Source organism: Luteibacter yeojuensis, from assembly GCF_000964085.1.
GTDB classification, from domain to species: domain Bacteria; phylum Pseudomonadota; class Gammaproteobacteria; order Xanthomonadales; family Rhodanobacteraceae; genus Luteibacter; species Luteibacter yeojuensis_A.
The window spans coordinates 1-54,344 of record NZ_JZRB01000058.1; the positions used below are offsets into that span (position 1 = coordinate 1).

The 54,344-nt window shown below is 66.6% G+C and carries 63 protein-coding genes (1 of these 63 running past the window's edge); 54 read left to right on the forward strand and 9 right to left on the reverse strand.

Translation table 11 applies throughout. From position 1 onward, the window contains the following. Positions 1-551: 551 nt before the first annotated feature. The 29 genes from rpsJ (at position 552) to VI08_RS18670 (ending at position 16,469) form a co-directional block, all read left to right on the forward strand. Entirely contained in the window at positions 552-863 is a 312-nt protein-coding gene (rpsJ, locus tag VI08_RS18530; RefSeq protein ID WP_014402136.1) for a 30S ribosomal protein S10, read from the forward strand. Between the two features lie 20 nt (positions 864-883). Next, positions 884-1,525 (forward strand): 50S ribosomal protein L3, encoded by a 642-nt coding sequence (gene rplC, locus VI08_RS18535; protein WP_045831124.1) that lies wholly within the window; start codon positions 884-886, stop codon positions 1,523-1,525. Between the two features lie 11 nt (positions 1,526-1,536). Continuing rightward, the gene (rplD, locus tag VI08_RS18540; RefSeq protein WP_045831125.1) at positions 1,537-2,139 is read left to right on the forward strand and encodes a 50S ribosomal protein L4; all 603 of its coding nucleotides are present in this window, start codon (positions 1,537-1,539) and stop codon (positions 2,137-2,139) included. Then, on the forward strand, positions 2,136-2,429 hold the full coding sequence (rplW, locus tag VI08_RS18545; protein ID WP_045831126.1) for a 50S ribosomal protein L23: 294 nt from the start codon (positions 2,136-2,138) through the stop codon (positions 2,427-2,429). The genes rplD and rplW overlap by 4 nt, the downstream gene beginning before the upstream one ends. Positions 2,430-2,447: 18 nt before the next feature. Further along, the gene (gene rplB / locus VI08_RS18550; RefSeq protein ID WP_045831127.1) at positions 2,448-3,269 is read left to right on the forward strand and encodes a 50S ribosomal protein L2; all 822 of its coding nucleotides are present in this window, start codon (positions 2,448-2,450) and stop codon (positions 3,267-3,269) included. 13 nt (positions 3,270-3,282) lie between these two features. Next, positions 3,283-3,555 carry a 30S ribosomal protein S19 gene (gene rpsS, locus VI08_RS18555; protein WP_029213892.1) on the forward strand — a complete coding sequence of 91 codons (273 nt, stop codon included), beginning with the start codon at positions 3,283-3,285 and terminating at the stop codon, positions 3,553-3,555. Next, complete coding sequence (rplV, locus tag VI08_RS18560) at positions 3,555-3,890, forward strand: 50S ribosomal protein L22 (protein ID WP_045831128.1); 336 nt, start codon at positions 3,555-3,557, stop codon at positions 3,888-3,890. The genes rpsS and rplV overlap by 1 nt, the downstream gene beginning before the upstream one ends. Before the next feature lie 15 nt (positions 3,891-3,905). Beyond that, a complete protein-coding gene (rpsC, locus tag VI08_RS18565; protein ID WP_045831129.1) occupies positions 3,906-4,643 on the forward strand; it encodes a 30S ribosomal protein S3 in 738 nt (245 codons plus the stop codon). A gap of 11 nt (positions 4,644-4,654) precedes the next feature. Continuing rightward, positions 4,655-5,068: a 50S ribosomal protein L16 gene (gene rplP, locus VI08_RS18570; RefSeq protein ID WP_045831130.1), complete on the forward strand. Its 414-nt coding sequence runs from the start codon at positions 4,655-4,657 to the stop codon at positions 5,066-5,068. Beyond that, positions 5,068-5,253: a 50S ribosomal protein L29 gene (rpmC, locus tag VI08_RS18575; protein WP_045831131.1), complete on the forward strand. Its 186-nt coding sequence runs from the start codon at positions 5,068-5,070 to the stop codon at positions 5,251-5,253. The genes rplP and rpmC overlap by 1 nt, the downstream gene beginning before the upstream one ends. A gap of 12 nt (positions 5,254-5,265) precedes the next feature. Next, positions 5,266-5,526, forward strand: coding sequence for a 30S ribosomal protein S17 (gene rpsQ / locus VI08_RS18580; RefSeq protein WP_045831132.1), 261 nt, complete (start codon positions 5,266-5,268; stop codon positions 5,524-5,526). 11 nt (positions 5,527-5,537) lie between these two features. Then, on the forward strand, positions 5,538-5,906 hold the full coding sequence (gene rplN / locus VI08_RS18585) for a 50S ribosomal protein L14 (RefSeq protein WP_029213886.1): 369 nt from the start codon (positions 5,538-5,540) through the stop codon (positions 5,904-5,906). A gap of 14 nt (positions 5,907-5,920) precedes the next feature. Continuing rightward, complete coding sequence (rplX, locus tag VI08_RS18590) at positions 5,921-6,232, forward strand: 50S ribosomal protein L24 (protein ID WP_045831133.1); 312 nt, start codon at positions 5,921-5,923, stop codon at positions 6,230-6,232. Between the two features lie 12 nt (positions 6,233-6,244). Continuing rightward, positions 6,245-6,784, forward strand: a complete 540-nt coding sequence (gene rplE / locus VI08_RS18595; protein ID WP_045831134.1) for a 50S ribosomal protein L5 — start codon at positions 6,245-6,247, stop codon at positions 6,782-6,784. Between the two features lie 14 nt (positions 6,785-6,798). Next, a complete protein-coding gene (gene rpsN / locus VI08_RS18600) occupies positions 6,799-7,104 on the forward strand; it encodes a 30S ribosomal protein S14 (protein WP_045831135.1) in 306 nt (101 codons plus the stop codon). Between the two features lie 175 nt (positions 7,105-7,279). Beyond that, the gene (gene rpsH, locus VI08_RS18605) at positions 7,280-7,675 is read left to right on the forward strand and encodes a 30S ribosomal protein S8 (protein ID WP_045831136.1); all 396 of its coding nucleotides are present in this window, start codon (positions 7,280-7,282) and stop codon (positions 7,673-7,675) included. An 11-nt stretch (positions 7,676-7,686) separates the two neighbouring features. Beyond that, the gene (rplF, locus tag VI08_RS18610) at positions 7,687-8,214 is read left to right on the forward strand and encodes a 50S ribosomal protein L6 (RefSeq protein WP_045831137.1); all 528 of its coding nucleotides are present in this window, start codon (positions 7,687-7,689) and stop codon (positions 8,212-8,214) included. A 30-nt stretch (positions 8,215-8,244) separates the two neighbouring features. Continuing rightward, on the forward strand, positions 8,245-8,595 hold the full coding sequence (gene rplR, locus VI08_RS18615; protein ID WP_045831138.1) for a 50S ribosomal protein L18: 351 nt from the start codon (positions 8,245-8,247) through the stop codon (positions 8,593-8,595). 112 nt (positions 8,596-8,707) lie between these two features. Next, entirely contained in the window at positions 8,708-9,217 is a 510-nt protein-coding gene (gene rpsE / locus VI08_RS18620) for a 30S ribosomal protein S5 (protein WP_029213879.1), read from the forward strand. Further along, entirely contained in the window at positions 9,210-9,407 is a 198-nt protein-coding gene (rpmD, locus tag VI08_RS18625; protein ID WP_045831139.1) for a 50S ribosomal protein L30, read from the forward strand. The genes rpsE and rpmD overlap by 8 nt, the downstream gene beginning before the upstream one ends. Next, the gene (gene rplO, locus VI08_RS18630) at positions 9,407-9,844 is read left to right on the forward strand and encodes a 50S ribosomal protein L15 (RefSeq protein WP_198149006.1); all 438 of its coding nucleotides are present in this window, start codon (positions 9,407-9,409) and stop codon (positions 9,842-9,844) included. The genes rpmD and rplO overlap by 1 nt, the downstream gene beginning before the upstream one ends. A gap of 4 nt (positions 9,845-9,848) precedes the next feature. Next, on the forward strand, positions 9,849-11,171 hold the full coding sequence (gene secY / locus VI08_RS18635) for a preprotein translocase subunit SecY (RefSeq protein WP_045831141.1): 1,323 nt from the start codon (positions 9,849-9,851) through the stop codon (positions 11,169-11,171). 126 nt (positions 11,172-11,297) lie between these two features. Further along, positions 11,298-11,654: a 30S ribosomal protein S13 gene (gene rpsM / locus VI08_RS18640; protein ID WP_045831142.1), complete on the forward strand. Its 357-nt coding sequence runs from the start codon at positions 11,298-11,300 to the stop codon at positions 11,652-11,654. A 12-nt stretch (positions 11,655-11,666) separates the two neighbouring features. Continuing rightward, complete coding sequence (gene rpsK / locus VI08_RS18645) at positions 11,667-12,053, forward strand: 30S ribosomal protein S11 (RefSeq protein WP_007513384.1); 387 nt, start codon at positions 11,667-11,669, stop codon at positions 12,051-12,053. A gap of 11 nt (positions 12,054-12,064) precedes the next feature. Continuing rightward, on the forward strand, positions 12,065-12,691 hold the full coding sequence (rpsD, locus tag VI08_RS18650) for a 30S ribosomal protein S4 (RefSeq protein WP_045831143.1): 627 nt from the start codon (positions 12,065-12,067) through the stop codon (positions 12,689-12,691). Positions 12,692-12,707: 16 nt separating this feature from the next. After that, positions 12,708-13,706 (forward strand): DNA-directed RNA polymerase subunit alpha, encoded by a 999-nt coding sequence (locus VI08_RS18655; RefSeq protein WP_045831144.1) that lies wholly within the window; start codon positions 12,708-12,710, stop codon positions 13,704-13,706. A gap of 207 nt (positions 13,707-13,913) precedes the next feature. Beyond that, positions 13,914-14,297: a 50S ribosomal protein L17 gene (rplQ, locus tag VI08_RS18660; protein ID WP_045831145.1), complete on the forward strand. Its 384-nt coding sequence runs from the start codon at positions 13,914-13,916 to the stop codon at positions 14,295-14,297. Between the two features lie 251 nt (positions 14,298-14,548). Further along, complete coding sequence (locus VI08_RS18665) at positions 14,549-15,085, forward strand: disulfide bond formation protein B (protein ID WP_045831146.1); 537 nt, start codon at positions 14,549-14,551, stop codon at positions 15,083-15,085. A 10-nt stretch (positions 15,086-15,095) separates the two neighbouring features. Continuing rightward, positions 15,096-16,469, forward strand: coding sequence for a class II 3-deoxy-7-phosphoheptulonate synthase (locus tag VI08_RS18670; protein ID WP_045831147.1), 1,374 nt, complete (start codon positions 15,096-15,098; stop codon positions 16,467-16,469). Between the two features lie 94 nt (positions 16,470-16,563). Here the strand turns inward: VI08_RS18670 and queG are convergent, their stop codons facing one another. Continuing rightward, positions 16,564-17,631, reverse strand: a complete 1,068-nt coding sequence (queG, locus tag VI08_RS18675) for a tRNA epoxyqueuosine(34) reductase QueG (RefSeq protein WP_045831148.1) — start codon at positions 17,629-17,631, stop codon at positions 16,564-16,566. Positions 17,632-17,667: 36 nt separating this feature from the next. Here queG and VI08_RS18680 point away from each other — a divergent pair, with 36 nt between their 5' ends. From VI08_RS18680 to VI08_RS18700, 5 genes are all read left to right on the forward strand, one after another. Then, positions 17,668-19,143 carry an NAD(P)H-hydrate dehydratase gene (locus VI08_RS18680; protein ID WP_045831149.1) on the forward strand — a complete coding sequence of 492 codons (1,476 nt, stop codon included), beginning with the start codon at positions 17,668-17,670 and terminating at the stop codon, positions 19,141-19,143. Further along, complete coding sequence (gene tsaE, locus VI08_RS18685; protein ID WP_045831150.1) at positions 19,143-19,589, forward strand: tRNA (adenosine(37)-N6)-threonylcarbamoyltransferase complex ATPase subunit type 1 TsaE; 447 nt, start codon at positions 19,143-19,145, stop codon at positions 19,587-19,589. The genes VI08_RS18680 and tsaE overlap by 1 nt, the downstream gene beginning before the upstream one ends. 125 nt (positions 19,590-19,714) lie before the next feature. Then, complete coding sequence (locus VI08_RS18690; protein WP_045831186.1) at positions 19,715-21,352, forward strand: N-acetylmuramoyl-L-alanine amidase; 1,638 nt, start codon at positions 19,715-19,717, stop codon at positions 21,350-21,352. A gap of 126 nt (positions 21,353-21,478) precedes the next feature. Next, positions 21,479-23,335: a DNA mismatch repair endonuclease MutL gene (gene mutL / locus VI08_RS18695; protein WP_045831151.1), complete on the forward strand. Its 1,857-nt coding sequence runs from the start codon at positions 21,479-21,481 to the stop codon at positions 23,333-23,335. A 129-nt stretch (positions 23,336-23,464) separates the two neighbouring features. Then, positions 23,465-24,352 carry a DUF1684 domain-containing protein gene (locus VI08_RS18700; protein ID WP_045831152.1) on the forward strand — a complete coding sequence of 296 codons (888 nt, stop codon included), beginning with the start codon at positions 23,465-23,467 and terminating at the stop codon, positions 24,350-24,352. A gap of 92 nt (positions 24,353-24,444) precedes the next feature. On the opposite strand, the gene VI08_RS18705 is transcribed toward VI08_RS18700, so the two are convergent. Beyond that, positions 24,445-25,227 (reverse strand): enoyl-CoA hydratase/isomerase family protein, encoded by a 783-nt coding sequence (locus VI08_RS18705; protein WP_045831153.1) that lies wholly within the window; start codon positions 25,225-25,227, stop codon positions 24,445-24,447. 146 nt (positions 25,228-25,373) lie between these two features. Between VI08_RS18705 and VI08_RS18710 the strand changes: the two genes are divergently transcribed. The 4 genes from VI08_RS18710 to VI08_RS18725 are packed head-to-tail and all read left to right on the forward strand — an operon-like array spanning position 25,374 to position 27,783. After that, positions 25,374-26,102 (forward strand): FKBP-type peptidyl-prolyl cis-trans isomerase, encoded by a 729-nt coding sequence (locus VI08_RS18710; RefSeq protein WP_045831154.1) that lies wholly within the window; start codon positions 25,374-25,376, stop codon positions 26,100-26,102. Positions 26,103-26,129: 27 nt separating this feature from the next. Then, positions 26,130-26,321 (forward strand): DUF1289 domain-containing protein, encoded by a 192-nt coding sequence (locus tag VI08_RS22625; protein ID WP_084621616.1) that lies wholly within the window; start codon positions 26,130-26,132, stop codon positions 26,319-26,321. Then, positions 26,321-26,929, forward strand: a complete 609-nt coding sequence (locus VI08_RS18720; RefSeq protein ID WP_045831156.1) for an NUDIX hydrolase — start codon at positions 26,321-26,323, stop codon at positions 26,927-26,929. The genes VI08_RS22625 and VI08_RS18720 overlap by 1 nt, the downstream gene beginning before the upstream one ends. Next, complete coding sequence (locus VI08_RS18725; protein WP_045831157.1) at positions 26,923-27,783, forward strand: sulfurtransferase; 861 nt, start codon at positions 26,923-26,925, stop codon at positions 27,781-27,783. The genes VI08_RS18720 and VI08_RS18725 overlap by 7 nt, the downstream gene beginning before the upstream one ends. 78 nt (positions 27,784-27,861) lie before the next feature. Here VI08_RS18725 and VI08_RS18730 read toward each other — a convergent pair whose 3' ends face one another. After that, positions 27,862-28,893, reverse strand: coding sequence for an oxidoreductase (locus tag VI08_RS18730; RefSeq protein ID WP_045831158.1), 1,032 nt, complete (start codon positions 28,891-28,893; stop codon positions 27,862-27,864). 97 nt (positions 28,894-28,990) lie between these two features. On the opposite strand from VI08_RS18730, the gene VI08_RS18735 reads away from it, so the two are divergent. Beyond that, entirely contained in the window at positions 28,991-30,550 is a 1,560-nt protein-coding gene (locus VI08_RS18735) for an oligopeptide:H+ symporter (RefSeq protein WP_045831159.1), read from the forward strand. A 55-nt stretch (positions 30,551-30,605) separates the two neighbouring features. Further along, positions 30,606-31,412, forward strand: a complete 807-nt coding sequence (locus VI08_RS18740) for an SDR family oxidoreductase (protein WP_045831160.1) — start codon at positions 30,606-30,608, stop codon at positions 31,410-31,412. Positions 31,413-31,474: 62 nt separating this feature from the next. On the opposite strand, the gene VI08_RS18745 is transcribed toward VI08_RS18740, so the two are convergent. The 3 genes from VI08_RS18745 to VI08_RS18755 are packed head-to-tail and all read right to left on the reverse strand — an operon-like array spanning position 31,475 to position 34,058. Further along, positions 31,475-32,287, reverse strand: a complete 813-nt coding sequence (locus VI08_RS18745; protein ID WP_232309597.1) for a metallophosphoesterase family protein — start codon at positions 32,285-32,287, stop codon at positions 31,475-31,477. Between the two features lie 2 nt (positions 32,288-32,289). After that, positions 32,290-33,225, reverse strand: a complete 936-nt coding sequence (locus tag VI08_RS18750) for a diacylglycerol/lipid kinase family protein (RefSeq protein WP_198149004.1) — start codon at positions 33,223-33,225, stop codon at positions 32,290-32,292. Positions 33,226-33,278: 53 nt separating this feature from the next. Beyond that, on the reverse strand, positions 33,279-34,058 hold the full coding sequence (locus tag VI08_RS18755; RefSeq protein ID WP_045831163.1) for a phosphatase PAP2 family protein: 780 nt from the start codon (positions 34,056-34,058) through the stop codon (positions 33,279-33,281). A gap of 81 nt (positions 34,059-34,139) precedes the next feature. On the opposite strand from VI08_RS18755, the gene VI08_RS18760 reads away from it, so the two are divergent. The 4 genes from VI08_RS18760 to prpC all read left to right on the forward strand — a co-directional run bounded on the left by VI08_RS18760 (position 34,140) and on the right by prpC (position 40,083). After that, the gene (locus VI08_RS18760; RefSeq protein ID WP_045831164.1) at positions 34,140-35,747 is read left to right on the forward strand and encodes an alpha/beta hydrolase; all 1,608 of its coding nucleotides are present in this window, start codon (positions 34,140-34,142) and stop codon (positions 35,745-35,747) included. 213 nt (positions 35,748-35,960) lie between these two features. Continuing rightward, entirely contained in the window at positions 35,961-37,868 is a 1,908-nt protein-coding gene (gene prpE, locus VI08_RS18765) for a propionate--CoA ligase (RefSeq protein WP_045831165.1), read from the forward strand. A gap of 157 nt (positions 37,869-38,025) precedes the next feature. Then, entirely contained in the window at positions 38,026-38,913 is an 888-nt protein-coding gene (gene prpB, locus VI08_RS18770) for a methylisocitrate lyase (RefSeq protein WP_045831166.1), read from the forward strand. A 12-nt stretch (positions 38,914-38,925) separates the two neighbouring features. Next, complete coding sequence (gene prpC, locus VI08_RS18775; RefSeq protein ID WP_045831167.1) at positions 38,926-40,083, forward strand: bifunctional 2-methylcitrate synthase/citrate synthase; 1,158 nt, start codon at positions 38,926-38,928, stop codon at positions 40,081-40,083. A gap of 481 nt (positions 40,084-40,564) precedes the next feature. Here the strand turns inward: prpC and VI08_RS22420 are convergent, their stop codons facing one another. Both VI08_RS22420 and VI08_RS18780 read right to left on the reverse strand, forming a co-directional pair. Next, a complete protein-coding gene (locus VI08_RS22420) occupies positions 40,565-40,693 on the reverse strand; it encodes a hypothetical protein (protein ID WP_269745858.1) in 129 nt (42 codons plus the stop codon). A gap of 499 nt (positions 40,694-41,192) precedes the next feature. Next, positions 41,193-43,211, reverse strand: a complete 2,019-nt coding sequence (locus VI08_RS18780; protein ID WP_045831168.1) for an NADPH-dependent 2,4-dienoyl-CoA reductase — start codon at positions 43,209-43,211, stop codon at positions 41,193-41,195. A gap of 325 nt (positions 43,212-43,536) precedes the next feature. On the opposite strand from VI08_RS18780, the gene VI08_RS21880 reads away from it, so the two are divergent. The 6 genes from VI08_RS21880 (at position 43,537) to VI08_RS18810 (ending at position 48,584) form a co-directional block, all read left to right on the forward strand. Continuing rightward, the gene (locus tag VI08_RS21880) at positions 43,537-44,469 is read left to right on the forward strand and encodes a hypothetical protein (protein WP_052698056.1); all 933 of its coding nucleotides are present in this window, start codon (positions 43,537-43,539) and stop codon (positions 44,467-44,469) included. A gap of 86 nt (positions 44,470-44,555) precedes the next feature. After that, a complete protein-coding gene (locus VI08_RS21075) occupies positions 44,556-44,918 on the forward strand; it encodes a hypothetical protein (RefSeq protein WP_052698057.1) in 363 nt (120 codons plus the stop codon). Then, positions 44,918-45,601 carry a C39 family peptidase gene (locus tag VI08_RS18795; RefSeq protein WP_045831169.1) on the forward strand — a complete coding sequence of 228 codons (684 nt, stop codon included), beginning with the start codon at positions 44,918-44,920 and terminating at the stop codon, positions 45,599-45,601. Before VI08_RS21075 ends, VI08_RS18795 begins: the two co-directional genes overlap by 1 nt. Next, the gene (locus VI08_RS18800; RefSeq protein ID WP_045831170.1) at positions 45,598-46,110 is read left to right on the forward strand and encodes a hypothetical protein; all 513 of its coding nucleotides are present in this window, start codon (positions 45,598-45,600) and stop codon (positions 46,108-46,110) included. The genes VI08_RS18795 and VI08_RS18800 overlap by 4 nt, the downstream gene beginning before the upstream one ends. A 24-nt stretch (positions 46,111-46,134) precedes the next feature. Beyond that, positions 46,135-47,517 carry a hypothetical protein gene (locus tag VI08_RS18805; RefSeq protein ID WP_052698058.1) on the forward strand — a complete coding sequence of 461 codons (1,383 nt, stop codon included), beginning with the start codon at positions 46,135-46,137 and terminating at the stop codon, positions 47,515-47,517. 212 nt (positions 47,518-47,729) lie between these two features. Then, complete coding sequence (locus tag VI08_RS18810) at positions 47,730-48,584, forward strand: outer membrane protein (RefSeq protein WP_052698059.1); 855 nt, start codon at positions 47,730-47,732, stop codon at positions 48,582-48,584. A gap of 167 nt (positions 48,585-48,751) precedes the next feature. Here the strand turns inward: VI08_RS18810 and VI08_RS18815 are convergent, their stop codons facing one another. Beyond that, positions 48,752-49,420 carry a TerC family protein gene (locus VI08_RS18815; protein WP_045831171.1) on the reverse strand — a complete coding sequence of 223 codons (669 nt, stop codon included), beginning with the start codon at positions 49,418-49,420 and terminating at the stop codon, positions 48,752-48,754. Positions 49,421-49,708: 288 nt separating this feature from the next. Between VI08_RS18815 and VI08_RS18820 the strand changes: the two genes are divergently transcribed. The 4 genes from VI08_RS18820 to VI08_RS18835 form a co-directional block, all read left to right on the forward strand. Then, positions 49,709-51,160, forward strand: a complete 1,452-nt coding sequence (locus tag VI08_RS18820; protein ID WP_045831172.1) for a bifunctional 2-methylcitrate dehydratase/aconitate hydratase — start codon at positions 49,709-49,711, stop codon at positions 51,158-51,160. 200 nt (positions 51,161-51,360) lie between these two features. Further along, positions 51,361-52,458 (forward strand): OmpA family protein, encoded by a 1,098-nt coding sequence (locus tag VI08_RS18825; protein WP_045831173.1) that lies wholly within the window; start codon positions 51,361-51,363, stop codon positions 52,456-52,458. Between the two features lie 231 nt (positions 52,459-52,689). Further along, positions 52,690-53,160: a DUF3574 domain-containing protein gene (locus tag VI08_RS18830; RefSeq protein WP_045831174.1), complete on the forward strand. Its 471-nt coding sequence runs from the start codon at positions 52,690-52,692 to the stop codon at positions 53,158-53,160. Continuing rightward, a protein-coding gene (locus VI08_RS18835; protein WP_045831175.1) for a membrane protein crosses the window boundary here: on the forward strand, positions 53,160-54,344 show its 5' portion. It continues 417 nt past the right edge of the window; 1,185 of the gene's 1,602 nt are visible here — the first part of the coding sequence; its start codon is at positions 53,160-53,162; its stop codon lies beyond the right edge, outside the window. Before VI08_RS18830 ends, VI08_RS18835 begins: the two co-directional genes overlap by 1 nt.

Here is a 54,344-nt window from a genome sequence, read left to right on the forward strand (position 1 = left end):
AATCCGCGAAGAACCTTTTTTTTGGGGTGGGGGATGGGAAGTGGGGGCGCAGTACCGGCGACCGGAAGAGGGTGCTTGAGGCGCCCGGGAAGCGATAACGCCAGCGCGACGCTGCCAGTCCCCTTGCGCGCCCGCCGGCAGTGCCACCCCCACTTCCCATCTCCCATCTCCAAAAAAGCCTTCCATTCGTCTAGAAAGCCATATATACTCCGTGAGCTAACACTCCCGCACGCCTCCAAAGGCGCGCGGTCTACGCGAAATGAGGTGCACGGAAAGCGCTTCGAGTTCGCAGGCTGGGAAGCCGGATGGGATGCCACACCTGGGCCACGGGGCGCAAGCTCTGTTGACCCAATGCGTTGTGCGTTCTATACTTTTCTGTCTGCGTGGGCTGTTTTGCGGCCCGCCTGACTATCCGGGTCGTCCAGGGCGCTTTCCAGTGCTCCCGGGCGGCCCGTTGCGGCACCTGTAACACGTAGCAACTGGGTTGTGCGGAGCGGCGAGAAGCCCCTCCGAATCACAAGAACGTTCTTTCGAAAATAGGACACGGTTTTATGGCGAACCAAAAGATTCGCATTCGGCTCAAGGCGTTCGATCATCGTCTGATCGACCGTTCGGCCAGCGAAATCGTCGAGACGGCCAAGCGCACTGGCGCCACGGTCCTCGGCCCGATCCCGCTGCCGACCAAGATTGAGCGCTACACCATCCTGGTGTCGCCGCACGTCGACAAAGATGCCCGCGACCAGTACGAGACTCGTACTCACAAGCGCGTTCTGGACATCGTCGATCCGAATGACAAGACCGTGGACGCGCTCATGAAGCTCGATCTTGCTGCCGGCGTCGACGTGCAGATCAAGCTGGGCTGAGCGGATAAAAGGATACGAAGATGAGTATCGGACTGGTTGGCCGCAAGTGCGGCATGAGCCGACTCTTCACTGAAGATGGCCGCTCGATCCCGGTGACGCTTATTGAAGCGACGCCGAATCGCGTGACCCAGGTGAAGACGGTCGAAGTCGACGGCTACAACGCCGTCCAGGTCACGGCTGGCGCCAAGCGCGCTTCGCTGCTGACGAACCCCTCCAAGGGTCACTACGCCAAGGCCAAGGTTGAGCCGGGTCGTGGCCTGTGGGAATTCCGCCTCAACGCGGACGAATCGGGCAAGTACGAAGTCGGTGCCGAGCTGACCGCGGAAGCGGTGTTCAGCGTGGGCCAGACCGTCGACGTCGCCGGCGTCTCGAAGGGCAAGGGCTTCCAGGGCACCATCAAGCGTCACCACTTCAAGATGGGCGACGCCACGCACGGTAACTCGCTGTCGCATCGCGCCCCGGGCTCGATCGGCCAGCGCCAGACGCCGGGCCGCGTGTTTCCTGGCAAGAAGATGGCGGGCCACATGGGCGCGGTCAACCGCACCGTGCAGGGCCTCGAAGTGGTCAAGGTCGATGCCGAACGTCACCTCATCGCGGTCAAGGGCGCTGTTCCCGGCGCGACTGGCGGCGACGTCGTGATCCGTCCGACGACCAAGGGTTGAGGAGAGACGCCATGGAACTTAACGTTATTGGCGCCAAGTCGCTCACCGTTTCGGACGAAGTGTTCGGCGGCGAGTACAAGAAGGCCCTCGTGCACCAGGTCGTCACTGCCTACCAGGCTGGCGGTCGTGCAGGCACCAAGGCGCAGCTGTCGCGCGGTGAACTGTCGGGTACCACGAAGAAGTTCAAGAAGCAGAAGGGCGGCGGCGCCCGCCACGGCGATTACCGTGCCCCGATCTTCGTGGGCGGTGGTGTCACGTTCGCGGCCAAGCCGCGCAGCTTCGAGCAGAAGGTCAACCGCAAGGCTTACCGCGTTGCGATCCGTTCGATCATCGCCGAGCTGAACCGTCAGGATCGCCTGAAGGTCGTGTCCGAGCTGTCGATCGAAAAGGCCAGCACCAAGGCCATGATCGCCAAGCTCGCCGAGCTCGAAGTCAAGGGTCGTGTCCTGCTGGTGTCGGAAGACGCCACCGAGGCGCTGTACCTGTCCGCCCGCAACATTCCGTACATCCACGTCGTCGACGTGCTGGCCCTGAACCCGGTCAGCCTCGTCGGTAGCGACTTCGTCGTCATGACGGTGGACGCGGTCAAGAAGGTCGAGGAGTGGCTCGCATGACCACCGAACGCACGCTCAACACGCTTCGCGCGCCGCATATCTCCGAGAAAGCGGCTCGCCTCGCCGAGCACAACCAGTACGTGTTCATCGTAGCGCCGGAGGCCACCAAGGCTGATGTCGCGCTCGCCGTGGAACAGCTCTTCGACGTCAAGGTCGTGGACGTGAACCTCGTGAACACCAAGGGCAAGGTCAAGTCGTTCCGTTTCCGCACTGGCAACCGCCAGGGCAAGCGCAAGGCTTACGTGCGCCTCGCCGATGGCCACACGATCGACGTGTCGGCCAAGGCCTGAGCCAGGAGTTGAATTGAGATGGCACTGATCACTCACAAGCCGACCTCCCCGGGCCGCCGCGACGCTGTCAGCGTGCGGACCGAAGGTCTGTACAAGGGCGCACCGTACGCGCCCCTGACCGAATCGCAGTCGAAGACGGGTGGCCGCAACCACTACGGTCGCATCACCACGCGTCATCGCGGCGGCGGTCACAAGCAGGCTTACCGCATCATCGACTTCAAGCGCGACAAGGAAGGCATCGCCGCCGTCGTTGAGCGCCTGGAATACGATCCGAACCGCACCGCGCACATCGCGCTGCTGTGCTACGCCGACGGCGAGCGCCGCTACATCATCGCGCCGAAGGGCGTGGCGGTGGGCGATCGCCTCGTGTCGGGTTCCGACTCCCCGATCAAGCCGGGCAACTGCCTGCCGCTTCGTTCGATCCCGGTCGGTTCCACGATCCACTGCATCGAGATGAAGCCTGGCAAGGGTGCGCAGATCGCGCGTTCGGCCGGCGCCTCGGTCCAGCTGGTGGCCCGCGAGCAGGGTTACGCCACGCTGCGCCTTCGCTCCGGCGAAATGCGCCGCGTCCCGGTCGAGTGCCGCGCCACCATTGGTGAAGTCGGCAACTCGGAGCACTCCCTCCGCAAGCTCGGCAAGGCCGGTGCGAAGCGTTGGAAGGGTATCCGTCCGACCGTCCGCGGTGTCGTCATGAACCCGGTCGACCACCCGCATGGTGGTGGTGAGGGCAAGACCTCCGGTGGCCGCCACCCGGTCAGCCCGTGGGGTACCCCGACCAAGGGTTACAAGACGCGCAATAACAAGCGCACCGAGCAGTTCATCGTGCGTCGTCGCAAGTAATTAGGAAACGATCATGCCGCGCTCTCTAAAGAAAGGTCCGTTCGTTGACCTGCACCTCGTAAAGAAGGTGGAAGCCGCCGTTTCCGCCAATAACAAGCGCCCGATCAAGACCTGGTCGCGTCGCTCGATGATCCTGCCGGAGATGGTCGGCCTGACCATCGCCATCCATAACGGCCGCCAGCACGTGCCGGTGCTTATCAACGAGAACATGGTCGGGCACAAGCTCGGCGAGTTCGCGGTGACCCGCACCTACAAGGGCCACGCCGGCGATAAGAAGGGCAAGTGATGAGCACTGAAGCCAAAGCGATCCTGCGTGGCGCCCGCATCTCGGCGCAGAAGGCACGCCTGGTGGCAGACCTGGTCCGCGGCATGCCCGTCGGCCGGGCCAGCGACACGCTTGCCTACACCAACAAGAAGGCCGCCCACCTTGTCCGCAAGGTGCTGCTTTCCGCCGTTGCCAACGCCGAGAACAACCTCGGCGCCGACGTCGACGAACTGAAGGTCACCCGCATCTTCGTCGACGAAGGCCAGGCGATGAAGCGTATGTATGCCCGCGCCAAAGGCCGCGGTTCGCGCATCCTGAAGCGCACCAGCCACATCACTGTGGTTGTCGGCAACTGACTGGGGTAAGAAACGATGGGTCATAAAGTTCATCCCACCGGTATCCGCCTCGGCATTGCCAAGGACTGGAACTCGAAGTGGTACGCCAACAAGGGTGAGTACGCCCTGTACCTCGCTGCCGACCTCAAGGTCCGCGAGATGCTGCGCAAGAAGCTCGCCGCCGCCGGTATCTCGAAGATCCAGATCGAGCGCCCGGCCAAGACCGCCCGCGTGACGATCCACACCGCCCGTCCGGGCGTGGTGATCGGCAAGAAGGGCGAGGACATCGAGAAGCTTCGCAAGGAAGTCACCGACATGATGGGCGTCCCGACGCACATCAACGTCAGCGAAGTCCGCAAGCCGGAACTCGACGCCCAGCTCGTTGCCGAGTCGATCGCGCAGCAGCTCGAGCGCCGCATCATGTTCCGTCGCGCGATGAAGCGCTCGGTTGGCAACGCCATGCGCCTCGGCGCCCTGGGCATCAAGATCAACGTCTCCGGCCGTCTTAACGGCGCCGAGATCGCGCGCTCCGAGTGGGCTCGCGAAGGTCGCGTGCCCCTCCACACCCTCCGCGCTGACATCGACTACGGCACCGCCGAAGCGAAGACCCAGTACGGCATCATCGGTGTGAAGGTGTGGGTGTACAAGGGCGAGATCTTCGACCTCGCGGCCGCCACGGCCGAGGCGTCGAAGGAAGATCAGCAGCCGCAGCAGTCGTCGCGTCGCGATGGTGGTGAAAACCGCCGCGAGCGTGGCGAGCGCTCTGCCAAGTAAGGAGCGTTGCCATGTTGCAACCGAAGCGTACCAAGTACCGCAAGATGCATAAGGGCCGTAACGACGGCCTGGCATTCAACTCCAACCTCGTGAGCTTTGGCGAGTATGGCCTCAAGGCGACGACGCACGGTCAGCTGACCGCGCGCCAGATCGAAGCGGCCCGTCGTTGCATCACGCGCTACGTCAAGCGTGGCGGCAAGTTGTGGATCCGCGTGTTCCCGGACAAGCCGATCACCCGCAAGCCCATCGAAGTCCGCATGGGTGCCGGTAAGGGTGGCGTCGAGTTCTGGGTCGCTCTGATCCAGCCGGGCCGCATGCTTTATGAAATCGAAGGTGTCGACGAAGCGACCGCGCGCGAGGCCATGCGCCTTGCGGCCGCCAAGCTCTCGGTCCAGACGCAGTTCGTGTCCAGGGCGGTGATGTAATGGCTATCAAAGAAATCAAAGACAAGTCGGCGGAAGAGCTGAACCAGCATCTGCTGGACCTTCGCAAGGAGCAGTTCAACCTGCGCATGCAGAAGGGTTCCGGTCAGCTTACCCAGCCGCACGAGCTGCGCCGCGTTCGGCGCGACATCGCCCGCACGAAGTTCGTGCTCGGCGCGAAGAAGTAAGGGACGGCTGATATGAGCGATAACCAGAAAACGGCGCGTACCCTCGAAGGCCGCGTCATCAGCAACAAGATGACCAACACGGTCACGGTGCTGATCGAACGCCAGGTGCAGCACCCGCTGCTCGGCAAGATCATCCGCCGCTCCACCAAGCTCCACGCACACGATGAAACGGGTGCGAACGAGGGCGACGTGGTGCGTATCGCGGAATGCCGCCCGCTGTCGAAGACCAAGCATCACCGCGTGGTCGCCATCGTCACGCGCGCTGAAGTCTAAGGAGAGCTGCGATGATCCAGGTACAGAGCATGCTTTCCGCGGCTGACAACAGCGGCGCGAAAGAAATGATGTGCATCAAGGTGCTGGGCGGCTCGAAGCGCCGTTACGCCAGCGTCGGCGATGTGATCAAGGTGACGATCAAGGACGCCATCCCGCGCGGCAAGGTCAAGAAGGGTGAGGTCTACAACGCCGTGGTGGTTCGTACCGCCAAGGGCGTGCGCCGCCCCGATGGCTCCGTCATCCGTTTCGACGGTAACGCGGCCGTCATCCTCAACAACAAGCTCGAGCCGATCGGCACCCGTATCTTCGGGCCGGTCACCCGCGAGCTGCGCAGCGAGAAGTTCATGAAGATCGTCTCGCTCGCGCCCGAAGTGCTCTGAGCGGAGGCCAGAACATGAACCGTATCCGCAAGGGTGACCACGTCGTCGTGATCACCGGCAAGAACAAGGGCCAGCGCGGCGATGTACTGCGCGTCGATGGCGACCGCGTGGTCGTCTCGAACGTCAACGTCATCAAGCGCCACACCAAGCCGAACCCCCAGGCCAACCAGCCTGGCGGTATCGTCGAGCGTGAGGCCTCGATCCATATCTCCAATGTCCAGCTCTTCAACTCCGCCACGAACAAGGGCGAGCGCGTGGGCACCAAGACGCTCGAGGACGGGCGCAAGGTGCGCGTGTTCGCCTCTGGCGAAGTGGTCGACGCGTAAGGAATCGAAGTCATGACCCGCCTTGAAACGTTTTACAAAGAGTCGGTAATGAAGAAGCTCACCGAGCGCTTCGGTTACCAGAACGTCATGGAAGTCCCGCGCATCACGAAGATCACGCTCAACATGGGCGTCGGCGAAGCCGCCGGTAACAAGAAGATCCTCGAGAACGCCGTGGCCGACATGGCCAAGATCGCCGGCCAGAAGCCGATCACGACGAAGGCCCGCGTCTCGGTCGCGTCGTTCAAGATCCGCGACGGCTGGCCGATCGGTTGCAAGGTCACCTTGCGCCGCGCCCAGATGTGGGAGTTCCTCGACCGCCTGATCAACATCTCGCTGCCGCGTACGCGCGACTTCCGTGGTGTCTCGGGCCGTGCCTTCGATGGCCGTGGTAACTACAACTTCGGCATCAAGGAACAGATCATCTTCCCGGAAATCGACTTCGACCAGGTCGACGCGCTGCGCGGTATGGATATCTCCATCACCACCACCGCAAAGTCCGACGAAGAAGCCAAGGCACTGCTGGAAGCTTTCAGCTTCCCGTTCCGTAACTGATTACCAGGTAGATCATGGCCAAGACCTCGATGATCGAGCGCGATGCAAAGCGCTCCAAGCTCGTCAAGAAGTACGCCGCCAAGCGCGCCGAACTGAAGGCGATCGTTCTGAGCGCCACCGCCTCGTATGACGAGAAGATGGAAGCCCAGACCAAGCTGCAGAAGCTGCCGCGTGACGCTTCGCCGTCCCGCCAGCGCAACCGTTGCGCCCTGACGGGCCGCCCGCGTGGCGTCTACAGCAAGTTCGGCCTCGGCCGCAACAAGCTGCGTGAAGCCACCATGCGTGGCGACGTCCCGGGCCTGCGCAAGGCCAGCTGGTAAACCCGGCGCCCGCCGCTTGCCGGCGGGGCAGGGCACGGGGTGGGCAGAAGTTGCCCAACCCGCGACAGCCTGATATAGTCGTCGGTCTGCGCAATGCAGACCGACGCCTTGTCGGCTTTACAATTTAAAGATCTCCGGTAATTCGGATATCGGTGCACTCTCAAGGGTTTTTTCTATGAGCATGACTGATCCCATCGCCGATCTGTTTACGCGCATCCGCAATAGCCAGGCCACTGGCAAGTCGGTTGTCCGTATGCCGTCGTCGAAGATGAAGCTGGCCCTCGCCCAGCTCCTGCAGAACGAAGGCTATGTCCTCGACGCCCGCGTTGCCGATGAAAACGGCAAGCCGGTCCTCGAGATCAAGCTGAAGTATTTCGAAGGCCGTCCGGCCATCGAATCCATTTCCCGTGTCAGCCGTTCGGGTCTCCGCGTCTACCGCGGCAAGGACGAGCTGCCGAAGGTCCTCGGTGGCCTGGGTATCTCGATCATCTCCACCTCCGCCGGTCTGCTGACCGACGCGCAGGCCCGTGCCAAGGGTCTCGGTGGCGAAGTCATCGGCCAGGTGGCGTAAGGAGTCCTCACATGTCACGTGTAGCCAAGAAGCCCATCACCCTCCCGAAGGGCGTTGAAATCGCGGTCGCCAACGGCACCGTCTCCGTCAAGGGCCCGAAGGGCACCCTGACCACCCACGAACTGCCGGGCGTCTCGTTCGCGCAGGAAAACGGCGTGGCCACCATCGTCCTGGCCGAAGGCGCTGACGACAAGTTCGGCGGCACCGCCCGCGCGATCGTCGCCAACATGGTCACCGGCGTCGCCACCGGCTTCGAAAAGAAGCTCGAGCTGGTCGGCGTGGGTTACCGCGCGCAGATGCAGGGCAAGGCGATCAACCTCTCGCTCGGTTTCTCGCACCCGGTCGTCTTCGAGGCGCCGGAAGGCATCACCATCGAAACCCCGACGCAGACGGAAGTCCTGGTCAAGGGCGCCGACAAGCAGCTCGTGGGCCAGGTGGCCGCCAAGATCCGCGCGTTCCGTTCGCCCGAGCCGTACAAGGGCAAGGGTGTCCGCTACGCCGGCGAGAAGATCATCCTGAAGGAAGCCAAGAAGGCCTAATCGGCCTATCCGCTTCCTGGAGACGAGACGATGAACAAGAACGAATCCCGCCTGCGCCGCGCCAAGTCGACCCGCGCCCACATCCGTGAGCTCGCCGTCCACCGCCTGAGCGTGCACCGCACCGGCCAGCACCTCTACGCCCAGGTCTTCGCACCGAACGGCACCGTCGTGGCCGCCGCCTCGACCGTGCAGAAGTCGGTGGCCGATGGCCTCAAGAGCAAGAAGAACGTCGAAGCCGCCACCACGGTGGGCCGCATTGTCGCCGAGCGCGCCAAGGCCGCCGGTGTCGAGTCCGTTGCGTTCGACCGCTCGGGCTTCCGTTACCACGGCCGCATCAAGGCGCTTGCCGATGCGGCTCGTGAGGCCGGCCTGAAGTTCTAAGGCCTGGCATGGTTCCGGCCCCCAGGGGCCGGAACCCCGATGCACCTACAACTCCAAGCGGCGACCAAGCCGTAAACACAGTCCCGGAAAATCCGGGCGACCAGGAAAAGAGATGTCCTCGACTGATCGCGAAAATTCGGACGGCATGCTTGAAAAGCTTATCGCCGTCAACCGCGTGGCCAAGACCGTCAAGGGTGGCCGCCAGATGAGCTTCACCGCGCTGACGGTTGTCGGCGATGGCGAAGGCCGCGTCGGTTTTGGTTATGGCAAGGCGCGCGAAGTGCCGGTTGCCATCTCCAAGGCCATGGAACGCGCCCGCCGCAACATGGTGTCCATCGAACTCAACAACGGCACGCTCTGGTACGCCATCAAGGCTAACCACGGCGCGGCCCGCGTCTACATGCAGCCTGCCTCGCAGGGTACCGGCGTCATCGCCGGCGGCGCCATGCGCGCTGTCCTCGAAGTGGTCGGCGTGAAGGACGTGCTGGCCAAGGCCGTCGGCTCGCGCAACCCGATCAACCTCGTCCGCGCGACGATCAAGGGTCTGCAGGCCGTCGCCTCGCCGAAGCGCATCGCCGCCAAGCGTGGCAAGACGATCGAAGAGGTCCTCGGCAATGGCTAAGAACAACGAAACCGCCGGCACCGTCCGCGTGCGCCTGGTCAAGGGCCTGCGCGGCGTGCAGGGTCGTCATCGCCTGAGCGTCAAGGCCCTCGGCCTCAACAAGCTCAACGATGTCCGTGAACTGAAGGATTCCCCGCAGGTCCGTGGCCTCATCAACACGGTCTACTACCTGGTCCGGGTCGAGGAGTAATCATCATGCGTCTTAACGACATCAAGCCCGGCAAGGGCGCCCGCAAGACCCGCACCCGCGTCGCCCGCGGTATCGGTTCCGGCCTCGGCAAGACCGCCGGCCGCGGCCACAAGGGTCAGCATGCCCGTGCTGGTAACACCCATCGCGTCGGTTTCGAAGGCGGCCAGATGCCGCTGCAGCGTCGCCTCCCCAAGGTGGGCTTCCGCTCGCTGAAGAAGGCCGACACCGAGCAGGTCATGCTGTACCAGCTGGCTTCGATCCAGGCCGACACCATCGATCCGATCGCCCTCCACGCCGCTGGTCTCGTTTCCAGCCGCGCGAAGAAGATCAAGATCGTGCTGAAGGGTGAGATCAGCCGCGCCGTGAAGCTGCAGGGTGTGCTCGTGACGGCCGGTGCCAAGGCCGCCATCGAAGCCGCCGGCGGCACGGTGGAGTAATCCAGTGGCTGGAGCGCAGGGCAATTCGCTCGGCTCGCTGGGCAAACTGACGGAACTGCGTCAGCGCATCTTTTTCCTCATCGGTGCGCTGATCGTCTTCCGCCTTGGTTCGTTCATCCCGGTCCCGGGCGTGAACCCCGAGGCGATGACGAGCCTGGTCGAAGGCGGCGGCGGCCTGCTGAACATGGTCAACATGTTCTCGGGTGGTTCGCTGTCCCGCTTCTCGGTGTTCGCCCTCGGCGTGGTGCCTTACATCTCGGCGTCGATCGTGGTCCAGATGATGGGCTCGGTCATCCCGTCGCTGATGGCGCTGCGCAAGGAAGGTGAGTCGGGTCGTCGCAAGATGACCATGTACACCCGCTTCGGCACGGTCGGCCTCGCGGCCTTCCAGGCCTTCGGCATCGCGGTCGCCCTGCAGAAGCAGGTCGCGGCAGGCGGCGCGCCGGTGGTCTACATGCCGGGTGCCGGCTTCATCATGGCATCGGTCGTCGGCCTCACCGCCGGCACCATGTTCCTGATGTGGCTGGGTGAGCAGATCACCGAGCGCGGTATCGGCAACGGCATCTCGATGCTGATCTTCGCCGGTATCGTGGCTGGCCTGCCCGCCGCGGTGGCGCATACGCTCACCATGGCCAACAACGGCGAGCTGTCGGTGCTGAAGCTGCTGATGGTGGTGGCGGTCATCCTGGGTGTCACGGCGTTCGTCGTGTTCATGGAGCGCGCCCAGCGGCGCATCACCGTGAACTACGCGAAGCAGGGCAACCAGCGCCAGTTCCAGCGCCAGACGTCGCACCTGCCGCTGAAGATCAACATGGCGGGCGTCATTCCGCCGATCTTCGCCAGCAGCCTGCTGCTGTTCCCGGCCACGGCGGCCACCTGGTTCGGCTCGGCCCATCAGTCGCGCTGGCTCCAGGGCCTCACGACGGCACTGACGCCGGGTGAGCCGGTCTACGACATCGTGTTCGCGGTGCTGGTGATCGGTTTCGCCTTCTTCTATACGGCGATCGTGTTCAATTCGCAGGAAACGGCCGATAACCTCAAGCGTTCGGGCGCGCTCATCCCGGGCATCCGCCCGGGCCGGGCCACGGCGGACTATATCGATGGCGTCATGACCCGTCTCACCGGTGTCGGCGCGGTTTACATCGTCCTGGTCTGCCTGGTGCCTTCGTTCCTCCAGAACGCCTGGCACGTCCCGTTCTATTTCGGCGGCACTTCGCTGCTGATCGTGGTGGTGGTGGTGATGGACTTCACGGCACAGGTCCAGGCCCATCTCGTCAGCCACCAGTACGAGAGTCTGCTTAAGAAGTCCAATCTCCGCCGCGGCTGAGATTGGGCTGGAAGTCCCCGAGTAGGGGTGTCCGTGGCGCGAGGCGCCGCAGGGCTTCCCGTTTAGGTTCAACAAGGTTAGAATTGCGCGTTTACCGCGCTCGAAGCACATTGGAGACAGTACATCATGGCGCGCATCGCGGGTGTCAATTTGCCGGTCCAGAAGCATGTCTGGGTTGGCCTGCAGAGCATTTACGGAATCGGCCGTTCGCGGGCGAAGAAGGTCTGTACCGACGCTGGCGTGGTCCCGACCACGCAGATCAAGTCGTTGAGCGAGGGCGAGGTCGAGAAGATCCGCGCTGAAATCGCCAAGTACACCGTCGAGGGCGACCTCCGCCGCGAAATCGGCATGGCGGTCAAGCGTCTGATGGACCTGGGTTGCTACCGTGGCCTCCGCCACCGTCGCGGCCTGCCGGTGCGCGGCCAGCGCACGCGTACCAACGCCCGTACCCGCAAGGGTCCGCGTCGTCCGATCAAGAAGTAACGGATACCGATTATGGCTAAGCCGGTTAAGACCAAGAAGAAGATCAAGCGCGTTGTCACGGATGCCGTGGCCCACGTGCAGGCTTCCTTCAACAACACCATCGTCACGATCACCGATCGCCAGGGCAATGCCCTGTCGTGGGCGACGGCGGGCGGCGCGGGTTTCCGCGGCTCGCGCAAGTCGACCCCGTTCGCAGCGCAGGTTGCCGCCGAAAAGGCTGGCCGCGCCGCTGGCGACTACGGTGTGAAGACCGTGGAAGTTCGCATCAAGGGCCCCGGCCCGGGCCGCGAGTCGGCCGTGCGTTCTCTCAATGCGTTGGGCTACAAGGTGCTCAACATTATCGACGTCACGCCGATTCCGCATAACGGCTGCCGTCCCCCCAAGAAGCGTCGCGTCTAAGGAGCATACCCATGGCCCGTTATCGTGGAGCTACCTGCAAACTTGCGCGTCGTGAAGGTGCCGACCTCGGTCTGAAGAGCCCGGCCCGCGCGCTTGATTCCAAGTGCAAGCTCGAAAACAAGCCCGGCCAGCATGGCGCCAACAAGCGCGCCCGCCTGTCCGACTACGCTGTTCAGCTTCGTGAGAAGCAGAAGGTCAAGCGCATCTACGGTGTGCTCGAGCGTCAGTTCAGCAACTACTACACCAAGGCTTCGACCCAGAAGGGCAACACGGGTGAAAACCTGCTTCGCCTCCTGGAAAGCCGTCTCGACAACGTCGTCTACCGCATGGGCTTCGCGGTCACCCGCGCCCAGGCCCGCCAGCTCGTCGCCCACAAGTCGGTGACGGTCAACGGCAAGAAGGTCAACGTTCCCTCGTTCCACGTCCGCCCGGGCGATGAGGTTTCGCTGACCGAGAAGGCCCGCACGCAGCTGCGTGTGCAGGAAGCGGCGACGATCTACGACACGATGGATCTCCGTCCGACGTGGGTCGAGGTCGACAGCAAGAAGTTCGCAGGCACCTTCAAGGCTGTGCCGGATCGTGGTGATCTGCCGGCCGATATCAACGAAGCCCTGATCGTCGAGCTTTACTCGAAGTAATCCACCGGAGCCTTGCATGGCAGTATCGTCAACTAGTGTGCTGCGGCCTCGTGGCCTCAGCGTCGAGCAGCTTGGCGCGAACCGCGCTAAGGTGGTGGTCGAGCCGCTCGAGCGTGGTTTTGGCCACACCCTGGGCAACGCGCTGCGCCGCGTGCTGCTCTCTTCGATTCCGGGCAGCGCCATCGTCGAGGTCGAAATCGACGGCGTGCTGCACGAGTACACCACCCTGGAAGGCCTCCAGGAAGATGTCATTGAAGTTCTCCTGAACCTCAAGGACGTCGCCATTCGCCAGCACAGCGGTGATGAAGTCACCCTCACGCTGTCGAAGAAGGGCAAGGGCGTGGTCACGGCGGGCGATATCGCCGTCGACCACACCGTCGAGATCGTCAACCCGGATCATGTGATTTGCCACCTCACCAAGGACGTGGCCCTGAACATGCGTCTCAAGGTGCGCAAGGGCGTCGGCTACCAGCCCGCCAGCGCGCGCCAGCATCCGGATGACGAGACGCGGCCGATCGGCCGTCTGCAGCTCGATGCGTCGTTCGCGCCGGTGCTGCGCGTGGCTTACGAAGTGGACGCCGCTCGTGTCGAGCAGCGCACCAACCTCGACAAGCTCGTGCTCGACATCGAAACGAACGGCACCATCGGTGCGGAAGACGCCGTCCGCAAGGCGGCTGAAATCATCAACGACCAGCTGTCGGTCTTTGGCGATTTCTCGCGTCGCGAGTCGGATTCGACCAAGGCGGAGAAGGGCGGTTTCGATCCGCTGCTGCTCCGTCCCATCGACGACCTCGAGCTCACCGTCCGTTCGGCGAACTGCCTGAAGGCCGAGAGCATCTACTACATCGGCGACCTCGTGCAGAAGACGGAAGTCGAACTGCTCAAGACGCCGAACCTGGGCAAGAAGTCGCTGACCGAAATCAAGGACGTCCTTGGCGGTCGCGGTCTCGCCCTCGGCATGAAGCTCGAAAACTGGCCGCCGCCGGGTCTTTCCCACGGCATGCAGCTGGGTTGATATCCCCCGGGGCGATCACTTGATCGCCCCGGTTTTTTGCACCAGCCAGTGGATGCCATGCGCACTTCCGCCGGGTTTCGAAAGCGGCCCACAGAGGCCGTGCTCTTATAACGGGGCGTTTTGACAGCCTCGAATAGCGGGTAACCGCGGGAAGCCGGCTCATCCTGGCCGCCTTTCCATAACAACAGACCATAGAGAGTAAACGCCATGCGCCACCAGAAATCCGGTCGCAAGCTCAACCGCACGAGCAGCCACCGCGAAGCCATGTTCAAGAACATGGCCGCGTCGCTGATCAAGCACGAGCTGATCCGCACCACCCTTCCCAAGGCCAAGGAACTCCGTCGCGTCGCCGAGCCGCTCATCACGCTCGCCAAGACCGATGGCGTCGCCAACCGTCGTCTAGCCTTTGCGCGCCTGCGCGACAAGCAGGCCGTCGGCAAGCTGTTCGTCGAGCTCGGCCCGCGCTACCGCGAGCGTCCCGGCGGCTACCTGCGCATCCTCAAGTGCGGCTTCCGCCCGGGCGACAACGCCCCGATGGCGTACGTCGAGCTGGTCGATCGCCCGGAAGTCGAAGCGGTCGACGCCGAGTAAGCGTCCTTCGCCTCAAAGCGATACCAAAAGCCCCGGCCGGGAAACCAGCCGGGGTTTTTTTTATGCCTGTGGGAGCGCGCTTGCGCGCGATGTACTTACCGCAGGTGCCATCGCGCGCAAGCGCCCTCCCACAGGGAAATGCCTTGGCGCACGCAAGTCCTTGACGTCGTTACAAACGAAACTTCTTCCGCCTACTGACAAACCCCTGCACAACCAGTTAACGTGGGTGTCCCGCAACGCACCATCCCCCCATGAACCCGTTCTCCTGGTCGTACCGTTCGCGCTACCTCGCTGGTTTCCTCGTCTGTGCCGGCCTCATGGGCTTTGCCCTGTATGCGCAGTACCAGATGCACCTCGACCCGTGCCCGCTGTGCATCTTCCAGCGCATCGCCGTTTGCATCATGGGCCTGTTCTTCCTCGTGGGCGCGTTGCATGGCCCTGCCAGGCCGGGCGCGCGCGCCGTGTACGCCGCGCTCATCACCCTGGGCGGTGCCTGGGGCATCGCCACGGCCGGCCGGCACCTGTGGCTGCAGAGCCTGCCCGCCGACCAGGTGCCTGCCTGCGGCCCCGGCCTTGGTTACCTGTTTGATTCGTTCCCGTTCCTGAAGATGCTCAAGCTCGCGTTCACCGGCTCCGGTGAGTGCGCCAAGATCGAGCCCATCCTCGGCCTGCCCATGCCGGCCTGGACGCTCATCTGGTTCGTCATCCTCACCGCATGGGCCTGGCTGGCCCTGCGCAGCACCACCCGCCGTCCGTCTTCCCGCGCCGTCCAGGGCGCCACCTCGTAGGCCTGCCGTCATGCCGCACACCCTCAAAGCCGTTCCTGCCCCCGCCGCCGACTGGGCGCCGGGCGCCTGGCGTTCGCGGACCGCCCTGCAGCAGCCCACGTATGAAAACCAGGACGAACTCAACGCGTCGCTCGCCCAGCTTGGCGCGCTGCCGCCGCTGGTCACGTCGTGGGAAATCCTCACGCTGAAGCAGCGTATCGCCGAAGCCCAGGCCGGCGAACGCTTCCTGCTCCAGGGCGGCGATTGCGCCGAGAGCTTCGCCGATTGCACCAGCCCCATCATCTCCAACCGACTCAAGGTGCTGCTGCAGATGAGCCTGGTGCTCGTCCACGGCCTCAAAAAGCCCGTGCTGCGCGTGGGCCGCTTCGCGGGCCAGTACGCCAAGCCGCGCTCGGCCGATACGGAAACGCGCGATGGCGTCACGCTGCCGGCGTTCCGTGGCGACCTGGTCAACAGCCCCGAGTTCACGGCCGAGGCACGCCGTGCCGACCCGCAGCGCCTTATCAAGGCGCACGCGCGCTCGGCCATGACGATGAACTTCGTCCGTGCGCTCATCGACGGCGGTTTCGCCGACCTGCACCACCCGGAGTACTGGGACCTGGCGTGGGTGGAGCATTCGCCGCTCGCCGCCGAGTACAAGCGCATGGTGGCCAGCATCGGTGATTCGCTCCGCTTCATGGAGACACTCGCCGGCCAGTCCATCTCCAGCTACTCGCGCGTCGATTTCTACACGTCGCACGAAGCCCTGCTGCTGCACTACGAAGAAGCGCTGACACGCCAGGTGCCGCGCCAGGATGGCTGGTTCAACCTCTCCACCCACTTCCCGTGGATCGGCATGCGTACGGCGGCGCTCGATGGCGCGCACACCGAGTACTTCCGTGGCATCCGCAACCCCATTGCCGTGAAGGTCGGCCCCACCGTGCAGCCGGACGACCTGCTGCGCCTCATCGACGTGCTCAACCCGAACGATGAGCCGGGCCGCCTCACGCTCATCCACCGCATGGGCAACGACAAGATCGGCACGCAGCTGCAGCCGCTGCTCGAGGCCGTGAAGCGCGAAGGCCGCCGCGTGCTGTGGGTGGCCGACCCGATGCATGGCAACACCGAAAGCACCAGCAACGGTTTCAAGACGCGCCGCTTCGCCAACATCGCGGGCGAGCTCGACCAGGCCTTCGATATCCACGCCGCGGCCGGTACCCGCCTCGGTGGCGTGCACCTCGAGCTCACCGGCGAGAACGTCACCGAATGCCTCGGTGGCGCCCGTGGGCTGGTCGAGCAGGACCTGAACCGCGCGTACAAGTCGATGGTGGATCCACGCCTGAACTACGAGCAGTCGCTCGAGCTGGCCATGCTCATCGTCCGCAAATCGGGTGGCATGGCGTAACAGCCAGCGCGTGTAGGAGCCCACACCCGTGGGCGACAGCTTTTCGCGAAGAGCTGTCGCCCACGGGTGTGGGCTCCTACAACAGCCCTTATCGCTATGCCCCGGCGTGGCGCCGCAACGCCCACGCCACGTGCTCACGCACGACGCCAGACGCATCGTCGGCCCGCGCCCGCAAGGCGTCGACCACCTCGGCGCTGGTTGGCGCGTTGCCCAGCCCAACGGCAAGGTTCCGCAACCAGCCTTCATACCCCGTGCGGCGAATGGCCATGCCCTCGGTGCGCGCCAGGAACTCCGCCTCGCTCCACGCGAACAGCTCTACCAGCTTCGGCCTATCGAGGCTATGCCGTGGTGCGAAGTCGGGTTCCGTCGCCTCCTGCGCGAACTTGTTCCACGGGCAGATCAGCTGGCAGTCGTCGCAGCCGAACACGCGGTTGCCCATCGGCGCGCGCAACGCCTCGGGGATGCTGCCCTTGAGTTCGATCGTGAGATAGGAAATGCACTTGCGCGCGTCGAGCTGGTACGGGGCGACGATGGCCTGCGTGGGGCAGATATCGATGCAGCGACGGCAGCTGCCGCAATGCGCGGTGGCGGGTTCATCCACCGGGAGGGGCAGGTTGGTGTACAGCTCGCCGAGGAAGAAGTAGGAACCCGCGCGCTTGTTGATCACCACCGTGTGCTTGCCGATCCAGCCCAGGCCGGCGTTGCGGGCCAAGGCCTTCTCGAGCACCGGGGCGGAGTCGACATAGGCGCGGTACGCGAAGTCGCCGATGCGCCCGGTGATCATCGACGCCAGTTTCTGCAGCCGGTTGCGCATCACCTTGTGGTAGTCGCGGCCCAGCGCATAGCGGGCGATGTAGGCCTTGTCGCCGTCGTTGATCACGTCCCACGCGTTGGCCGTGCCCGGCGGGATGTAATCCATGCGCACCGACACCACGCGCAGCGTGCCCGACTCCAGCTCGGCCGGGCGGCTGCGCCGGGTGCCGTGGCGCGCCATGTAATCCATCTCGCCATGGTGGCCGTCGGCCAGCCAGCGCTGCAGGTAGGCCTCGTCGTGGCCCAGGTCGGTGCCCGCGATGCCGGCATCCGCGAAACCGAGTTCCAGCGCCCAGCGTTTGATATCGCGGGCGAGGGCGGCGTAATCGATGTCGGTGGCGGCGGGCATGCGTCCATTTTACCCGGCCCTTCTATAATCCCCACGATGAGCGCCCCACACCTCGATACCGCCCTCTTCACGCCCGCCCAGGCGCGCGCCATCGACCGGCGGGCCATCGACGAGCTCGGCATCCCGGGCTTTGAGCTGATGGCTCGTGCCGCGGCCGCCGCTTACGCCCAGCTGCGCCGCCTGTGGCCCGAGGCGCGCCATCTGCGCATCGTGTGCGGCGCCGGCAACAACGGGGGCGATGGCTACCTCGTCGGCCGCGATGCGCTGGCCGCCGGGCTGCATGTCGACCTGGTGGCGCTGGGCATGCCGAAGGAGGGCGGGGACGCCGCCCTCGCGCGGCAGGCCTTCCTCGACGCGGGCGGCACGGCCACGGCTGCAGTCGACGACGACGCCCTCGCTACGCCCGATGTCATCGTCGATGCCCTCTACGGCACGGGGCTGAACCGTGCGCCCGAGGGCGAAGCGAAGGCCGCTGTCGAGGCCATCAACGCGGCCGGCGTCCCGGTGCTGGCCCTCGACGTGCCCTCGGGCCTGTCGGCGGATACGGGCGCCGCGCCGGGTGTCGCCGTCCGCGCCAACGCCACGGCCACCTTCATCGTCCACAAGCGGGGCCTGCATACGCACCTGGCGGAACTCGCCGGAACGGTCGTGCTGCATCCGCTGGATCTCCCGGCCTCTATCCTCGAGGCGCCCGACGCCACGCTGCTCACGCCTCGCGGCCTTCCGCCGCGCCCTCGCGATGCGCACAAGGGCAGCAACGGCCACGTCCTCGCCGTCGGCGGCGACCACGGTACCGGCGGCGCCGTGCGCATGGCGGCCGAAGCCGCCGCGCGCACCGGGGCAGGGCTGGTCAGCGTCGCCACGCGCGAGCAGCACGTCCTCGCCATGAACGCCGCGCGGCCCGAGCTCATGGCCCACGCCGTGGATGGCCCGCAAACCTTGCAACCCATGCTCGACAAGGCCTCGGTCGTCGCGCTGGGCCCCGGCATTGGCCAGGCCGCCTGGGGCCACGCCCTGTGGCAGACCGCGCTCGACGCCGGCAAGCCCACGGTGCTCGACGCCGATGGCCTCAACCTGCTGCACGCCGAGCCGCGCGTGCTGCCGGCGGCGATCGTCCTCACCCCGCACCCGGGCGAGGCGAGCCGCCTGCTGGGCATCACCACCGCCGACGTGCAGGCCGACCGTTTCCACGCCGTGCGCACGCTGGCCCGCAAGTACGCGGCCGTGGTGGTGCTTAAGGGCAACGGCAGCCTCATCGCCGCGCCCGACGGCAGGGTGGCCGTGTGCCCCTGGGGCAACCCGGGCATGGCCAGTGGCGGCATGGGCGATACGCTGACCGGCATCATCGCGGGCCTGCTGGCCCAGGGGTGCGAACCCTTCGACGCCGCGTGCCTCGGTGTGGGCCTGCACGCCCGCGCGGCTGATGCCGCCGCCCGCCACGGCGAGCGCGGTCTGCTTGCCGGCGACCTGCTCGACCCGCTGCGCCGCCTCGTCAATGGCCTGGAGGCCTGATGGAACTCACCCTGCCCGATGAAGCCGCCACCATCGCCCTGGGCCAGCGCCTGGCGAAGGCGCTGCCCGATGGCCTCGTGGCCTTCCTCCACGGCGACCTCGGCGCCGGCAAGACCACGTTCGCCCGCGCGTTCCTGCAAGCGCTGGGCGTGGGCGAGCGGGTCAAGAGCCCCACCTACAGCCTGGTCGAGGGTTACGAATTCGGCGACCGCCGGGCGTTCCACCTCGACCTGTACCGTATCGCCGACCCCGGCGAACTCGAATGGCTGGGCCTCGACAGCCTCGCCGAACCGGGTGCCATCGTCCTCGTCGAGTGGCCCGAGCGCGGCGCCGGCGCGTTGCCACCGGTGGACCTGGAGCTCAGCTTCCGCCACGACGGCACCGGCCGTGCGGTGGTGTTCCAGCCGCGTACCGCGATGGGCCGGCGCATCGTCGACAGCCTTTGAGTGGGAAATTTCTGGGTGCTTGCGCGATATTCCTGTACGGCCGTTGACGAAGTATTCGCAGGTTATGGATTAGCAAGGGAAAACATCTTGCAATCCGCGGGCGCATGCAGTTCAATCCGGGCCGTATGAGGGGAATCACTATCAAACTTGGGCTGCTTGCGTGCGTGACCGCCGTCGCGACGCTGGCGCCTGCCGCCTCGAACGCGGCAGACGTGAAGTCCGCGCGCGTCTGGGCTGGCCCCGAATACACGCGCGTGGTCTTCGATCTTTCCGGGCCGGCCACCTACAAGATGTCCCAGGGCGATACCCCGGGCAGCGTGGTGCTGGATATCGCCGGCAGCGCGGTGGCATCCGATTTCTCGGCGCCGGGCGGGCAGGGCCTGTTCAAGTCCATGAGCACGGGCAAGCAGGGCGGTGGCGCCCGGCTTACCGCCACGGTGGATGCGAAGGCCAAGCCGAAGAGCTTCCTCCTGAAGCCCGCCGGCGATTACGGCTACCGCCTGGTGCTCGACCTCTACCCGGGTGGCCAGTCCGATCCGGGCGACAACAGCCCGGGCGACGATGTCACCCCGGCCGTGGCCAAGGCCGTCGCCGACGCACCTGCCGATGCGCCGGTCGCGCTCGTGTCGACGAAGAAGGGCGCGAAGGGCAGCCGCACGCCGCCGCCGGGCGTGCCGCCCATGGCCGGTGGTGGCCGCAAGGTGGTCGTGGCCATCGATGCCGGCCACGGCGGCGAGGATCCGGGTGCCAAGGGCGCCACGGGCCTGCGCGAGAAGGATGTCACCCTCATGGTGGCCCGCGAGCTCGCCGACCAGATCAACCGCCAGCCGGGCATGCAGGCGGTGCTGACCCGCAATGGCGATTACTTCATCCCGCTGAAGCGCCGCTACCAGATCGCCCGCGAGCACAATGCCGACATGTTCGTGTCCATCCATGCGGATGCGTTCAAGAACAGCGACGCCAAGGGCTCGTCGGTGTGGGTGCTGTCACCCCGCGGCAAGACCTCCGAGGCGGCCCGCTGGCTGGCCGACCGTGAAAACCGCGCCGACCTGGTCGGCGGCGTCTCGCTCGACGACAAGGACGATTCCCTGGCGGCCGTGCTGCTCGACCTGCAGCAGGGCTACGCCATGCAGGCCTCGGAGCAGATCGCCGGCAACGTGCTGAAGGCGCTGGGCCGCCTTGGCCCCACGCACCGTGGCTATGTCGAGCGCGCCAACTTCGTCGTGCTGCGCTCGCCCGACGTGCCCTCCATCCTCGTCGAGACGGCGTTCATCACCAACCCGTCCGAAGAAACCCGCCTGCGTAACGAAGGCCACCGCGAAGAGCTGGCCAGCGCCGTGCTCGGCGGCGTGCGCAACTACTTCGAATCCATGCCCCCGCCAGGCACGTGGTTCGCGGCCCAGGCCGCGCGCCGCAACGGCACCTACGTGGCGGCCACGCCGGCACCGGTCGAGCCTGAAGGCGGCGCGGACGACAGCGCCGACGACACGCCCGCGCCCAAGGCCGTGGCAAAAAGCGACAAGGCCGACAAGGCCCCGGCCACGTCGAAGAAGACGATCGCCAAGGCAGACGTGCCGTCGAAGAAGGGCGGCAAGGGCCGCGCCGACGACAACATCCGCGACGTGCACCGCGTGGGCCGCGGCGAGACGCTGACGGGTATCGCCCAGCAGTACGGCGTCTCGGTCGGCGCGCTGAAGTTGGCCAACAAGATGAATGACAATACCGTGCGGGTCGGTAGCGTCATGGTCATCCCATCTAGCTGATCGCCGGGGCATCGCGCGCAAGCGCGCTCCCACAGGGAAGGCCGCCCACCTACGTGCTCTGGTGGGAGCGCGCTCGCGCGCGATGCTCTATCCTTCCAGCCTGAACGCGCAAGTCAGGCCCAAGCCATGCCCATCCGTGCCCTACCGCCCGAGCTGATCAACCAGATCGCGGCCGGTGAAGTCATCGAGCGCCCCGCCTCGGTGGTGAAGGAACTCGTGGAGAACAGCATCGATGCCGGTGCCCGCCGCATCGAGGTGGACATCGAGCAGGGCGGCGTGCGCCTCATCCGCGTGCGCGACGATGGCGGCGGCATCCCCCGCGAGGAACTGCCCCTGGCCGTGGCCTCGCATGCCACCAGCAAGATCGCCAGCTTCGACGACCTCGAGCGCGTGGCCAGCATGGGGTTCCGTGGCGAAGCCCTTGCCTCCGTCTCGTCCGTCGCGCGCTTTTCGCTCACCTCGCGCCAGGCCGGCCAGGACGCCGCGTGGCGCATCGAAGTGGACGGCGGCAAGTACACCGATGCACGCCCCGCGCAGCATCCGCCGGGCACCACCATCGAGGTGCGCGATCTCTTCTACAACGTGCCCGCGCGGCGCAAGTTCCTCCGCGCCGAGCGCACGGAGTTCGCGCACATCGACGACCTGCTGAAGTCGCTGGCGCTGGCGCGCGAGGGCGTCGATATCCGCCTCACGCACAACGGCAAGCCCGTGCGCCTGCTCAAGCCCGCGCGCGATGAGCACGCGGCGCTGGCGCGGGTGGCGGAAGTGCTGGGCCCGGATTTCCCGGGCCAGGCGCTGCGCGTGGAGCACGAGGCGGCCGGCCTGCGCCTGTCGGGCTGGGTGGGCTTGCCCACCGCGTCGCGCTCGCAGGCCGACCAGCAGTATTTCTACGTCAACGGCCGCCTCGTCCGCGACCGCATCGTGGCGCATGCGGTACGCCAGGCCTACGCCGACGTGCTGTTCCACGGCCGCCACCCGGTGTTCGTGCTGTTCCTTGAACTCGACCCCGCGGGCGTCGACGTCAACGTGCACCCGGCGAAAAACGAAGTGCGCTTCCGCGAGCAGCGCCTCATCCACGATTTCCTGTTCCGTACGCTGCACGAGGCCCTGTCGCAGACGCGCGCCGGTGCCGTGCCGAATGAAGCCGCCATGCCGGTCGCCGCCGCGGCCACGGGCGGCTTCGAATCGCGTGTATCGCAACCCATGCCACACGCCATGCCCGCGTGGCCGCAGCAGGCCAGCCAGTCGCGGCTGAACCTGGGCGTGCGCGAGCAGCCGCTGGCGGGCTATGCCACGCTGTTCGGCGAGGCGCAGAACAGCGCGTCCACCAGCTTCGCGCCGCGCCCCTCCGCGTCGTGGTCGCCCACGCTGGCGCAGGACCCGGAGCAGGGCGATGACATTCCGCCCCTGGGCTATGCCATCGCGCAGCTGAAGAACATCTACGTGCTGGCGGAAAACGCGCACGGCATGGTGCTGGTGGACATGCACGCGGCGCACGAGCGCATTACGTACGAGAAACTGAAAAATGGCCGCGTCACCGCCAGCCTGCGTTCGCAGATGATGCTGGTGCCGCTGTCCATCGCCGTCAGCGCGAAAGAAGCCGCGGCGGCGGAAGAACACGCCGAGGCGCTCGCCGACTGGGGCCTCGAACTGTCGCGCAGCGGCCCGTCCGGCGTCGTCGTGCGCCGTATCCCTTCGCTGCTCGAGGGCGCCGACGTGGCGCAGCTCACGCGCGACGTGCTGGCCGAGCTCGCGCAGCACGGCAGCTCGCGCCGCCTCGAAGAACTGGAAAACGAACTGCTCTCGACGATGGCCTGCCACGGTTCCGTGCGTGCCGGCCGCCGCCTGGGGCTTCCCGAAATGAACGCCTTGCTGCGCGAAATGGAAGCCACCGAACGCAGCGGCCAATGCAACCACGGCCGCCCCACCTGGGTGCAGCTCTCGCTCGCCGAGCTGGACAAACTCTTCCTGCGCGGCCGCTAACCCCAATGTAGGAGCCCACCCCGTGGGCGACAGCTCTTCGCGACACGCGCCAAGGCCCCCGCAGGTTGTCGCAAAAGATGTCGCCCACGGGGTGGGCTCCTACGAGACGCCTGTTTCCATGAGGTTCGTATGTTCAAGTCACTTGCCCTCGCTTCCGCCGTCGCCATGACGACCAGCAACGCCCTTGCCGCCGACGATCTCCAGGCCACCGTGGAAAAGGCGCGCGCCGAACGGCTTGCCGCGCTCACGGCACCGGATGGCTGGCTGAGCCTCATCGGCCTGGAATGGCTGGAGCCGGGCGCGAATCGCGTGGGCAGCGCGGCCGACAACGACATCGTGCTAAAAGCGGGCCCCCCGCACCTGGGCACCATCACGCTGGACGCTAACGGTGCCGCCACCATCGAGCTGGCGAAAGGCAGTGGCGCGCTCGTCGATGGCCGCGAGGTGGAGCGTGCCACGCTGGTCGACGACGCCGACGGCCGCAAGCCCACCGACGTGCGTTTCGGTTCCGCGCAGTTCTTCGTCATCGCCCGCGACGGCCGCAAGGCGCTGCGCGTGAAAGACGAAAACGCGCAGACCCGCACGCACTTCCTCGGCCTCGACTATTTCCCCATCGACCCATCGTGGCGCGTCGTGGCCGACTGGGTGCCGTTCGATCCGCCGCATGAACTCGAGATCGGTTCGGTGCTGGGCACCATCGACAAGGAGAAGGTGCCGGGCAAGGCCGTGTTCACCCGCGACGGCCACACGTTCGAGCTTTTCCCCATCCAGGAAGAACCGAACTCGCTGTTCTTCGTCTTCGCCGACCGCACCAGCGGCAAGGAGACCTACGGCGCCGCGCGTTTCCTCGATACGCCGCTGGCGAAAGACGGCAAGCTGGTGCTCGATTTCAACCAGGCGCGCAACCCGCCATGCGCGTTCACGCCCTATGCGACGTGCCCGCTGGCGCCGCCGGAGAACCGGCTGGATGTGCGGGTGACGGCGGGTGAGAAGAATTACCGGGGTGGGCACCACTAAGGGTTCCCGCTTCTTCGCCTTGTTGGTTTTTCGCGCGCAAGCGCGCCCCTACAGGGTTGAATCTGTGGGAGCGCGCTTGCGCGCGATGCTCTTCAAACGCCCTTGAAAGCGGGCTTGCGGCGCTCGAGGAACGCCGTGGTGCCTTCGCGCATATCCTCCGTCGAGAACGCGATGGCGAAGCCCTGCGTTTCAAACGCAAGGCCCTGGTCGATCGCGCATTCGCCGCCTTCGATCACGGCATCGAGGATGCCCTTCAGCGCAAGCGGCGCCGCGGCGGCCAGCTGGTCGGCCATGGCATCCACCGTGGCGTCGAGTTCGTCCGCAGGCACCACGCGCGTGACGATGCCCAGCCGCTCGGCGCGCGCCGCGTCGATCTGCTGGCCCAGCAGACACAGTTCCAGGGCGGCGCCACGGCCGGTGAGGCGCGTGAGGCGCTGCGTGCCGCCAAAGCCCGGGATCAGCCCGAGGCCGATCTCCGGCTGGCCGAACTTCGCTTTCTCACTCGCGACGCGCAGGTGGCAGGCCATGGCCAGTTCCATGCCGCCGCCCAGGGCGTAGCCCTGGATCTTCGCCAGCACCGGCTTGCCAAGGCGCTCGATGGTGAGCATCAGCTGCTGGCCCGCCAGCGACGCGGCCTGGGCCTTCACCGGCGACCACGCGGTCATCTCGGAGATATCCGCGCCGGCCACGAAGGCCTTCTCGCCCGCGCCCGCCAGCACCACCACGCGCACGGCGTCGTCCTGCTGGGCCTGGCGGAACGCGAGGGTCAGCTCGCCGATCGTCTCGCGGTTCAGCGCGTTGAGCTTGTCGGGGCGGTTGACGGTGATGGTGCGGACGGCGCCGCGGTCGGCGGTGGTCAGGGTGCGGAAGGCCATGGTCAGGTCCGGCGGGTGGTGGGAGCGCGGATGGTAACAGGGGAACCTTTGCCCCCCGAATGGCGTCTCAGGGCGTACGGGCACCGGGCCGGCCTGATGGACTATCCTCCACGCGTGCCCGGGTAACCGGGTCCACGGAGAACGGGATGTCACCCCAGCGTCTGTTTGTCATTGCCATGGGCCTGTGCTGCGGCACGGCCTTCGCCCAGGCGGCGCCGCCGGCGCCTGCCAGCAGCGTGCCCGCCAGCGGCGCGCCGGCCATCGACAAGACCAAGCTGTCGTACGCCATCGGCTACCAGATCGGCACGCAGTTCGCGAACAGCGCGCAGCCGGATGTCGACATCGCCACCCTGGTCAAGGCCCTGCAGGATGGCTACGCCAAGCGCGCCCCCGGCGTGCCCATCGATGTGATGCAGCAACAGCTGGTGAACTTCGACGCCAAGGTGCAGCGCGATTCGGTCGTGGCCTTCCGCCGCGTAGCCACCGGCAACGCGCAGCGCAGCGCCGATTTCCTCGCGAAGAACAAGACCAAGGCCGGCGTGGTCACGTTGCCCTCGGGCATCCAGTACAACGTGCTGGCGCGCGGCAACGGCCCGCAGGCCCAGGTCACCAGCACCGTCGTGGTCAATTACCGCGGCGCGCTCATCGACGGCACCGAGTTCGACAGCTCCTACGCGCACGGCAAGCCCGTCACCTTCACCGTGAACCGGGTCATCCCGGGCTGGCAGGATGTGATTCCGCGCATGCACGTGGGCGATAAATGGAAGGTGGTGATCCCGCCGCAGCTTGCCTACGGCGAGCGCGGCGAGCTGCCGCGCATCGGCCCCAACGAGGCCCTGGTGTTCGAGATCGAGCTGGTGGGCATCCGCCCGTAAGCCGCCCGCGCTATGATGGCCGGCGACATGGCCATCGCCCCCCTCCCGCCTGCCAGCCTGCCCCTCACGCCTTGCACCGGTGTCTGCCGGCTTGATGCGCGTGGCCTTTGCGAAGGCTGCCTGCGCACCGGCGGCGAGATCGCGGCCTGGCGCACGCTCAGCGACGAGGAGAAGCTGTGGATCATGGACGAAGTGCTGCCCCACCGGCAGGCGGGCTGATGGACGACCTGCTGGCGCGGCTGCATGGTGCGTTGCTTCCCCTCGAAGCACCCCCGGGGCCGCACGGCTGGAACCACGACGACATGGTCCGCCTCATCGGCGACGTGCCGCGCCGCCGCGCCGCGGTGCTCATCGGCATCCGCGACGACCGCGAACAGAACGTGCTGTTCACCCTGCGCACCGACACCCTGCAGCAGCACGCGGGGCAGGTGGCGTTCCCGGGTGGCCGCGTCGAAGCGAGCGATGCCGATGTCGTCGCCACCGCCTTGCGCGAAAGCCGCGAAGAGATCGGCCTCGAGGAGCGCTTCGTCACGCCTTTGGGCTACCTCGAGGCCATGGAAACCATCAGCGGGTTCAGCGTCACGCCCGTCGTCGCGCGCATCGCGGCCGATGCGCCGCTGAAGCCCGACCCGGGCGAGGTGGCCGAAGTGTTCGAAGTGCCGTTCGGTTTCTTCACCGACCCGGCCAACCTGCGCCGTTACCGCATGGATTTCCGCGGCCACAACCGCGAAATGGTGGAGTTCCTGCACGCGGGCTACCGCATCTGGGGCGCCACCGCAGCCATGCTGTTCAACCTGCTTAAGCGGATGGGGCACCAGCCATGCTGATCTCACGCACCCTCGTCGACGCGGCCACCGCCGCGAACCTGCCGGCCACCGACGTGCTGTTCGTCGATTGCCGATTCGACCTCGCCGATGCCGGCAAGGGCGACCGCGATTACGCCGAGGCGCACATCGCTGGCGCGGTGCGCGCCGACCTCGACCGCGAGCTGGCCGACATGGGCACGCCCGCGAATGGCCGCGGCCGCCACCCGTTGCCCGGGCGGGCCGCGTTCGAAGCGTTCCTGTCGCGCATCGGCTGGCGCCCGGATACCCAGGTCATCGCCTACGACGGCGCAGGCGGCGCGCTCGCCGCCGCGCGTTTCTGGTGGCTGGCGCGGCTGGCCGGGCTCGACAACGTCGCCGTGCTCGACGGCGGCTGGCCCGCGTGGCTGGCGGCGAAGCTGCCGGTCGACAGCGTGGTGCCGGCGCGCGCACCCACCAGCGTGGATGCCTGCTTCGACGCGGCGGGCACCGTCACGGCGGAAGAACTCAGCGCCGAACTTGCCAGCGGCCGCTTCGTGCTCATCGACGCACGCGCCACGCCGCGCTACCGCGGCGAGGTGGAGCCGCTCGACCCCGTCGCCGGCCATGTGCCCGGCGCGCGCAACCGGCCCTTCGCCGACAACCTCGACGCCAACGGCTTCTTCCGCCGGCCCGAGGAACTGCGCAAGGCATTCGAAGCCATCATCGGGCCGCACCCGGCGGAAGACGTGGTGCATATGTGCGGCTCCGGCGTCACCGCGTGCCATAACCTGCTGGCGATGGAATACGCGGGCCTGTGCGGCTCGCGGCTGTATGCGCCGTCGTGGTCGGGGTGGGTTTCGGATCGCGCGAGGCCGGTCGCCACCGGCGACCGGTAGGCATCGCGCGCAAGCGCGCTCCCACAAGCGATCGGATGCCCGCCTACCCTGTGGGAGCGCGCTTGCGCGCGACGGCTCCTAGAACGCCACCGTGCGCCTTTCCCGCGCCGAAACCTGCGCAGCTTCAATAACGCGGATCACATCCCGCGCCTCGCGCGCCGACACCGGCAGCTCGCCCTCGCCACGGATCGCCGCGGCCACGCCGTCGTAGTAGGCGGTATACCGCCCCGGCAGCGTATCGATCGTGGTGCTGGTGCCGTCGGCATCGGTGAAACGCCCGAACAGCCCCGGATCGTCCTCGCCCCAGCCGGCACCACCTGGCCGCTTGCCTTCGCGCAGCGCAGCTTCCTGCCCATCGAGGCCGTACTTCACGAAGCTGCCGCCGTCGCCGTGCACGAGGTAGCGCGGCCCCGGGTCGCGCACGAGCACCGAGGCGTGCAGCACGGCGCGGCGCGGGCCGTAATCGAGCACGAGGTGGAAATAATCGTCGACCTTCGCCGCCGCGCGCTGGCGTGTCACATCCGCCGTGACCGCGCGGGGCAGGCCGAACAGCACCAGGGCCTGGTCGATGAGATGCGCGCCGAGGTCGTAAAGCAGGCCCGAGCCCGGCACGTCGGTTTCCCGCCAACCCTGCTTGATCTCGGGACGGAAGCGGTCGAAATGGGCCTCGAAGTAAGCGACCTCGCCCAGGCGCCCATCTTCGACGAGGCGGCGCACGGTGAGGAAGTCGTTATCCCAGCGGCGGTTCTGGAAGACGGAGAGGTGCCGGCGCTTCTCCGCCGCCAGCGCGATCAACGCGTCGGCGTCGGCCGCGGTGAGGGTGAAGGGCTTGTCGACCACGACGTGCTTGCCGGCCTCGAGCGCGGCACGCGCCAGCGGGGCATGGGCATCGTTCGGGGCCGCGATGACGACCAGCTCGATGGCCGGGTCGTTGATCAAATCTTGAGGATTTTCGTACGCCCGGGCTTCGGGAAAGTCACGGGATGTCTCGTCGATGCGGCGGCTGCCGATGGCCGCCAGGCGCAGGCCTTCCGCGGCCGCGATGAGCGGCGCATGGAAGAAAGCGCCTGCGGTGCCGTAGCCAATGAGGCCGGTGGGGATGGCGTGCATGGTCGCTCCGGGCGTGGACAGGCCGCTAGCGTAGCGCGGCGCCCCTGACCAATTCGTTTAGGATCCTGCCCTTCGTGGTCCATCACCCGGTAAGTGCATGAGTGCTTTGGAAATCGAGGCGGCGCCCCGCGCGCGGCTACCCCGGCAGGTTCCCTTCATCATCGGCAACGAGGGGTGCGAGCGTTTCAGCTTCTACGGCATGCGGAACATCCTCACGCCGTTCCTGGTGAGTTCGCTGCTGCTCTACCTGCCCGAGGCCGCCCGCCCGGGTGCGGCGAAGGATGTGTTCCACACCTTCGTCATCGGCGTGTATTTCTTCCCATTGCTGGGGGGCTGGCTGGCCGACCGGTTCCTGGGCAAGTACCGCACCGTGCTGTGGCTGAGCCTCGTGTACTGCATCGGGCACTTGTGCCTGGCGCTGTTCGAACACAGCGTGGCGGGGTTCTATACCGGCCTGGCGCTTATCGCGCTGGGGGCGGGCGGCATCAAGCCGTGCGTGGCCGCCTTCGTCGGCGACCAGTTCGACGAGGGCAACCGGCACCTTGCCAAGGTGGTCTTCGACGCCTTCTACTGGATCATCAACGTCGGCTCGTTCCTCGCTTCGTTGCTCATGCCGTTCTTCCTGCGCCAGTACGGCGCCGCGGTGGCGTTTGGCCTGCCGGGCGCGCTGATGGCCATCGCCACGCTCGTGTTCTGGATGGGCCGCAAGCACTACGTCATGCAGCCACCCACGCGGCGCGACCCGCACGGCTTCGCGCAGGTGGTGAAAAGCGCGCTGCTGGCGCGGGCGCCGGGGCAGGGCAGGCCGGGCCTCGCGGTGTTCGTCGTGGCCGTGGCGCTCGCGCTTGGCTCGCTGGCGCTGGTGCCCGTGCTCGGCATCGTCGCGGCACTGTGTGTCGCGTTGGTGCTGCTGCTCGCGGGCATGGTGGTGGGTACGCAGCTGCAGCTCGACCGCGTGCGCGGCCTGCACCCTGCCGAGGCCATCGAGGGCGTTGGCGTGGTGCTGCGCGTGCTGGTGGTGTTCGCGCTGGTCACGCCGTTCTGGTCGCTGTTCGACCAGAAGGCCTCGACGTGGGTGCTGCAGGCCAACGCGATGCAAGCGCCTGGCTGGTTGCACCCCGCGCAGATGCAGGCCGTGAACCCGGCGCTCGTGTTGTTGCTGATCCCGTTCAACAACCTGGTGCTGTACCCGATGCTGCGCCGCTGGGGCATCGAGCCGACCGCGTTGCGGCGCATGACGGCAGGCATCGCGTTCTCGGCCATCGCATGGGTGGTGGTCGGCATGCTGCAGCTGGCGCTCGACGGCGGCAGCCCGGTGCACATCGCCTGGCAGGTGCTGCCCTATGTGTTCCTGACGATGGGCGAGGTGCTTGTCTCGGCCACTGGCCTGGAGTTCGCCTACAGCCAGGCGCCCCCGGCGATGAAGGGCACGCTGATGAGCTTCTGGACCCTCAGTGTCACCGTGGGCAACCTGTGGGTGCTGCTGGCCAACGCGGGTGTGCGCAACGACGCCGTGCTGGCCGGCATCGCCAGCACGGGCATGGGCGCCACGGCGTTCCAGATGTTCTTCTTCGCCGCGTTCGCGGGCGTGGCCGCGCTGGCGTTCGGCCTCTATGCGCGGCGCTACCGCATGGTGGACTACTACCGCTCCACGTAACCTGCATGGGGCCGGCGGTATAGAGTGCGTTCCCCGAAGCCGCCGGAGCCACGCCATGGTCGAACCGAAACATGCCTCGCCGACACCCGGCGCCGCGGCCAGCGAGTGGCCGGGCAAGGTGGTGCTGGTCACCGGCGGCGCCCAGGGCGTGGGCAAGGGCATCGCCCAGGCGGTGCTGGAAGCGGGTGGCAACGTCGTCATCGGCGACCTGGACGCGGAAGCGGGCAAGGCTTGCCTCGACGAATGGCAGGCCGGCGAGCGGGCCGCGTTCCATGTGCTCGATGTATCGAAAGAAGCCAGCGTGATACGGTTCGTCGCCGCGGCACTGAAACGCTTTGGCCGCATCGATGGCCTCGTGAACAACGCCGGCATCGCCAACCCGCACAACGACCCGATCGAGGCGATGGATTGGGCCGAGTGGAAGCACCGCATCGAGACCAACCTCGGCGGCGTGTTCCTCTGCTGCAAGCACGCGCTGCCGTCGTTGAAGCATGTGAACGGCGCCATCGTGAACATCGCATCCACGCGTGCCCACCAGTCCGAGCCGCACAGCGAAGCCTACGCGGCGAGCAAGGGCGGCATGCTGGCGTTCACGCACGCGCTCGCCGTCAGCGCGGGGCCGGTGCGCGTCAACGCCATCAACCCCGGCTGGATCGTCGTGGACGACTGGAAGAAGCCCTCGGTGCGCAAGAAGGCGAAGCTCTCCGCCGCCGACCATGCGCAACACCCCGTGGGCCGCGCTGGCGTGCCGCCCGATATCGGGGCGCTAGCGGTGTTCCTGTTGTCGTCGCAGGCAGGTTTCATCACGGGCGAGAACATCACGGTCGACGGCGGCGTCGCCCGCAAGATGCACTACGTCTGACTGCATGTGGGAACAGAAACCTGTGGGAGCACGCCAAAAGATGTCGCCCACAGGGTGGGCTCCTACGGCAGCGAGTAGCGCTCCAGTGGAATCGTCGTCATCGCCCCGGCCTTGAACGCCAGCCTTCCCTCGTCATAGTCCCATTGCTCCACGAGGCAAACCGCACGATCCGACGCCGCATCGTGGCGTATGACATGGACTGAATTGCTGATGCCTTCGCGGATGCGCGTCGACGTGGCCGTGCCCGCCTGCACCGACCACAGCTCGCTGGCCAGCTGGCGTGCCTCGGTGTTCAACGGCCGCACGTAGGGCAGGTGGATGTGCCCGCCCAGCACGAGGTCGGCGCCTGCGGCCGCCCAGGCCTTGATGGCCGCTTCATGGTTGATGAGCAGGTTGGCGATGTCCTTCTCGCGGATGACGTGCACCGGCTGGTGGGTGACGACGATACGCAGCTGCTCGTCGCGCGCCGCGCGCAGGCGTTCGCACACGCGGGCGATCTGGCGGTCGGATACTTCGCCGTTCTTGTGCCGCGCGGGGCGCACGGTGTTGATGCCGATGACCAGCGCATCGGCACTCTCGTGCACGGGCTCCAGGTCATCGCCGAAAACATCGCGATACCGGCCGAACGGGTTCAGCGCGCGCGCCACCAGGTTCACCAACGGCACGTCATGGTTCCCGGGCACGACGAGCGTCGGGCGCGCATAGGCATCGACGAATCGCCGCGCCGCCGCGAACTGCTCGCGCGTCGCCCGCTGGGTCACGTCACCGGAGAGAATCACGAGGTCTGGCGCCATCGTGGTGATGAGCCGTTGCAACGCAGCGACCACCTCCGGGCGCTCGGTACCGAAATGCGGGTCGGAGACCTGGACGAACACGCTCAACCCGGGTCCTCCCCCGGCTTGCGCTCGCCGTCGGTGACCAGGACGAGCGGGCGTGGCGCCGCGCGGAAGACGATGGGCGGGTCGAGCCACTCGATCTCGCCGTCGACGGCCACCTTCATCTTCCGGCGGTGGTGCCTTGGCGTGACGGTGATATCGCGGAAGGGAAAGCTCACGGCGTTCTCGGCATCGCCCAGCCGGCCCAGTGCGCCGCGCAGGATGAGGCCCAGCATGGTCAGGCGGCCCATGGGTTTCAGCACCAGCCCGGCCAGCGTGCCGTCGTTGCGGAACACGTGCTCCGCCTCGGGCAGGCCGATGATCTCCAACTGCAGCGCGTTGTTGCCGACGAACAGCGTGGGCGTGCGCAGCTGGCGTGCCTGCGTGCCATCGCTCACCTCGATCCGCAGCGGCCGGTAGCCGCGCATCATCGTGGCCAGGCCCGACCACAACGCGACGAGGCGGTGGCGGCCGAAGCGTTGTTTCCACGCTTCGCGGTCCTCCAGCACCTGGGGGTAAAGGCCCAGGCTGCCGTTCACGAGGAAGAGCCGGTCGTTCACCATGCCCACCTGCACGTTGCGCGGCGTGCCGCGCAGCAGGCCCTCGGTGGCGGCGACGGGGTCGGCGGGGATGTTGTGCGAGCGGCCGAAGAAATTGAACGTGCCCTGCGGCAACACGCCCATGGGGATCTGTTCGCGCCAGGCGGTGCCGGCGACGCAGTTGATGGTGCCGTCGCCGCCGGACGCCACCAGCACGCCGCCTTCCTTCTTCGCATGCGCGGCGGCTTCGGCCACCACGTCGCGGATGGGGTGCGCCTCGTCGATGAGGAAGAACTTATGCGCGCGGCCGGCGGCGTCCAGCGTGGCACGGATCGCCTCGCGGGCTTGCTCCGTATCCCCGCGGCCGGAGCCGGCATTCATCACGATGGCGAAGGGCATGTCATTGGGCATGCCGCCAAGATCAGCATTGGCCGTGTGTTGGCCGCATGAAATTACGCGCGTGCCGCCCGGCCCTCGCGCAGGCGGGCGTGCTCGGCGCTGCCCACGCAGAGCGTGAGCCAGGCCAGGCCGGTGGCGTAGCCAGCCATCACGTCGCTGAAGTAATGCACCTGCAGCAGGATGCGGCTGATGCCCACGATGGTGATGAAGGCCACGGCGGCCACCACCACGGTGCGGTGCCATCGCGGCGGGGTCAGCACCAGCAGCACGTAGGCGAGCATCCCATAGAACACCATCGAGCCCGAGGCATGCCCGCTGGGGAAGCTGAAGGTGTGCTCGACGATGAACCCGTGGTCGTGCAGCGGCCTTTCGCGCTGGAACACGTGCTTCAGCGCCGTGTTGATGAGGGCCGTGCCGGCCAGGGCCACGAGCCACGTGGCGGCCAGCCGGCGGTGCCCGCGCGCGGCCAGGGCGATCGTGACCACGCCGGTCACGACGGCGAGCGCCACGGGGTTGCCCAGCTGGGTAAGCCACGCGATGGCGTGCAGCACGGGCAGAGGCATGTTCGCGCGCAGGTCGCTGGCCAGCGACGCGTCGAACAGCGTCAGGCCCGCCTGCTCGCGTACCTCCACCGCGATGACCGAGGCGATGACCAGCATGGCGACGACGACGGCCGCGGCGGTCGTCGGCCGGAGGAAGCTTCGCGCGGCGGGGTCGAGCCCTTCGCGGCGGCGCACCGTGCGCCGCCAGGCCACGTCCGCGCCGAGCAGGGCGACGGCGAGCAGCAGTCCCCACAGCGAGAGGGCGTGGCGGCTGATCCAGTCAACAGTCATGTTCCGTCGGCTCCGCGACTCGTGGCAGGATCGGCCATGTTGCCACGCCGCCTGCGCGCGGCCCGTCGAAGGGACCACCTGATGAAGCACACCCCCATCCGCGCCGCGCTGGCGCTGACGCTCCTGGCCTGCGGCGCCGCCGCGCACGCCGATGGCGCACCAGCCACCCATCGCATCGTCCGCGTCACCCTCGAGGGCGGCACCGACAAGGGCACCTCGGGCCGGCTGCTGGTCTTCGCCGCCCCGGCCGACAAGGCAAAGGCGGCCGCGAAGGAGGGCAAGGTGGAGGAAGTGGACACCAACCCGTTCCACCCCGAGGCCGTCTCCGTGGCCGGCCGCGAGGTCAGCTGGATCGCCCCGGGCCAGTCGGTCGACCTCGACACCGATGGCGAGGCCTTCCCGGCGGGCTTCTCCAGCCTGCCGCCCGGCGACTACCTGTTCCAGGCCGTGCTCGACGTGGGCAACGACTACAACTACGGCGGCCGCCGCGCCGGCGACCTCATCAGCGAGGTCACGCCGGTGAAGATCACGGGCAAGGGCGCCATCCCAGCCCTGAAGCTCACCAGGGTGGTGCCGGAGCGCGACGTGTGGGCCCTGCCGCCGACCGCGCCCAAGGCGGTCCGTGACGTGCTGCCGGAAGCACGCAAGCACGCCCACGAGGAGACCCTGCAGAGCAAGGCGCTCACCGCGTTCGGTGGGTACCCGCAGTCGATCCGGGCGTGGGTGCTGACGCCCCCCGGTTACGAGCAGGGCAAGGCCAGCTACCCCGTCGTGTACCTCACGCACGGTTTCGGCGGCGGCTTCGACCGCTACGCCGGCACCATCGCCACGGTGTGGGATGCCATGGCGAAGAAAGAGATGCCCCCGATGATCTGGGTGCTCCTCGACGAATCCGGCCCCACCGGCACCCATGAGTTCGCCGACTCGGTGAACAACGGCCCGTGGGGCCAGGCGCTCACCACCGAATACATTCCGTGGCTGGAAACCCGCTACCGCATGGATGGCAAGACCAGCGGCCGCTTCCTCAACGGCCATTCGTCGGGCGGCTGGGCCACGCTGTGGTTGCAGACGCGCTACCCGCAGATCTTCGGCGGCACGTGGTCGACCTCGCCCGACCCAAGCGATTTCCACGACTTCACCGGCATCGACCTCTACCGGCCGGATGCCAACGCCTACAAGAAGCCCGATGGCTCGGCCAACCCGCTAGTGCGCGACAAGGGCCAGGTCATCGCCACGTTCGAGACCTTCGCCCGCCTCGAGCGCGTGCTGGGTGCGTACGGCGGCCAGCTGGCGTCGTTCGAGTGGGTGTTCTCGCCGCGCGGCAAGGATGGCCGCCCCATGCCCATGTTCAACCGCGACACGGGGGCGGTCGACCCTACGGTCGCCGCATACTGGCGTGACCACTACGACATTTCGCAGCGGCTGCGAACCCAATGGCCGGCACTGAAGCCCGACCTCGACGGCAAGATCCACCTCATCGTCGGCACCGCGGATACCTTCTACCTCGACGGCTCTGCGAAATTGCTCAAAGAAACACTCGATGGCCTCGGTGCGAAAAGCGACATCCGCTTCCTCCCGGACAAGACCCACTTCGACCTGTACACCGAAGGCGACGACCGCCAGGCGCTGCTGAAGAAGATCGCGTGGGAGATGTATGACGTAGCGCGGCCCGGGCAGGGCAAGAAGTAGCACCCGCGTAGGAGCCCACCCCGTGGGCGACATCTTTTCGCGAGGCGTATTGAGCAGGAGATGGGAGATGGGAGTGGCAAGGTATTCCGTGAGGGTTTCACGGATGCCACTCCCACCACCCATCACCCGCCACCCACCACCGCTACTACCAAGGTCGGAATGCACCGCCCAACCCACGCGGGCTAACCTCGCCTGACCACCGGAGGCAACCGTATGGGCTACGAGGACACCTGGCGCCGTTCCGTCGATGAACCCGAGGCGTTCTGGGGCGAGCAGGCGAAGCTGATCGACTGGCAGGTGCCGCCGCGGCACATCCTCGACCAAAGCAACCCGCCGTTCCGCCGCTGGTTCGTCGGTGGCACCACCAACCTCTGCCACAACGCGGTCGACCGCCACCTCGAGGCGCGAGGCGACCAGCTGGCCATCGTGGCCGTCTCCACCGAGACCGGCACCACCCGCGAGATCAGCTACCGCGAGCTGCACCACGAGGTGAACGCCTTCGCCGCGGTGATGCAGGCGCTGGGCGTGGGGAAGGGCGACCGCGTCGTCATCTACCTGCCCAACATCGCCGAAGCCGTGTTCGCGATGCTGGCCTGCGCACGCATCGGCGCCATCCATTCCGTCGTGTTCGGCGGCTTCGCCGCGCACAACCTGGCGCTGCGCATCGACGATGCCGAACCCACCCTGCTGATCTGCGCCGACGCGGGCATGCGCGGTGGCAAGGTGATCCCGTACAAGCCCCTGGTCGACGCCGCGTTGAAGGAAGCGAAGGCGCCGCCGCCGCATGTCCTCGTCGTGAACCGTGGGCTCGACCCGACGATGGCCGTGGTCGAAGGCCGTGACGTGGACTACGCCGTGCAACGCGAGGCGCACCTCGGTGCGACCGTACCCGTGGCATGGCTCGAATCGAACGAACCCAGCTACCTGCTTTACACCTCGGGCACCACCGGCAAACCCAAGGGCGTGCAACGCGACGTGGGCGGCTACGCCGTGGCGCTGGCCCTGTCGATGACCACCATCTTCGACCTCCAGCCCGGCCAGGTGATCCTGTGCACGTCGGACGTGGGCTGGGCGGTGGGCCATTCGTACAACGTGTACGGGCCGCTGCTGGGTGGCTGCACCGCCATCCTCTACGAAGGCATGCCCACGAACCCCGACCCGGGCATCTGGTGGAAGTTGTGCGAGCAGTACGGCGTACGCACGATGTTCTCCTCGCCGACAGGCATCCGCATCCTGAAGAAGCAGGACGAGGCGTGGCTGAAAAAATATGATCTCTCTGCACTGCGCTGGATCTTCCTCGCCGGCGAGCCGCTCGACCAGCCGACGTATGAGTGGCTTTCGGGCGGCACCGGCAAGACGGTGATCGACAATTACTGGCAAACGGAGACCGGCTGGCCGGCGCTGTCGCTGATGCCCGGGCTCGACATGCGGCCGGTGAAACCCGGCTCACCGGGGTTCCCCACGTTTGGCTACCGCATGCGCGTCATCGACGACGCCACGGGCGAAGACAAGGCACCGGGCGAGAAGGGCGTGCTGGTGATCGAGCCGCCCCTGCCGCCTGGCTGCCTCACCACCATCTGGCGTGATGACGCGCGTTACGCGCGCAGCTACTTCGGCCATTTCAAGGAGCTGCTGTACAGCTCGCTCGACTGGGCCGTGCGCGACGCCGACGGCTACACCTTCATCCTCGGCCGCACCGACGACGTCATCAACGTGGCCGGCCACCGCCTGGGCACGCGTGAGATCGAAGAATCTGTCGCCACACTCGGCGCGGTGGCGGAAGTGGCCGTGGTGGGTATCGCCGATGAACTGAAAGGCCAGCTGCCGGCGGTGTTCGCCACGCTGAAACAGGGCGTCACCGACCACCCGGCCGACGTGGCACGGGCCATGGAGCGGCGGGTGGTGGAATTGCTGGGTGCACTGGCGCGGCCGGGGTGCGTGTTTGTGGTGGGGGCGTTGCCCAAGACCCGCTCGGGCAAGCTGCTGCGCCGCTCGCTGCAGGCCCTGCTGCAGGGAACCGACCCGGGCGACCTGTCGACGCTGGACGATCCCAGTTCCCTGGAAGAAGTCCGCAAGGCCATCGCCAGGGGCCCAGACTGCGGCAAGCACACGCCGCTGTAGGAGCCCACGCCGTGGGCGACAGCTTTTTGCGCGGGCGCTCGGCGAAAAGCTGTCGCCCACGGCGTGGGCTCCTACACGGGGCGCCCCTCCACCGCACCGCAACAATCCTTTACACGGCCCCCGCGCTAAAATGCCGGTCTTTACGCGGAGACTTTCCATGCCCTTGCCCCCGTCGGCCGGTAGCCGTTTCCGGGCCGCCCTTGCGGCCGAGAAGCCCCTGCAGGTCATCGGCGCCATCAACGCCAACCACGCCCTGCTGGCGCAGCGCGCCGGGTTCCGCGCCATCTACCTGTCGGGCGGCGGCGTGGCCGCGGGCTCGCTGGGCCTGCCCGACCTCGGCATCAACACCCTCGACGATGTGCTGACCGATGTCCGCCGCATCACCGATGTGTGCGACCTGCCGCTCATGGTCGACATCGACACCGGCTTCGGCCCCAGCGCCTTCAACATCGCGCGCACGGTCAAGAGCCTGATTAAGTTCGGCGCCGCCGCCTGCCATATCGAAGACCAGGTGGGCGCCAAGCGTTGCGGCCACCGCCCGGGCAAGGAAATCGTCACCGCCAGCGAAATGGCCGATCGCGTCAAGGCCGCCGCCGATGCGAAGACCGACCCGGATTTCTTCCTCATCGCCCGTACCGACGCCATCGCCGTCGACGGCGTGGACGCGGCCATCGAGCGCGCCATCGCCTGCGCCGAAGCCGGCGCCGATGCCATCTTCGCCGAGGCCGCCTACGACCTGCCCACGTACAAGCGCTTCACCGATGCGCTCAGCGTGCCGGTGCTCGCCAACATCACCGAGTTCGGCCAGACCCCGCTGTTCAGCACTGAGGAACTCGGCAGCGTCGGCGTGGGCATCGTGCTGTACCCGCTGTCGGCGTTCCGCGCCATGAACAAGGCGGCCGAGAACGTCTACACCACCATCCGCCGCGACGGCCACCAGCGCAACGTCATCGACACGATGCAGACGCGCGAGGAGCTTTACGACCGCATCGGCTACCACGACTACGAGCGTCGCCTCGACGCACTGTTCTCGAAGAAGGGTTAAGGAGAGTCACGCATGAGCGACACCACCACCGCCCCGGCCGGCCCGAAGCCGAAGAAATCCGTCGCCCTCTCGGGCGTGGCCGCGGGCAACACCGCGCTTTGCACGGTCGGCCGCAGCGGCAACGACCTCCACTACCGCGGCTACGACATCCACGACCTGGCCGCCAAGGGCTCGTTCGAAGAAGTGGCCTACCTGCTCGTCCACGGCGTGCTGCCGAACTGGACCGAACTGAACGCCTACCGCGCCAAGCTCAAGCGCCTCCGCGGCTTGCCGGCACCGGTGAAGGGCGCCCTCGAACTGCTGCCTGCCGCCACGCACCCCATGGACGTGATGCGCACGGGCGCCTCCATGCTCGGCACCGTGCTGCCCGAGAAGGACGACCACAACGTCACTGGCGCGCGCGACATCGCCGACCGGCTGATGGCCAGCTTCGGCTCCATGCTGCTGTACTGGTACCACTTCAGCCACAACGGCAAGCGCATCGAGACCGAAACCGAAGACGACACCATCGCCGCGCACTTCCTGCACCTGCTGCACGGCAAGAAGCCCAGCGACCTGCACGCCCACGCGCTCGATCGTTCCCTCGTGCTCTACGCCGAGCACGAATTCAACGCCAGCACGTTCACCGCGCGCGTCATCGCCGGCACCGGCTCGGACATGTACTCGTGCATCACCGGCGCCATCGGCGCGCTGCGCGGCCCCAAGCACGGCGGCGCGAACGAGGTGGCGATGGAAATCATCGCGCGCTACCGCGACGCGGCCGAGGCGGAAGCGGATATCCGCGCCCGTGTCGAGCGCAAGGAAATCATCATCGGCTTCGGCCATCCGGTGTACACGGTCTCCGATCCGCGCAACGAGATCATCAAGGAGGTCTCGCGCAAGCTGTGCACCGACGGCGGCAACCCGCGGCTGTTCGAGGTCTCGGAGAAGATCGAGAAGCTGATGTGGGAGCTGAAGAAGATGTTCCCGAACCTGGATTGGTACTCGGCATCGGCGTACCACATGATGGGCGTGCCGACGGCGATGTTCACGCCGTTGTTTGTCATCGCGCGCACGTCGGGTTGGAGCGCCCATGTGATCGAGCAGCGCCAGGACGGCAAGATCATCCGCCCAAGCGCAAACTACACGGGCCCGGAAGACCAGTCCTACATCCCGATCGAAAAGCGCTGATCGCTGCTTTTCTGCTCAACTGTAGGAGCCAGCTTGCTGGCGATGCTCTTGAAAGGCCCGGCTACAAGCCGGGCCTTTTTTATCGGTTCATTCGTTGGCACGAATGCATGTGTTGAGCGGCGTTCGCCGCCTAGGCCTGGGTGTGTCGAGGCGAAGAGCCCTTGGTGCCCACCCTCGCTGCTCAGACAGGTCCTCCGCGCTCGATAAGGAAATGCGCCTGCCGGCGCACGACGTTATTAGATTGGCCTACGGCCGCTGCGCTTGTGCGGAACTCGCATCGAGGGTGGGCACCAAGGACCCTTTGCGGCACGGAGGTAGCGTGGTGGCCGAGCTACGCCTATGCACGTGGGCGGCTCTGGGCCTTGGGGCCTTGGTGATATTTGCAGGCCGCGCGCACCCGACGCGATGGGCCCACGTCGACTTGCCGGGGTGGTAGAGGGTGGGCGGTAGGTGGGCCGTTGGGGCTTGCAGGTTGCCGCGCTTAGCGGGCCGAGGCGATGAGCGTGGCGGCGTGGGCGGGATCGGTCGTCACCATCGCGCCCATGGTCAGTACGCAGGTCAGCACGGCGGCGAGGAAGAAAGTCTTCAGCAGGAAGGTTTCGGTTTTCATGGCGGCTCTCCTTTACATAGCGGGCGGGCGTATTTGCCCTTTCGCCAAAGGAGCTGCATCGGCCGTGCCAACCAGGAGAGTAGGCTGCAAGGCGCGCAGTGAAGCCATTCTCACCGAGACGCGCGAGCTGCCCTGTGCTGTCCGCGGACAACGATCTGTCCGCGCCCCTGTTCCGTGCGGGCGCCCCACGCCGCGGGCGTGGCTCGACCCCATGTTGCCTCCGTGCTGCAAAGAGTCCTTGGTGTCCACCCTCGAGGCGAGTTCCGCACAAGAGAGCGGCCGTAGGCCCGTAGGAGCGCACACCGGTGCGCGAATGGGAGACACGGCGGCGTAGCCGCAGCCTTGGACGCGAGGGTGGGCACCAAGGGCTCTTCGCCTCGACGCCACACGCCATAGGCGGCGAATGCCGTTCAATACATGCATTCGCGAAAGCGAATGAACCGATAAAAAAGCATCGCCAGCAAGCTGGCTCCCATAGCCTTCTTTTGGCCCGGGCTTTCTACAGCGAAGCGGCCAACCGTGTTGCCTGGTCGATCGCACGCTTCGCATCAAGTTCGGCCGCCACATCGGCACCGCCGACCAACCGGACATCGATACCCCGCGCCACCAACCCCTCATGCAACACCCGGTTCGGCTCCTGCCCCGCGCAGACCACCACATGGTCCACGCCAAGGATGTGCTTCTGGCCATCCATCGTCACATGCAGCCCCTCGTCATCGATGCGGTCGTACGTTACCCCGCCGAACATCTGCACCTTCTTGTTCTTCAGCGTCGCGCGATGCACCCAGCCGGATGTCTTGTTAAGGCGCCCGCCGGGGCGGCCTTCCGATCGTTGTAGCAGCCACACCTGCCGTTCCGGTGCTTCGGGCGTCGCCTTCATCAGGCCGCCGGGGGTCGCCATCGCCATGTCCACGCCCCATTCCTTCGACCAGCGCGCCACGTCCGTGGTGGGGGAGGGCGCGGCCTCGGTGAGGAACTCGGCGACATCGAAGCCGATGCCGCCGGCACCGATGATCGCGACCTTGGCACCGACCGGGTGGTTGCCGTGCAGCACGTCGAGATACGAGAGCACCTTGGGGTGCGTGGCGCCTTCGATGGCCAGCGGGCGCGGCGTGACGCCGGTGGCGAGCAGCACGGTGTCGAAGCCGCCCGTTGCCAGGGAATCCACCGTGGCCTCGGTGCCCAGCGCCTGCGTGACGCCGGTCGCGTCGAGGCGGTGGCCGAAGTAGCGCAGTGTTTCGTGGAACTCTTCCTTGCCGGGGATGCGCTTGGCCATGTTGAACTGGCCGCCGATCTCGCTGGCGCGGTCGAACAGGGTCACGGCGTGGCCGCGCTCGGCCAGCGTCGTGGCGGCGGCCAGGCCGGCAGGGCCGGCGCCCACCACTGCGACGCGCTTCTTCGCCGCGGTGGGGAGTATCTTCAGTTCGGTCTCGTGGCAGGCGCGCGGGTTCACCAGGCACGAGGCGAGCTTGTTGCCGAACACGTGGTCGAGGCAGGCCTGGTTGCAGGCGATGCAGGTGTTGATCGCGATGGCCTGGTTGGCCTTTGCCTTGTTCACCCAATGCGGGTCGGCCAGGAGCGGGCGGGCCATCGAGACCATGTCGGCGTCGCCGCCGGCCAGGATGCGCTCGGCCACGTCGGGCATGTTGATGCGGTTGGTGGTGACCAGCGGAATGCCGACATTGCCCTTCATCCGCCGCGTAACCCACGTGAACGCGCCACGCGGCACGCTGGTGACGATGGTGGGCACGCGGGCCTCGTGCCAGCCGATGCCCGTGTTGATGATCGTGGCGCCCGCGGCTTCGATCTTCCTGCCGAGCGTGACGATATCGTCCCAGGGCTGCGCGTTGTCCACCAGGTCGAGCATGGACAGCCGGTAGATGATGATGAAGTCCTTGCCCACGGCCTCGCGCATGCGCCGCACGATCTCGACGGGGAAGCGCATGCGGTTTTCCGCGCTACCGCCCCACTGGTCGTTGCGCGTGTTGGTGCGCGTGGTGAGGAACTGGTTGATGAGGTAGCCCTCGGAACCCATCACCTCCACGCCGTCGTAGCCGGCGTCGCGCGCGAGCTTCGCGCTGCGGACGAAGGCGTTGATGGTGCGCTCCACGCCAGCGGCGCCCAGCGCGCGCGGGGTGAATGGCGTGATGGGCGACTTGATGGCAGAAGGCGCCACGGAAAGCGGGTGGTAGCCGTAGCGGCCGGCATGGAGGATCTGCATGCAGATCTTGCCGCCCTCGGCGTGCACGGCCCGGGTGACCTTGCGGTGGCGCGCCACGTGCCACGGCATCGACATCGTGCCCGACATGGGCTTGAGCCAGCCGCGGAGGTTCGGGGCCATGCCACCCGTGACGATCAGGCCTACGCCACCCGCGGCCCGCTCGGCGAAATACGCCGCCAGCTTGTCGAAATCGGCCGCCTTGTCTTCCAGCCCGGTGTGCATGGAACCCATGAGCACGCGGTTGCGCAGGGTGGTGAAGCCCAGGTCGAGTGGGGCAAGGAGGTGCGGGTAGGACACGGGCGGCGGCTCCGGTTCAAACGATCGTTCGAATCATCGGGCCTAAGGCCACGGACGGCAAGGGCTGGCGCAGCAAAAGCTGCCGCGACAGTGACAGTTCCGGGTCGCCGCACAGGCGTTACGGGCTGTATCAGCCGCGTAACAACGGACGTGATCGGTTCAGTTTGCGAAAACCGGTGAAATGGCGTCGTGGCGCGGTCTCGCGCCCCGCGCGACCGAAGGCACGCTAATTGCTCCCTCCTGTGACCCGGCGCGTTGGCAGGACGCATCGGCCACCCCCGATCCAACAGGGGAACCACGTCGCTCGCTCACTGGAGACTCTCCCATGCGTAAGACCCTCATCGCCACGGCGATCTGCCTCGCTATCGGATTCGCACTGCCGGCCATGGCCGACGACACCCAGACGGGAGCCGCTGGCCCGTCCGCCCAGCGTCATTCCACGGCCCAGGCCTGGACCGATAGTGCCAATGACAACTCCACGCGTAACAGCTACAACACCAGCAACTGGACGGCCACCAGCTCGTTCAACACCAGCACCAGCAACGCGGTCAACGATGTCACGTTGAACGGCGCGGTCTCGGGCAACGAGACCTATAACTTCGGCAACATCGCGGCCAACATGGGCAACGCCAACGGCGCCCGAGGTGGTGCGGGCGGTGACGCGACGGGTGCCAACGGCCGTGGCGCGGCTGGCGGTGACGGCGGCAACGGCGGACGCGCCTCGTCACACGGCGCGGTCGGCGGCGACGCTGGCAGCTGGAACGGCGGCTCGGCCGGTGAAAGCTACGCCGACGGTGGCAACACGAATGGCGACGGCGGCAATGCCGGCCGTGGCAACGCCAGCTCGCGCGCGAACGGCCGTGGCGCCGATTCGTCCACGGGCGGATCCACCGCCAGCACGGGTGGCGCATCGGCTAGTGCCGGTGGCGCGACGACGTCTGGTGATTCGTCGCCGACGTCGACGAGTGGTTCGGCTACCGGCGGCGCCGGCGGCACGGCGTGGGCCATGGGCGGCACCGGTGGTGAAGGTGGGGCGGGTGGTTCGGGCACTGGCGGCGGCAACTCCGGCGGCGCCGGCGGTAGCGGCGGCATGGGCGGCTCGAACGGCGTGAGCACTGGCGACTTCAACATGTCCAACACCATGTCGGCTTCGGCATCGGGTGCGGCGGGCGTGCTGAACCTTGCGCAGAGCTCGGGCGCCAACGCGCTCATCCAGCAGGCCGTGAACGTCCAGGCCAACCTGAACGTGGGTCAGTAAGCGCACGCACGTAGCGACGGAACCACGGGGCGCCCTTGTGGCGTCCCGTGGAACTCGAAGGGCACCCCAGCCTCAGGAGCACACCCATGCCGATGTTCCGACCCCACACCGCGTACGTGGCGCTGGCGTTGCTGGCGACAGGGCTCGCGGCAGGCGCCGCGCATGCCACGCCGCCGGGCGAGCCACCGCCGTCGTTCGGCACCGCCACGCCGGTGGACCAGTTGCAGGCCATGACGGGCGGCACGGATACGCACGTCACGAACAACAGCGTCACCAACCAGGAAAGCCACGGCACCGTCGATAACAATTCGAATTTCAGCATCGGCAACGGCGCGAACAACATGGGAGATGCCGCGCTGAGCGGCACAGGCATCATCACCGGCATCCAGAATTCCGGTAACAACGTCCTCATCCAGAACAACACGATCGTGACGGTGAGGATGCAGTGATGAAGCTGGCCTGCGCCCTCGCCGCCTGCCTCGCCCTGGCGAGCCCGTTCGCCATCGCAGGCAAGGCCGAGGTGCAGACCAGCCCGGGTGTTTCGTACCCGATGAAGTTGACCAGCCTGAAAGAAGCCCGCTTCCGCAACACCATTCGCCAGAAATACGACTTCAGTTGCGGCTCGGCGGCGGTGGCCACGTTGCTCACTTACCAATACGCGTACCCGGTCGACGAGCAGTCGGCATTCGACATCATGTTCACCAACGGCGATCGCCGGAAGATCTCGCGCGAGGGCTTTTCGCTGCTCGACATCAAGCGCTTCCTCGCGTCGCGTGGCTTCCAGGCTGATGGCTTCACCGTTCCGCTGGAAAAGCTGGACGAAGAGGGCATCCCTGCCATCGTGCTGATCGACGAGCGCGGCTACCACCACTTCGTCGTCGTCAAAGGCTACAAGAACGGCCGCGTGCTCATCGGCGACCCCGCCCGTGGTACGCGTTCCATGTCCAAACGGCGCTTCGACGACATGTGGAAGAATCACATCGTCTTCGTCATACATAACGAACGCGACCGCGCCATCTTCAACAGTCCGCGCGACTGGGCAGTCGCGCCCGCGGCACCGATCACCGAAGGCATCGAACGCAATGGCCTCGGTCCCATCGTCATGCCCAAGCGCGGACCGGGGGATATATGAGCACCCGACGAATCCTCATCGCCACGGCGATCGCCCTGGCTGCCTGTGGCGGTGCACACGCCGCCGACTTCCCCGTCAATCACGCCGTGCCCGACGAGCGGCTGGACGCGATCCGAGGTGGCTTCGACATGGGCTCGTTCCAGGCGTCGCTTGGGCTTGAGCGCACGGTGATGATCAATGGCGTTGAAGCGATCCGCCAGACCGTCAACATACCCGATGTGACGAAAATCACCGCCGACCAGGCCACGGCCATGCAGGCCTTCATGGGTACGACGTTCGTGGCGAATGGCAATACAGGGGCTGCGACCAGTGCACAGGCCCCCGGCTTGTCGAGCGTCACCCTGCCCACCAGCGTCTCGCCTGGCTTGGTGGTGCAGAACGCGCTGGACAACCAGGCCATTTCGGCTACGACGAAAATTGATGCCTCGGTGAACACCTCGCAGATGTTGCAGGGGTTGCGTATCGACGAAGCTATACGGGACACGACGATCCAGTTCCGGGGGAACTAACGCATGTATCGCAACGGCAGGGTGATGCAGGCAAAAACGTGCGTGGGCGCCTTGTCGCTCGCGGTGCTCCCGATGTGGATTGGGGCATGCCTTGCGCAGGATGCCGCGCCGGTCGACCCGGCGCTGCGTGAGAAGATCGAAGCGCAGGGCCGCAAGATCGACGCGATGCGAAGCCGCATGGCGGAGCAGCTCGCCGAGCTTGAGCAGATGAAGCGCGAGCTGGCGTCGCAAGAGGTCGCGTACAACGACTTGCGCAAGGCCGTCGGCATGACAGCCCTGGAGGAGGCGCGTGCGACAGGCGCACCGCCTGCCGCAGGGGCACAGGCTAGCGCAGCGCCGCCGCAGGACCAGGTGCCGCCGGGCACGCCGGCGCCAGGCGCGCCGGTGGCACCGGCATCGCAACCGGTAGCGGCCACGCAGCCCGTGGGCAAGCGGCCCGAGACGGACGAGCGCCCGCCTGAGGTCGCGCCGATCTTCGACCAGCCTGGCGTGCTTACCCCGCGTGGCAAGCTCATCGTCGAGCCCTCGTACCAGTATGGCTATTCGTCCAGCGACCGCGTATCGCTGGTGGGCTATACCGTCATCCCGGCGATCCTTATCGGCCTGGTCGATGTCCGCCAGGTAAAGACCACGACGCAGACCGGCGCGGTCGCGTTCCGCTACGGCCTGACGAACCGCATGGAACTTGAGGTCCGCGTGCCGTATGTCGACACGCACACGGATACGATCAGCCGCGAGATCTTCACTGGCACGGCACAGGACAACCTGTTCACCACGAGCGGCAAGGGCATCGGCGATATCGAAGCCACGTTGCGCTACCAGATCAACGATGGCGGCGCCGACAAGCCGTATTACATCGGCTGGTTCCGCGCCAAGTCGCGCACGGGCGAAGACCCGTTCGAAGTGACCAGCGATTGCGTGACGCGATGCCTGCAGAACGTGACAGGCACCGGGCTGCCGCTCAAAAGCCCCACGGGTTCCGGCTTCTACTCCGGTCAGCTCGGCCTCACCTGGTTGTACCCGTCCGATCCGGTGGTCTTCTTCGGCAACTTCAGTTACCTGCACAACTTCGAGCGCAAGAACGTCAGCCGCAACGTGCTCGGTTCCGGCAAACAATTCCTTGGTGACATCAAGGCGGGCGATATCGCCGACATCAGCATCGGCATGGGCTTGTCGCTCAATGAGAAGGCATCGATCAGCATCGGTTACGACCAGGCATTCGTAGGCCGCACGCAGCAGAACAGCCATCCCATCCCTGGTTCGGCGCGCTCGACGCTGGGTTCGCTGCTGATCGGCGGCTCGTATCGTTTCAACGACAAGGAAACGATGAACATCACGCTGGGCGTTGGCGTGACCCGCGATACCCCGGATACCACCGTGACGGTACGCGTGCCCATCACGCTCTAAGCCACGCTATTCGCCACCACGCGAGGGCTGGGGTGCTTGCATCCCGGCCCTTTCACTTCTGACTTGTTTCACCTTGCGTTCACTCGCGTGAACGCGATCACGTTTCAAACGCCCGAAGGTTCCCCTGCACGCGACGCATACATAACGCATCGTTAAGATTTCGACCGGGGGTTGGACCTTTTGCTCGATTTTTAATCTTTGGGAGTTTGTACATGCGCATTCGCAATTTTGGTCGTGGCAAGGCCGTGGTCGGCCTCGCCATCGCATCGCTCGCTGTCTTCGGTGCTGCCGCGCATGCGCAGGACAGCGAGAAGAAGTCCCAGTCCCCCGCGCTCGACAACGTCAGCGTCTGGGTCGGCGGTTACTACACCTCCAACGACACGACCCTGGGCGGCCAGACCCAGTTCTTCAACAGCAATGGCAAGGTGAACTTCGAGGACGACCTCGATTTCAAGAAGCACAAGACCGTGCCGCGCGTCCGCCTCGATTTCCTCATCGGCGAACACCAGGGTTTCGCGTTCGACTGGTACGAGGTGGATCGTTCGCACTCGCGCACGTTCAATGAATCGACCACCGTGATGGGCCAGCCGATCACGGCCTCGGCCTTCGCCAAGGCCGACCTGAAGTTCAGCTTTGGCAGCGCGGCCTACAAGTGGTGGTTCGGCACGGGCGACGACGTGTTCGGCGTTGGCCTGGGTGCGGCGTACTACAAGGTGAAGGGCAGCATCGAGGGCTCGGTCACCGCGCTGGGCCAGACCCAGTCGACCAGCACCTCCACCGACATCGACGCCTGGGCGCCCAACCTGCAGCTGGGCTGGCGCCACGCGTTCAACGACCAGTGGCGCATGTATGTCAATGCGTCGGGCGTCAAGAAGAACGGCGGCCAGCTGTATGGCCACATCTTCGACACGGCGATCGGCCTTGAATGGTTCCCGTGGCAGAACGTGGGCTTTGGCGCCGAATACGCTTACACTCGCATCAAGCTGCACCAGGACAAGAGCCGTTACGATCTTGACCTGGACATGAAGCTCAACGGACCGGCCGCCTACGTGCGCTTCCGGTTCTGACCAGCCGGTTGGCGGTGGGCCCTGGCCCATCGCCCTTGCCGGGGGGAATCCGAGGCCGCCTGCGGGCGGCCTTTTTTACATCTGAAAGAAGCCATGTGGGAGCGCGCTTGCGCGCGATGGGTGTGCGGCAAGCGCCATCGCGCGCAAGCGCGCTCCCACAGCAGGTTTCACGCTCTTGGCTTTCGCTGGGCCAGCCAGCCCAGCCCGACCACACCGGCCACCAGCACCCCGTCGAGCAACCACGGCGCCCAGGGGCGAGCCTCGAACCACGAGGCCACCAGGTGGTCGTGGGCGATCATGCGGGCCGCCGTCCAGGCGATGGCCGCGGCGCCGATGTAGATGACGATGGGGAAGCGCTCGATGAGGCGCAGGATGAGCGTGGAGCCCCACACCACCAGCGGCACGCTGATGGCCAGGCCGAGCACCACCAGCCCCATGTGGCCCTTGGCGGCCCCGGCGATCGCCAGGACGTTGTCCAGGCCCATCAGGGCGTCGGCCACCACGATGGTGCGGATGGCTGCCCAGAAGCCCTGGGCGGGCGTGATGGCCGGGTCGTGGTCCTCGTGCTTGAGCAGTTTCCAGGCGATGGGCACCAGGAGCAGGCCGCCCACCAGCATCAGGCCCGGCAGCTTCAGCAGCCAGATGACCGCGAAGGTGAGCAGGATGCGCAGGGCCACCGCGCCGAACGTGCCCCAGAACACGGCCTTCTTCTGCAGCTCGCGGGGCAGGTTGCGGGCGGCCAGGGCGATGACGATGGCGTTGTCGCCGGCCAGCACCAGGTCGAGCAGGATGATGGCGGCGAGGCCGGAGAGAAATTCGGTGGTGAGGAAATCCATGGGGCTGCCCTCGCGCGCTGCGGTGGACCAATGCGGCGGCGACGGGTACGCGCGCCCGTCTCCACCGCAAAAGTCTCGTTCCCGGCGCGATGCCGCCGCGACGCCCGGGGTGCTGTGGCACCCGTATTGACGATCGTCGCGCACGGGGCAGGGGCCCCGCGGAACTACTCCCCTTTGGGTTGTAGTGGGGAGGATTCTGAGGCTTCAGCTGCGGCGCGGCAAGACACCCATGGGGGGTGAGCGGTTAAAATCCCGGGTTTCCCAACCACCCCCTCGCGAGTGAAGCCCATGAGCGCACACGACATCCGTTCCGCCACGCGTCCCGACCCGGACCAGCCGATGGTGGACATCGCCAACTACGTGGCCGATTACCAGATCGACTCGCAGGAGGCCTACGACACCGCGCGCTACATGCTGCTCGATTCGCTGGCCTGCTCGGCGCTGGCCATGAAGTTCCCCGACTGCGTCAAGCACCTCGGCCCCATCGTCCCGGGCGCCTCCATGCAGGGCGGCGTGCGCGTGCCGTTCACCTCGCACGAGCTCGACCCGGTGCAGGCGGCGTTCGCCATCGGCACCCAGGTGCGCTACCTCGATTTCAACGACACCTGGCTGGCCGCCGAGTGGGGCCACCCCTCCGATAACCTCGGCGCCATCCTGTCGGTGGCCGACTACCTCTCGCGCAAGGCCGTCGCCGAAGGCGGCAAGGCGCTCACCGTGCGCGACGTGCTCGGCTACGCCATCAAGGCCCACGAGATCCAGGGCTGCTACGCCCTCAAGAACAGCTACAACCGCGTCGGCCAGGACCACGTCATCCTGGTGCGCCTCGCTTCCACGGCCGTCACCACGGCCATGCTGGGCGGCGACAAGGAACAGATCACCACGGCTGTCTCGCACAGCTGGATCGACAACGGCGCCCTGCGCACCTACCGCCATGCCCCGAACACCGGCCCGCGCAAGAGCTGGGCCGCGGGTGACGCCTGCCGCCGCGCCGTCACCCACGCCATCAACGCCGTGTACCGCAACGTGGTCGGCTACCCGTCGGCGCTCTCGGCGAAGACCTGGGGCTATTACGACGTGGCCTTCAAGGGCAACGCCTTCCAGTTCGAGCGCCCGTTCGGCAGCTACGTCATGGAGAACGTGCTCTTCAAGATCAGCTTCCCGGCCGAGTTCCACGCCCAGACGGCCGTGGAGTGCGCCATGCAGCTGCATGCCGAGGTCGGCCACCGCCTCGACGAGGTCGAGCGCGTGGAGATCCAGACCCAGGAGGCCGGTGTCCGCATCATCGACAAGACCGGCCCCCTGGCCAACTACGCCGACCGCGACCATTGCATCCAGTACATGACGGCCGTGCCGCTCATCTTCGGCCGCCTCACCGCCGATGATTACAACGACAGCGTGGCGGCCGATCCGCGCATCGACGCGCTTCGCGAGAAAATGACGGTGGTCGAGAATCCGCAGTTCACCAAGGATTATTTCGACCCCGAAAAGCGTTATATCGGTAATTCGGTGCAGGTTTTCTTCAAGGACGGCACAAGCACGCAAAAAATCTCGATCGATTTCCCGATCGGCCACCGTAATCGCCGGGCCGAAGGTATTCCGGTTCTCCTCAAAAAGTTCGAGGCCGCACTGCGTGCCGAGATGGCTGCCGACCGGGTTGAGAAGGTGCTCAGCATCACCGGGAGCCCCGAAAAGCTCGACGCGATGCCCGTTCACGAGTTCATGACGCTCTTCACGGCTTGATAATGGCCGTGACTCAAGTATGAACGGCTGGCGGCAAGCTTCGCTCAAATGTTGTTTTTTTGCTAAACTGCCGCCGCCCGTTGAAGGGGTAACAAGCGAGGGACAGCCAAGTCCCCGGATGCGACAAAAAATAGTGTTTAACGCGCGATTTCCGTTTGGGGTGGAGCGCGGACGCGAATACCAATAACGAGGAGACACCGATGAAACGTAAGGGCTTGTTTTTGCTGATCGGCTTGGCCCTGGGCGGCGTGGGTGCCGTTCACGCGCAGGAATCCGCCGAAAGCGCGGGTAACGGCTACGACGGCCGCTGGTACATCGCCCCGACGGTTGGCGGTTACTACAACGACACCGACCGCAACACCAACAGCCGCCAGGTGTACTACGGCCTGGGCTTCGGCAAGTTCATTTCGAACAACGCCTCGATCGACATCTTCGCCGATCGCACCAAGCGCGATAACGACGGCACCGGCCACTGGTCGAACAACAGCTACGGCGTCGCCGCTCGCTTCTACGCTGGTGCGTGGGATAGCTGGCGTCCGTACCTGCTGGCGGGCGTGATGGGCTCGTACCACCACAACCCGGCCGACAATGGCTGGTCCCCGGCCGCCGAGCTCGGCGTCGGTGTCTCGAAGACCATCACCGATAGCTCCGATTTCCGCGTGGAAGCCGGCTACCGCTACGATTGGGACGACAAGACCAACGACGGCGAGAACGGCTACGGCGACTGGTTCCTCGGCTTCTCGATCGTTTCGCGCTTCGGCGAGCCGCCGGCGGCCCCGGCCCCGGCCGCTGCTCCGCCCCCGGCTGCCCCGGATTGCTCCACCCTCGACAGCGATGGCGACGGCGTGAACGATTGCGACGACAAGTGCCCGGCCACCCCGGCTGGCACCATCGTCGGCCCGGATGGTTGCCCGCAGAAGGTCGTCATCGACCTGCGCGGCGTCAACTTCAAGTTCGACCGTCCGAAGAAGGGCGAGACGAACATCGGCCCGACCCTGCAGGAGCCGACCAGCGAGTCGCTGGGCGTCCTCGACCAGGCCGTTGACACCCTGCAGCGTTACCCGCAGGTCAAGGTCACGGTGGCCGGCTACACCGATAGCGTGGGTAAGGACGCGTACAACCAGTCCCTGTCCGAGCGTCGCGCCAAGATCGTGTTCGATTACCTGACCTCGCACGGCATCACTGCCGATCGCCTGGAAGGCCCGATCGGCCACGGCGAAGGCAACCCGATCGACACGAACGACACGGCCGAAGGCCGCGCTCGCAACCGTCGCACGGAACTGCAGGTCCAGCAGTAATCCGCGTCAATCGGTAGCTACGAAAAGGAGCCCGGCGCAAGCCGGGCTCTTTTTTTATGGGCTCCCCCCCCCAGCTGTGGGAGCGCGCTCGCGCGCGATGCCCTTGCACCGGTTCATTCGCCAGCCTGGTGCCGAAGGCGACATCCACCAACCCGCAGTGTAGGCTGTCCAGGCCGTGCGGGTGTCTGGCCGTATGGACGTCCATAGTTTCGGCCATTCCCGGGGGCCCCCATGAAATCCACCGCAAGCCTCGTCCTTGCCACCGCGCTGCTGCTCGCGGGTTGTGCGGCTCCCGCCCCAAGAGTCAGCGCGGCCCAGCCGCAAGGCGCGGCGTCGCCAACGCTCGCCGGCGACGCCGCCCACCCCGGTGCCACCGCGGGTTGGGTCCGCACCGAGCTGTACTTCGGCCTGGGTGGCGAGGGCACGGCTACCGGCGTGGATGAAGCCGGCTGGCGCGCGTTCCTCGACCGCGAGGTGACGCCGCGCTTCCCCGATGGCCTGTCCGTCGTCGACGTGTACGGCCAGTGGCAGGGCAGGGGCCAGCCCCGGCCCGAGCGGCTGCGCTCGAAGATGATCGTGCTGGCCTACCCGGATACCCCGGCGCACCGTGCCGACATCGAGGCCATCCGCGTCGCGTGGAAGGCCAGGACGGGCGACCAGTCGGTGCTGCGCATCACCCAGCCTGCGGAGGTGTCGTTCTGATGCCCGCGTCCGCTCCTCTCGCGCAGCGCCGCCGGGCGTTTGGTGGTGGCGACCTCAACGGTGTGCTTGGCCTGGTCGTCGACAACCTGTCGATCCTGGCCTTCCTCGCCACGGCGCTGGTCGGCATCTTCGGCATGCCGGCCGATATCGTTTTCCGCCGCATGTTCCCCGGCACGGCGCTTGGCGTGCTGCTCGGCAACCTCGCCTACACCTGGATGGCCAGGCGGCTGGCCGCGAAGACGGGCAGGGCGGATGTCACCGCCATGCCCCTGGGCCTCGATGCGCCCACCAGCATCGCCATGGCGCTGCTGGTGCTCGGGCCGGCCTTCGCCGGCTACCGTGCCGCGGGGCTCGACCCGGGCGCCGCTGGCGAGGCTACGTGGCGGCTGGGCATGGCATCGCTGGTGGTCATGGGCGTGCTGAAGTTCGTCCTCTCTTTCTTCGGCGCCTGGGTGCAGCGCTCGGTGCCGCGTGCGGGTTTGCTGGGCTCCATCGCGGGCATCGCCCTCGTGCTCATGGGCTTCCTCCCCCTCGTGGAGATCATGCGGGTGCCGGTGGTGGGCTTCGCGGGCCTTGGCATCATCCTCTACGCGCTGGTGGCGAAGCGGCGGCTGCCGTTCGGCACGCCGGGCGTGCTGGGTGCGGGTGTCGTCGCGGTGGCGCTCTACTACGTGCTGGGGCCACTGGGCGTGCTGGGCACGGGTTACCACGCGCCCGCCCCGTGGACGTGGCGCCTGGGCTTTCCGTGGCCCTCGCTGGCCTTCATCGCGGGCTTGCCGGCCACGGTGCCGTACCTGCCGTTGATCCTGCCGTTCGGCCTGCTGATGGTGGTCGGCGGCATCAACGTGACCGAAAGCGCCCGCGCCGCGGGCGACGACTACCCCACGCGCGACATCCTGCTGGTCGAGGCCCTGGCCACACTGGTGGCGGGGGTATGCGGCGGCGTGGCACAGACCACACCCTACATCGGGCAGCCGGCCTACAAGGCCATGGGCGCCCGCACGGGGTATACGCTGGTCACCGGCCTGGTTATCGGCCTGGGCGGTGTCTTCGGGTATCTGTCGAACCTTGTCGAGCTGCTGCCCGTCGCCGTCCTGGCGCCGATCCTCGTCTTCGTCGCCATCGGCATCACGGTGCAGGCCTTCGAGGCGGTGCCGCTGCGCTACGCGGCCGCCGTGGTTTTC

Bases quoted from the DNA above. Each gene is read 5' to 3' on its own strand.
- VI08_RS18760 (WP_045831164.1), top strand. From the start codon at position 34,140: ATGAAGCACACCCCCATCCGCGCCGCGCTGGCGCTGACGCTCCTGGCC.
- VI08_RS18830 (WP_045831174.1), top strand. From the start codon at position 52,690: ATGAAATCCACCGCAAGCCTCGTCCTTGCCACCGCGCTGCTGCTCGCG.
- VI08_RS22625 (WP_084621616.1), top strand. From the start codon at position 26,130: ATGGCCATCGCCCCCCTCCCGCCTGCCAGCCTGCCCCTCACGCCTTGC.
- VI08_RS18725 (WP_045831157.1), top strand. From the start codon at position 26,923: ATGCTGATCTCACGCACCCTCGTCGACGCGGCCACCGCCGCGAACCTG.
- rplE (WP_045831134.1), top strand. From the start codon at position 6,245: ATGACCCGCCTTGAAACGTTTTACAAAGAGTCGGTAATGAAGAAGCTC.
- rpsD (WP_045831143.1), top strand. From the start codon at position 12,065: ATGGCCCGTTATCGTGGAGCTACCTGCAAACTTGCGCGTCGTGAAGGT.
- mutL (WP_045831151.1), top strand. From the start codon at position 21,479: ATGCCCATCCGTGCCCTACCGCCCGAGCTGATCAACCAGATCGCGGCC.
- VI08_RS18710 (WP_045831154.1), top strand. From the start codon at position 25,374: ATGTCACCCCAGCGTCTGTTTGTCATTGCCATGGGCCTGTGCTGCGGC.
- VI08_RS18795 (WP_045831169.1), top strand. From the start codon at position 44,918: ATGAAGCTGGCCTGCGCCCTCGCCGCCTGCCTCGCCCTGGCGAGCCCG.
- VI08_RS21075 (WP_052698057.1), top strand. From the start codon at position 44,556: ATGCCGATGTTCCGACCCCACACCGCGTACGTGGCGCTGGCGTTGCTG.
- VI08_RS18810 (WP_052698059.1), top strand. From the start codon at position 47,730: ATGCGCATTCGCAATTTTGGTCGTGGCAAGGCCGTGGTCGGCCTCGCC.
- rplQ (WP_045831145.1), top strand. From the start codon at position 13,914: ATGCGCCACCAGAAATCCGGTCGCAAGCTCAACCGCACGAGCAGCCAC.
- VI08_RS18690 (WP_045831186.1), top strand. From the start codon at position 19,715: ATGAGGGGAATCACTATCAAACTTGGGCTGCTTGCGTGCGTGACCGCC.
- VI08_RS22420 (WP_269745858.1), bottom strand. From the start codon at position 40,693: ATGAAAACCGAAACCTTCCTGCTGAAGACTTTCTTCCTCGCCGCCGTG.
- rpsS (WP_029213892.1), top strand. From the start codon at position 3,283: ATGCCGCGCTCTCTAAAGAAAGGTCCGTTCGTTGACCTGCACCTCGTA.
- rplR (WP_045831138.1), top strand. From the start codon at position 8,245: ATGAACAAGAACGAATCCCGCCTGCGCCGCGCCAAGTCGACCCGCGCC.
- rplP (WP_045831130.1), top strand. From the start codon at position 4,655: ATGTTGCAACCGAAGCGTACCAAGTACCGCAAGATGCATAAGGGCCGT.
- VI08_RS18665 (WP_045831146.1), top strand. From the start codon at position 14,549: ATGAACCCGTTCTCCTGGTCGTACCGTTCGCGCTACCTCGCTGGTTTC.
- rplD (WP_045831125.1), top strand. From the start codon at position 1,537: ATGGAACTTAACGTTATTGGCGCCAAGTCGCTCACCGTTTCGGACGAA.
- VI08_RS18820 (WP_045831172.1), top strand. From the start codon at position 49,709: ATGAGCGCACACGACATCCGTTCCGCCACGCGTCCCGACCCGGACCAG.
- rplC (WP_045831124.1), top strand. From the start codon at position 884: ATGAGTATCGGACTGGTTGGCCGCAAGTGCGGCATGAGCCGACTCTTC.
- VI08_RS18700 (WP_045831152.1), top strand. From the start codon at position 23,465: ATGTTCAAGTCACTTGCCCTCGCTTCCGCCGTCGCCATGACGACCAGC.
- rpmC (WP_045831131.1), top strand. From the start codon at position 5,068: ATGGCTATCAAAGAAATCAAAGACAAGTCGGCGGAAGAGCTGAACCAG.
- queG (WP_045831148.1), bottom strand. From the start codon at position 17,631: ATGCCCGCCGCCACCGACATCGATTACGCCGCCCTCGCCCGCGATATC.
- VI08_RS18815 (WP_045831171.1), bottom strand. From the start codon at position 49,420: ATGGATTTCCTCACCACCGAATTTCTCTCCGGCCTCGCCGCCATCATC.
- rplV (WP_045831128.1), top strand. From the start codon at position 3,555: ATGAGCACTGAAGCCAAAGCGATCCTGCGTGGCGCCCGCATCTCGGCG.
- rplW (WP_045831126.1), top strand. From the start codon at position 2,136: ATGACCACCGAACGCACGCTCAACACGCTTCGCGCGCCGCATATCTCC.
- VI08_RS18730 (WP_045831158.1), bottom strand. From the start codon at position 28,893: ATGCACGCCATCCCCACCGGCCTCATTGGCTACGGCACCGCAGGCGCT.
- rpmD (WP_045831139.1), top strand. From the start codon at position 9,210: ATGGCTAAGAACAACGAAACCGCCGGCACCGTCCGCGTGCGCCTGGTC.
- rplB (WP_045831127.1), top strand. From the start codon at position 2,448: ATGGCACTGATCACTCACAAGCCGACCTCCCCGGGCCGCCGCGACGCT.
- rpsE (WP_029213879.1), top strand. From the start codon at position 8,708: ATGTCCTCGACTGATCGCGAAAATTCGGACGGCATGCTTGAAAAGCTT.
- prpB (WP_045831166.1), top strand. From the start codon at position 38,026: ATGCCCTTGCCCCCGTCGGCCGGTAGCCGTTTCCGGGCCGCCCTTGCG.
- rpsC (WP_045831129.1), top strand. From the start codon at position 3,906: ATGGGTCATAAAGTTCATCCCACCGGTATCCGCCTCGGCATTGCCAAG.
- VI08_RS18655 (WP_045831144.1), top strand. From the start codon at position 12,708: ATGGCAGTATCGTCAACTAGTGTGCTGCGGCCTCGTGGCCTCAGCGTC.
- tsaE (WP_045831150.1), top strand. From the start codon at position 19,143: ATGGAACTCACCCTGCCCGATGAAGCCGCCACCATCGCCCTGGGCCAG.
- VI08_RS18800 (WP_045831170.1), top strand. From the start codon at position 45,598: ATGAGCACCCGACGAATCCTCATCGCCACGGCGATCGCCCTGGCTGCC.
- rplX (WP_045831133.1), top strand. From the start codon at position 5,921: ATGAACCGTATCCGCAAGGGTGACCACGTCGTCGTGATCACCGGCAAG.
- VI08_RS18750 (WP_198149004.1), bottom strand. From the start codon at position 33,225: ATGCCCTTCGCCATCGTGATGAATGCCGGCTCCGGCCGCGGGGATACG.
- VI08_RS18735 (WP_045831159.1), top strand. From the start codon at position 28,991: ATGAGTGCTTTGGAAATCGAGGCGGCGCCCCGCGCGCGGCTACCCCGG.
- rpsQ (WP_045831132.1), top strand. From the start codon at position 5,266: ATGAGCGATAACCAGAAAACGGCGCGTACCCTCGAAGGCCGCGTCATC.
- VI08_RS18740 (WP_045831160.1), top strand. From the start codon at position 30,606: ATGGTCGAACCGAAACATGCCTCGCCGACACCCGGCGCCGCGGCCAGC.
- VI08_RS18680 (WP_045831149.1), top strand. From the start codon at position 17,668: ATGAGCGCCCCACACCTCGATACCGCCCTCTTCACGCCCGCCCAGGCG.
- VI08_RS18705 (WP_045831153.1), bottom strand. From the start codon at position 25,227: ATGGCCTTCCGCACCCTGACCACCGCCGACCGCGGCGCCGTCCGCACC.
- prpC (WP_045831167.1), top strand. From the start codon at position 38,926: ATGAGCGACACCACCACCGCCCCGGCCGGCCCGAAGCCGAAGAAATCC.
- rplF (WP_045831137.1), top strand. From the start codon at position 7,687: ATGTCACGTGTAGCCAAGAAGCCCATCACCCTCCCGAAGGGCGTTGAA.
- rpsK (WP_007513384.1), top strand. From the start codon at position 11,667: ATGGCTAAGCCGGTTAAGACCAAGAAGAAGATCAAGCGCGTTGTCACG.
- VI08_RS18825 (WP_045831173.1), top strand. From the start codon at position 51,361: ATGAAACGTAAGGGCTTGTTTTTGCTGATCGGCTTGGCCCTGGGCGGC.
- rpsM (WP_045831142.1), top strand. From the start codon at position 11,298: ATGGCGCGCATCGCGGGTGTCAATTTGCCGGTCCAGAAGCATGTCTGG.
- VI08_RS18670 (WP_045831147.1), top strand. From the start codon at position 15,096: ATGCCGCACACCCTCAAAGCCGTTCCTGCCCCCGCCGCCGACTGGGCG.
- prpE (WP_045831165.1), top strand. From the start codon at position 35,961: ATGGGCTACGAGGACACCTGGCGCCGTTCCGTCGATGAACCCGAGGCG.
- VI08_RS18755 (WP_045831163.1), bottom strand. From the start codon at position 34,058: ATGACTGTTGACTGGATCAGCCGCCACGCCCTCTCGCTGTGGGGACTG.
- VI08_RS21880 (WP_052698056.1), top strand. From the start codon at position 43,537: ATGCGTAAGACCCTCATCGCCACGGCGATCTGCCTCGCTATCGGATTC.
- rplN (WP_029213886.1), top strand. From the start codon at position 5,538: ATGATCCAGGTACAGAGCATGCTTTCCGCGGCTGACAACAGCGGCGCG.
- VI08_RS18720 (WP_045831156.1), top strand. From the start codon at position 26,321: ATGGACGACCTGCTGGCGCGGCTGCATGGTGCGTTGCTTCCCCTCGAA.
- rpsH (WP_045831136.1), top strand. From the start codon at position 7,280: ATGAGCATGACTGATCCCATCGCCGATCTGTTTACGCGCATCCGCAAT.
- rpsJ (WP_014402136.1), top strand. From the start codon at position 552: ATGGCGAACCAAAAGATTCGCATTCGGCTCAAGGCGTTCGATCATCGT.
- rpsN (WP_045831135.1), top strand. From the start codon at position 6,799: ATGGCCAAGACCTCGATGATCGAGCGCGATGCAAAGCGCTCCAAGCTC.
- VI08_RS18805 (WP_052698058.1), top strand. From the start codon at position 46,135: ATGCAGGCAAAAACGTGCGTGGGCGCCTTGTCGCTCGCGGTGCTCCCG.